This window comes from Rhodohalobacter sp. (genome assembly GCF_034521535.1).
GTDB lineage: Bacteria > Bacteroidota > Rhodothermia > Balneolales > Balneolaceae > Rhodohalobacter.
In genome coordinates, this window is record NZ_JAXHMF010000010.1 from 115,344 (window position 1) to 173,014 (window position 57,671).

Genomic DNA, 57,671 nt, shown 5'->3' on the forward strand with positions numbered 1-57,671 from the left:
ACCGTCACCAGGGATTAATTGCCCCGGATACAGTTTTGATGCTGGAAGGTAATCTTTCCAAAAGGGATGAGCCGCCAAAAATTATGGCTTCGTCGATGGAAAGGGTAGAAAACCTTCGCGAAAAGTTCCAGGCCCAGCTACAGCTCAATATCGATTTGAAAACTGCTGAAATATCAGAGGATGACCTGACGGAAATGGCAACTCTATTTAGTATTCATAAAGGTGAAACACCGATAAAGCTGATGGTTCGGAGTTTAAAAGCAAAAAAACCGCTTAGAATGAATGTGAGGAAATATGTTGTAGAACCGAATAACGAGCTTTTAAACGGGCTGCGAACAATCCTGGATAAGGAATCTGTTCAATTAATTAAGAACAACGGTGCAAACGGAACGTAAACCTACGATAAGTTTTGATGATACAATCTATAATGAATTGATATGTGTTAGTTTGCACAAATATTCAGATCTTTAATAAATAAATAAAAAGAAAACATTGAGTGATATGAGTAAACCAATTGAATTCACAGACGATAACTTCTCAGATGAAGTAGAGAACTCTTCTGACCCTGTATTAGTTGATTTTTGGGCAGAATGGTGCGGGCCTTGCAGAATGGTCGGCCCGGTAGTTGAAGAGCTTGCCGGAGAGTACGAAGGAAAAGTTAAGGTCGGCAAAGTAAATGTAGATCATAACTCTGAAGTTTCCGTTAAATACGGAATCAGAAGTATCCCTACACTCCTGATCTTTAAAAACGGTGAAGTAGTAGATCAGATCATCGGAGCTGTACCAAAACCGCAGATCAAAAAGCATTTGGATGCCCAACTGGCATAAATAGTTTATTTGATAGAGGAAAAAGGCGGTCTGATATAAAAATCAGACCGCCTTTCTTATTTTAATTATTCTGTATTAAAGGCTCATCCTCACAAAATATGCAGAATGCTGTGCCATTTATTACTACAATTTTTTACAAAAAAGAAGCGAATAGGATAGAACTAACCGTTAATTTAGTTCGTTAAGGCAGATATAAAAAACCTCTCAAATCTCGACATGAGTAAAGTTACAAAGCGTATTGTTTATTTTTCAGCTGTGGTTATTGTTCTGGGGGCATTGGCCTACCCCAAACTCAAACCTGTTTTTCAGTCAAATAATGCTCAGGCTCAGGGAGGACCGGGTGGTGGAGGAGGTCCGCTGCAGGTAGAAGCTGTTGTAATGGAACCGGAAACAATTGAGGATAGAATATTTTCCAGCGGATCCATTCAGGCTAATGAAGTTGTAGAACTGAGTTCTGAATCATCAGGAATTATAACCGGAATCTTTTTTGAAGAGGGCCGTGAAGTTGATCAAGGCGATCTATTAATTAAAATCAACGACAGTGAACTTCAGGCACAAAAACAGAGGGCCAATTTCCGTTTAAATCTCGCAGAACAGAGGGAAGAGAGGCAGCGAAGACTTCTGGAAAGAGGGGGAATTAGCCAAGATGATTATGATGCGACTCTGAATGAAGTTAATGTATTGCGATCAGAGCTTAATCTTATTGATGCTCAAATTGAGAAAACAGAGATTAGAGCACCGTTTTCGGGCCAAATCGGTTTAAAATATGTGAGTGAAGGAAGTTATATCACCCCGAACGACAGGATTGCATCACTGCAGGAGATCGATCCGGTGAAAATCGATTTTTCCGTACCTGAAAGATACATTGCCCGGGTAAATATTGGCGATATAATTAGTTTTGATGTTCAAGGAATCGACTCCACATTTACCGGTGAGGTTTATGCGATTGAACCCCGCATTGACACTCAAACTCGTACGCTTCAGATTCGCGCGTTGAGTCAAAATGATGATCAACTTCTCTTCCCGGGTGCATTTGCCAATATTGTTCTGATTCTGGAAGAAATTGATGATGCGCTAATGGTGCCAACAATCGCTGTTATACCTGAACTGAATTCGCAAAAAGTGTTTGTAGTTCGAAACGGAGTAATTGAGCAGGCGAGGGTTGAAACAGGTATACGTACCAGTGATAAAGTGGAAATTATCAGCGGGGTTGCCCGTGGCGACACTGTTCTTACCACCGGTTTACTACAGGTGAATCCGGGTACTGAGGTGGATATTACTAAATTGATTAAAAGTTCAGAATTATGAGTTTATCATCACTAAGCATACGCCGCCCTGTTCTGGCTTCGGTCATGTCGATAGTTATTGTACTGTTCGGTGTGATTTCGTTTTTCTATCTGGGCGTCCGGGAATATCCTTCCGTTGACCCTCCTATTGTGACCGTATCAACAAGTTATGTGGGGGCAAACGCCGATGTTATTGAGTCTCAAATTACAGAGCCGCTGGAAGAATCTGTTAACGGTATTGCCGGTATTCGAACCCTAACATCAACAAGTCGGCAGGGACAAAGTACGATTACGGTTGAGTTTGATCTGGAAATAGATATGGAAGCGGCCGCGAACGATGTGCGCGACCGTGTTTCACGAGCACAGAGAAATTTACCGCCTGATGCCGAGCCACCAACTGTTCAAAAGGCAGATGCCGATGCATCACCAATCGTATTTCTGAATGTGAATAGTGATCGTAGAAATCTGCTTGAACTTACCTCTATTGCTGAAAACATTTTTAAAGAGCAGCTTCAGACGATTCCCGGCGTGAGTGAAATTCGGATTTGGGGATCCAGACAGTATGCAATGCGATTATGGATGGATCCTATCAAACTGGCTGCTTACGGTGTGACACCGCTGGACGTTCAGCAAGCCTTGAACCGTGAAAATGTAGAACTCCCTTCCGGCCGGATTGAAGGCAGTACAACAGAATTAACGGTTCGAACGATGGGTCGCCTCACTTCACCCGAAGAGTTTAATAATCTGATAATCCGTGAAGATGAAGGCCGTAAAGTTCGTTTTCAGGATATTGGCTATGCTGAATTGGGAGCTCAAAATGAGCGTACGGTCCTAAAACGAAACGGTGTGCCAATGGTTGGAGTCGTTGCCATTCCGCAACCGGGTTCAAACCAGCTCTCTATTGCCGAAGAGTTTTTTGTAAGGGTGGATCGGATTAAGAGAGATCTGCCCGAAGATATCGATATAGCGGTTGGTTTTGATACTACCGAGTATATAAAGGAGTCAATCAATGAGGTTGAGCAAACTGTATTCCTTGCTCTTGGCCTGGTAATTTTGGTGATCTTCCTCTTTTTACGTGATTTCAGAACCACTTTTATCCCCATCATTGTAATCCCGATTGCGCTGATTGGTTCTTTCTTTATTATGTACGTGGCCGGATTCTCCATCAATGTTCTTACAATGCTGGCGATTGTTCTGGCTATCGGGCTGGTTGTGGATGATGCAATTGTGGTGCTGGAGAATATCTATGCTAAAATGGAGAAAGGATTACCTACAATCGAGGCCGGTATTTTGGGCTCAAAAGAGATCTTCTTTGCTGTAGTTGCCACATCTCTTGCTCTTGTTTCCGTGTTTATGCCGATTCTCTTTCTTGGAGGTACTACGGGTCGATTGTTCAGGGAGTTTGGAGTAGTTATAGCCGGGGCAGTCATTATATCATCATTTGTTGCACTTACGCTGACTCCAATGCTGGCAACAAAGATTTTGAAAAACGGCGCGGAGAAAAATCGATTCTATCAGGCAACAGAACCTTTTTTCCAAAAAGTAAATCAACTCTACAAAAACTCGCTTGAATCATTCATGAAACGCAGATGGCTGGCTTTTGTGGTTTTAGCTGCGGCCGGAATTTTTATCGGTGTTCTCTATTCGAACATACCGGAGGAGCTGGCTCCGAGGGAAGATCGCGGGCAAATTCGAATGTTTGCAACTGCCCCGGAGGGTGCCTCGTTTGAATACATGGACTCCTATGTGGATCAGATGATCTCTACGGTACAGGAGAATGTACCTGAACTTGTAGCGATGAATACGGTAACATCTCCCGGTTTTGGAGCGTCCGGAGCAATCAACTCAGCTTTTAGTTTCTTGAATATCGGGGAAGCCGAAAACAGAGATCGTTCGCAGCAGGAGATTGCTGATCAGCTCACCGGACTTATGTCAGACCTTACCGGTGCACAGACTTTTGTTTCACAGCCGCAATCTATAGGTAATCGTCGCGGAGGGCTACCTATTCAATATGTGCTTCAGGCTCAGACACTGGGACAGCTTGAGGATGTAATTCCCGAATTTTTACGGGAAGCCAATCAGGACCCGGCATTTGTATTTGCTGACGTAGATCTGAAATTTAACAGGCCGGAGCTGCAAGTAGAAATTGACAGAAATCGAGCACGGACCTTGGGTGTTTCGGTCAGGGATATTGCACAGACACTTCAGCTTTCACTTTCCGGAAGCCGTTTCGGATTTTTCATCATGGATGGAAAGCAATACTGGGTTATCGGTCAGATGGACCGTCAATTCAGAAATGAACCGATTGACCTAAAAACGATCTATGTTCGGAGTCAGGATGGATCACTGTTGCAGCTTGATAATCTTGTAACCGTAACTGAGCGAAGCAGTCCGCCGCAGCTCTACCGATTTAATCGATTCAAATCCGCAACGGTCTCAGCACAGCTTGCATCCGGATATACAATAGGTGAAGGCATCGAGTCCATGGATGCAATTGCAGCCCGTGTCTTACCGGAATCAGTTATCACCGATTTAACCGGCCCTTCCAGGGAATTTTCTGAAAGTTCAGCTAGCTTGCTGTTTATTTTTGCACTTGCACTTGTTTTGATTTACCTGGTTCTTGCGGCTCAATTTGAGAGTTTTCGTGATCCGTTTATTATCCTGTTCACGGTTCCACTAGCTATTTTTGGTACACTTGTATCCCTTTGGTACTTCGACCAAACCCTGAATATATTCAGCCAAATCGGTGTCATAATGCTGATTGGGTTGATTGCCAAAAACGGAATTTTGATTGTTGAATTCGCTAATCAGCGACAGGAACAGGGGATGTCAATCATGGATTCTATAATGGATGCAGCGGCTGTTCGTTTCCGCCCCATTTTGATGACTTCAATATCTACAATTCTGGGTATTCTACCGATTGCGATGGCATTTGGAGCAGGATCCGAGAGCAGATCTTCAATGGGTATTGCTGTAATTGGCGGACTCTTAATCGGTAGCTTTTTAACCCTCTATATTATACCTGCTATCTACTCCTATTTTGCTTCAGAAAAAAGTAAAACGAAAGAGATACAAGAGCGCGCGAAAGAAGCCGAAAAATTAGAAACTGCCAGCGTTTAATAATGATGCAAATTCGATTTCTGACACTTACCATTTTCATTCTTTTACTGCTTTCTTCCAACGGTCAGGCACAACAAGCTTTAACTCTGGAGGAGGCTGTTCAAATAGGCCTTGAAAATAATTACGGACTTCAAATTAGCCGTAATCTTAATAAAGAGGCAGAAAATAATCGCTCGCTTGGCAACGCCGGATTTCTTCCCATGGTTGATCTTACCGGAAGCAGAAGAGAAAGTATCGAAGACAGTGAATTCAGATCGGCTGACGGAACCGGGAGGACGAATGAAGACGCTCGAAATACAAATACAAACGCTTCAATTAATTTGAACTGGACTGTTTTTGACGGTCTTACCTCATTTGCAAGATACGACAGGCTGGGATTACTGGAAGAGATCAGCGATGAGCAGCTCAGGTTTGATATGGAGTATATGGTAAGTCAAATAGCGCTCTCTTTTTTCAATATCATCAGAATAAGTGAGCAGATGAAGGTATTGGAGAACAACATTGAAGTGTCGCTTGAACGAATTGACATTGAAGAGACCAAAGTTGATTTGGGTTCAGGTTCAGAATATGATCTGCTTCAGGCCAGATCGGATCTGAACGCAGACCGTGCCGCTTTTATTCGCGAGAGAAATCAATTGAACGAAGCTAAAATATCATTGAATGAGTTGCTTTCACGTGATCCCCTGACAGATTTTGAAGTAACCACTGAAATTGATGTAAACCGGTTTTTGCCTGAAGATGAGCTATTTGATCGATTGATGAAGGAAAACGCAGAATTGGCGATAGCTCGTTTTGAAAATGAAGTTTCACAATTGGAGATCCGTGAGGTTCAGGGAGAACGATATCCGCGAATATCGCTTACTTCCGGCTACAGTTTTAACAGAAGTGAGAATGGCGGTGGATTCTTTCAGTTTAATGAAACGACCGGATTTTCGGTTGGGATTACCGCCCGGGTTAATATTTTTAATGGCTTTAATTTAAACCGGCGCGTGCAGAATGCTCAAATCAGAAAGAAAAATGCAGAGCTGAACCTGGAGGCTCAAAAGTTAAGATTGGAGTCCGATTTTCAGGCAATTTATAGGACGTATCAAAACAGTATTGAACTTGTGGATCTGGAAGAGGAAAATTTATCCAATGCTGAAGAAACCCTGGATATTGCGCTTGAGCGATTTCGTCTAGGATCTATCAGTTCACTGGAATTCAGAGAGGCGCAACGCACATTTTTAGCCGCGGAGAATCGCTTGATTAATGCCAAGTTTGAAGCGAAAGTGGCTGAAACGGAATTACTGCAACTGACGGGTGAGCTGGAGCAGATCTTTTAACCGGGTAGAATAAAAGAGGATTAACTTTCCCGGCTGATTTTAAATTGAAGAGTGGAGCCGTTGTTTAAAAACTCCAAAGAGTCGGAGAGCTCCTTGATAATGAAAATACCCCGCCCCCCGGTGTTTAGCAGGTTTTCTTCATCCAATGGATTCCTTGATGTTGAAACCTCTGTATCAAAACCCTTACCCTCATCAGTAACTTTGGCCACAATCTCAGATTTGGAAATTACTATATCCACAGAAACGTTCTTGTTTGCGTCATATTGATTACCATGCTCTATGGCATTATCAACAGCTTCGCTCAAAAGTAGCATAAACGTGGAAGTCTCATCATCAGATAGAGATGCCTTATCCTGAATGTCAGAAACAAAGTCCGGAACTTTAGTGGCCTCATCATGAGTAGATTTGAGTGAGGTTCGGAATGTGAAGTCAGCCATCTGACCGATTTAGTGTGAAAGATTATGCATAAATGCCGCGCAGTTTTAATGTGGTTACCACACGATTAATAGCATACACGTAAGCAGCCTGTCGTAAAGTGATACCATATTCTTCGCTAACGCTGTATAGATTATCAAAAGCATTTCTCATCATTCTGTTCAAACGACGGTTTACCCGCTCTTCTGTCCAGAAATATCCCTGCCTGTCTTGTACCCATTCAAAATAAGAGACGGTAACACCGCCGGCGTTAGCTAAAATGTCCGGAATAACCATGACACCGTTTTGCTCTAAAATAGAGTCCGCACTTGCTGTAACGGGTCCGTTTGCACCCTCGGCAATAATTTTGGCTTTGATTTTGTGAGCATTCTCTTTGCTGATCTGATCTTCTTTAGCAGCAGGAATCAGTACATCACACTCCAATTCCAACAGCTCTTCATTTGTGATCTTTTCAGCACTCTCAAAACCTTCCAGTGAATTATCATTATTCTGAGAGTATTCGATCATTTTTGGTATATCCAGCCCGTCTGCATTGTAGTAACCACCTGAAATGTCGCTCACGGCAATAATTTTAGCGCCCTGTTCATACATCAACTGAGCGGACACGGAACCGACATTCCCAAAACCCTGCACCACAACTTTAGTCTTGTTTGGCATCAAACCCATTTTGTTTAGAGCTGCTAAGGTAACGGTGACAACACCGCGTCCGGTAGCTTCCTTTCTTCCCTGGGAACCGCCTAAGATGATCGGCTTACCGGTTACAACAGCGGTTTCAGTTCTTTTGGCATTCATGCTGTACGTGTCCATTATCCATGCCATCACCTGCTCGTTGGTATTCATATCGGGTGCGGGAATATCCCTGTCCGGTCCAAATACATCCAGCATATTGGCGGTATAGCGTCGGGTAAGTCGTTCGAGTTCTGTTTTTGAAAGCTCTTTAGGATTACAACGAACACCTCCTTTAGCTCCGCCGAATGGAACATTCACAACCGCGCATTTCCAGGTCATCCAGGCGGCAAGGGCTTTAACTTCTTCCAGGTTTACGTCCGGTGCAAAACGAAGGCCACCTTTTGACGGGCCCAGTACGTTATCATGAATTACACGATATCCTTCAAATACCTTAATCTCTCCATTGTCCATTACTATAGGGACTGAAACAATCACCTGTTTGACGGGACTCGCCAGATACTGAAACATGCCTTCATCCAGCTTTAAGATGTCGGCGGCAAAACGGAACCGCTCCATCATCGATTCAAAGGGTGATTCCTTGCTTAATTTTGGTCCCGGTTCCTTGTAGAAGTTAGAGTTCGAACTATTTTTTTTTGATGACATATTTTTATTGTTGTGGTAGAACTTGATTTATTTAGAGCTCATCTGTTTAAATATCATTAACGAAAAATACGGCTTTTTCTTCAAGTAGAAACTCTTTTTTTGGGAAACATTTCGGGGCAGGGTAATATTCTCTTAACATTAAGTTATTAATTTCTAAATCTTGAAATAAAAATATATTTGCCGTTATTAATTGATGTCTGACAAAAAAAAGAGAAACAAAAAATCTAAGAAGTCCAATGGCCAGGTAGTAATCAGCTATCTGGAAAGCTTGATTCCAACCGGTTTGATGGATCTCATCAAGAGTGAGCGTCGCTTTCTAATCCTTATCGGTATCTTCTTTTTCGTGGCAGGTGCAACTTATGAAACTCCACACATAGCGATGTGGGTCGGGTTTTTCTTTGCGGCCTATTCTGCAATAGCGAACGATAGTATCCAGACAATCGGGACATTTCTTGCATCTAACGCGGAAAAAAAGTGGTGGATCTTATGGCTGTTTATTGGCGGTATTTTTGTAATAACCGTCAGCTACAGCTGGTTCACGTATGATGGGGATGTTACCTATCAGCGTCTTACATCCAAGGGATTTGATCAGGCTCCTCAAAGCTTCGTTTTTCTGCAGATTGCTGCTCCACTTTTTTTGTTGATTATTACCCGGTTGAAAATGCCGGTTTCTACCACATTCTTGCTTCTAAGTGCATTTGCGACAGAGCCGGAAGGAATTACGCAGGTATTGCAAAAGAGTCTGTCCGGTTATTTTGTTGCGTTTGCCGTGGCTATTATAGTTTGGTTGATTCTGAATCGTCAGCTCTTGAAGTGGTTTAAAGGTGACCCTCATCCCGCATGGCGTCCCATTCAGTGGGTGATAAGCGGATCACTTTGGGCTGTATGGCTGATGCAGGATGCAGCAAACATCGCGGTTTATCTCCCTCGTTCTCTTTCAGTGAATGCATTTCTTGTTTTTGTTGGATTTATCTTTCTGGGATTAGGTGTACTTTTCTATTTAAGAGGGGATAAAATTCAGGAAATCGTAACAGAAAAATCCGATGTAACAGATGTGCGCTCCGCAACGGTAATTGATGGTGTGTATGCCATTGTGCTTTGGTATTTCAAAGGTGTGAGTACCGTTCCAATGAGTACAACCTGGGTGTTTATCGGGTTGCTTGCCGGGCGGGAAATTGCCATGAGTCTGACAGACTCTAAAGGGAAGGGCCGGCCAATCTGGCTATCGGTAAAATTGATTTTCAAAGACGCCAGCTATGCCATGATCGGGTTGATAATCTCAATCATTCTGGCCATTGCAATCAATCCCATGATTTGGGATGAACTTGTAAACTTTATTTTCGGTTGAAATTTACATCAAAATAATTCATACTAAATAGGCGTTAAAATGCCTTACTAGATGAATCATACAGGCGTGTAAAACTTCAATACGATGAACTCCAATGTACTTGTACTAAATCAGGACTATCAGCCGCTGAGTGTATGCTCTGTGCAGCGCTCTGTAAAGTTGCTGTTTCTCGACAAGGCGGAGATGCTTCACGAAGATCCGGAAAAAGTAATACGCACTGTTGATCAGGAGTTTTCCTATCCATCCGTAATTCGACTTCGATATTATATCCGGATTCCCTATTCCAGGATTGTACTCACCCGCAAAAATATCATGAAAAGGGATCGGCACATTTGCCAGTACTGCGGAGTGAAGTCCGATCTGACCCTTGATCATGTAATGCCAAAAAGCCGCGGCGGAAAGGATACCTGGGAAAATCTGGTAACCGCCTGCAATAAGTGTAATGTAAAGAAAGGTAACCGAACACCTGACGAGGCGAAAATGCCGCTCGAAACCACACCCTACAGGCCTATTCATATCACTTTTTTTCAGAACCTGATGGGTGGCGTACAGGAACACTGGAAGCCTTATTTGTACATGTAGTAGACCTCACTGCTTCCAGTTACTGAATAAGATATACGGATTTGAGTTCGTTTAAGAGCTTCATACGATTTACACAGAAAATCCGTATTTTAGCTAGTCTAATAAAAAATCAAATCGACAGTTATGAGTACCAAAGGACGTGTTCTTGTTGCGATGAGCGGCGGAGTTGATTCATCTGTAGCCGCAGTGATGCTGAAAGAACAGGGATACGATGTGATCGGAATTACAATGAAAACCTGGGATTACCACCGAAGCGGCGGTAATGACGGGAAAGAGACGGGCTGCTGTACAGTGGAGTCTATGAATGACGCTCGCCATATCGCCGTGAAGTATGGATTTAAACACTTTATCGTGGATATCCGCGATGAATTTGGCGACTGGGTTATTGACCGTTTTGTGGAAGACTATACCAGTGGACGCACACCTAATCCTTGCGTTCTGTGTAATACCCATATCAAGTGGGCGGCGCTTTTGAGACGGGCCGACAACCTGGGTTGCGATTATATTGCTACCGGTCACTACGCAAATGTGAGAGAAGAGAACGGCCGATATGTGATATCAAAAGGAAAAGATCATAATAAAGATCAGTCCTATGCTCTTTGGGGTGTTGAACAGAAACATCTGGAGAGAACGATTTTTCCCCTTGGAAAATATCACAAACCGGAAATTCGCCAAATGGCCGAAGATTACGGGCTGTTGAATGTTGCAACAAAACCCGATTCATACGAGATCTGCTTTATCCCCGATAACAACTACCATCGCTTTCTGAAGGACAAGGTTGATGATCTTGAAGAACGCGTAAGCGGTGGGGTGTTTGTGGATCAAAAAGGAAATATCGTCGGAAATCACAAAGGCTTTCCGTTTTACACCATTGGTCAGCGGCGCGGACTGGACCTTTCTCTGGGTAAACCCGTTTATGTAACGCACATCGATGCGGAAAACAACGTAATTACCGTTGGCGAAAAAGAGGATCTGATCAGCACAACCTGTCGCGCGAAGGAGCTGAATCTTGTTAAATATGATAAAATTCCGAATGGCGAGATGGAGATTACCGGAAAAATCCGTTACAATGACGACGGAGCGATGGGAGTCATCAAACAGCTTTCGGATGATGAAGTTGAAGTGCACTTTCCGGCCGGTAGAGAGGCCATTACACCGGGACAGGCCATCGTTTGCTACGAAGGCGATGATGTGGTTGCCGGCGGCTGGATTCACAAAGTAAATGTTGAGATGAATGAACCTGCAGAACTTGCCGGGTGAAACAAACATTCTGCAACATCGTTTAGAGTGGTAAACCCACAATAAAACCCCTTTTATGAAAACGACTATAACCTCATTTTTACTGCTGCTTGCTCTTCTTATAGCTACGCCCGTTTTTGCTCAGTTTGAAGGTCAGGTACAGTACCGGATTTTAAACGTCGACAGTGGGGTAACCGAACAGACCGATCTGAATATGGTGTTTACATCAGAGCGCATTTTCATCGGATCGAGCAATTCGTTGAACGTGATGTCCGGTTTGAGCACAAACGGTATCCTGGTTCGAAACGATGAACAGGATTTCGTCTTTAATACTGCCGAAGATGAGGCTTTCAAAATCGCAAAATACGATATCGACCGGTTGGTTGAACTGATGAATCGCGTTTCGGGCAAAGCTGAAAATGATCAAAAGCAAAATTTTGATTGGGACAATAGGGTTGAGGAAACAGGACGTACACAGCAGCTGCACGGATTTACTGTGAGGGAATTTGTGCTAAAAGAGGATTCTAAAGATCGACATGTTTCGGTTTGGCTGACTGACGAGATCAAAGTGAACTGGGGCCTGTTGAATGATGCCTGGCACACTACCGGAAAAAAACAGCTTGAGCAGGATTTACCGGTTGAATTAATAATGAATCCAAACAGCTTCCCTCTTTTGATCGAAGGATTTAACGGAGATCAAAGAGTATTTAAAGCAGAAGCCCTATCGGTGAACAGTCGTGATTTTGATCGATCGCTTACTGAACTGTCCCCAAATGTAACTCTGCTCGGATTGAGTGATCTGATGATGAGTATGTTCAGACAAAAGAGGTAATCATTTCTGAATGTTAAACCGAATCGCGACAATACTCCTGCTATCCTTTATACTATTTGCCGGCTGTTCACTCTTTTCTTCAACAGAGAAACAGTCCGAACCTGAGCAAAAAGAATCGGTAACGTATCCCGAGCCTGATCCTGAAATCTCAGCTATTCTGGACTTGTACCGAGGTGCTCTTTTTGATGAAATGGGAGAAACAATCGCCACGGTGCACGATACACTGCGATTCAGTAAACCCGAAAGTGCACTTGGAAACCTGGTTGCCGATGCACTCCGTTACAGGGCAGGTCATGAGCTACAGCAGTTTGTGAATTTGAGCGTGATCGGAGACTCCTCTTTTCGGCTTTATCTCACTCCCGGTGAGCTGACCAGAAAAGATGTGATGGAATTTATGCCCTATGAAAATCACCTGGTAATTCTGAGGTTGAAAGGTGATAAAGTATTTGAACTGGCCAATCAAATTGCTGAATTGGGTGGTGCTCCCGTTAGCGGGATGAGATTGAGAATTGTGGATGGCCGCGCGCGCGGTGTTTTAGTTAACGCGCAAACCCTCAGCTCAGATAAGGAATATTTAGTGGCTACCACAAGCTGGGCGGCCAATGGGGGCGATCAGTTTCCGGCACTTTGGGACTATTCCGGTCGTATAGATCTTCACGACGTGAATGTCCGGGATCTCTATATCGACTATTTCAAAAGCCGCCGCAATATTCACGCAAATCGCGACGGGAGGATTCGATCGTGATTAGCAGAAAAGATTTTCTGAAAAAAAGTGCTTTTTTAGCTGCAGGTGCGATTGCTCCTATAGGTATTGGATCGAGATTGTTTGGCGAAATACCTTCTGATTTAACGATTCTCTACACAAACGACACCCACGCCCGTCTGGACCCGTTTCCTGATAATGCTGTAGAGTTTGCCGGATTGGGTGGAATTGCGCGCCGTGCATCGCTCGTGAAGAAGATTCGATCACAAAGCAAGAACGTTCTCCTACTCGATGCAGGAGATGTATTTCAGGGAACGCCCTGGTTTGACGTGTATGGTGGCGAGATAGACCTGAAACTGATGAGTGAAATGGGGTATGATGCGATGGCTGTCGGGAATCACGAATTTGACCGTGGCCCTGATGGATTTGCTGAAGCAGCTCAAAAGGCAGAATTTCCTATTCTCGCTGCAAACTATGATGCCTCAGGTACTCCGATGAATTCTTATCTGGAGCGTTTGATTGTGCGTGAGTTTAATGGATTTCGTGTCGGGATTTTTGGGCTAGGTATTGAGCTGGACGGGGTTGTTTCACCTGAATTATACGGTGATGTTAAACACAGAGACCCGATTGCCTGGGCTAATGGTATGAAGAACAGTTTGATCGATTACCACAAATGTGATTACATCATCTGTTTGAGCCATCTGGGATTCCGCTACAACAATGGCCGCATGGATGATTTAACCCTGGCCAAGAAAGTTGCGGGGATCGATTTAATCATCGGAGCACACACGCATACTTTTCTGGACTATCCTGTTGGTGTCATGAATCCTGAGGGCGGTGTCACTCAAGTTACTCAAATGGGTCATGGCGGAGTTCGCCTGGGTCGTATAGACCTCAATATCAATAGTGCCGATCAAAAAGTAAAAACGTCTGATCGATTCTATGTTGTTGGCGAGAAAACCGGCTATTTATAAAAATTTTATTAGCCCAGCGAAATGGGATGAGTCCAACCAAAAGAATCGTCAATTTTTCCGTATTGGATTCCCGTAATGGTGGCGAACATTTTTTTGGCGAAAGGCCCGATTTTTTCTTGATCGAGCTGAATGGTTTCATCGTTGTGATGAATCAATCCCACAGGGGAGATGACTGCAGCGGTACCTGAGCCAAATACTTCCTGTAATTTGCCTTCTTTGTAGCTTTCTATGATCTCATCTATGGCTACTCTACGTTCTTCAACTTCTACTCCCCACTTTTTGGCTATGGCAATTACGGATCGCCGGGTAATACCGGGAAGTACAGATCCGGATAGCTTTGGAGTGACTAGTTTATCATCAATCAGGAAGAAGATGTTCATGGTTCCAACCTCTTCTATGTAACGATTTTCCAAAGCATCGAGCCAGATTACCTGAGTATATCCCTTGCTTTGAGCTTTTTGGGCCGGCAAAAAACTTGCCGCGTAGTTTCCTGCAGCCTTCGCTTCACCGGTGCCGCCACGAACGGCCCTGACAAATTTTTCTGAAGTGGTGAGCTTAACCGGATTAAACCCTTCGCTGTAGTATGCAGCTACAGGGCTGGTAATCACATAAAAATGGTACTCTTTGGATACCTTGGCCGCCAGATATTCCTCCGAGGCAAACATAAACGGACGAACATACAGAGCGTGTCCGTGTACTTTTGGAACCCATTGATGGTCGAGTGCAATTAACTTCTCAAGGCCTTCAATAAAAACTTCTTCGTCTACTTCCGGCATGCAGAGGCGGTGAGCTGAATTGTTCAATCTTTGGTGATGGTCTTTAGGCCGGAATAGATGAATGGTTTCATCATCTACGTGATAGGCTTTCATTCCTTCAAAAATGGCCTGTCCGTAATGCAAGAGCCTGCATAGAAGGAGTGAATTGAATTGGGACCGTATGGTTTGATTTCAGGCTGATGCCATTTTCCATCACGGTATGCCATCTCAAGCATATGATCCGAAAAAACCCGTCCAAATTGTAGATTATCAAAATCCACGTCAGAAATTCTGCTTTGATCTGTTTCGGTAATGCTTATTTTCATATTGCTTTGTTGATTTACATTCAATCCTATTAAAGATAACAGGAATTTTTGTAAGTCGTTGACAAAAACTTCTAAATAATTTCGGTTCAAATCATGAAAAAGATATTTTTTCTAATTGTTTTTATTTGCTTTATAAGTGCCGACATAAAGGCACAAACGGTAAATGATATTACGCCCGACATCCTTTCCATGCGCGACAGAGCCGAAGTGATGGATCGCTGGACGGAGCACCGCCTTGATCATCTGGTGCCGGAATTAATGAGAAGAGAAGGGGTGGATATGTGGGTATTGGTTGCACGGGAGTACAATGAAGATCCCGTTCTGCTGACAATGCTTCCGGCTACCTGGCAATCATCACGAAGAACAACAATCTTGATGTTTTTTGATCCGGGTAATGGCGAACCGGTAGAGCGTTTGGCTGTGGCCAGATATGATATTGGTTTTTTTGAAACCCAGTGGTTTCCCGACGAAGAGCCGGATCAGTGGAAGCGATTTGGGCAAGTGGTTGCTGAAAGAGATCCTGACAGGATAGCTGTTAATTTTTCTGAAGATTTCGCATTGGCCGACGGTATCAGCCATACAGACTATATGAACTTAAGGAACAGCCTGAGTTCTGAGCTTCAAGAACGGATTGTTTCCGCTGAAAATCTGGCTATCGGCTGGCTGGAAACCCGAACGGAAGAAGAGAAGGTTGTTTACAGACAGATCAATCGCATTGCTCACAATATAGTTGCCGAAGGTTTGTCTGAAAGTGTGATTACGCCCGGTATCACTACTACCGAGGATGTGCAGTGGTGGTATCGGGAAAGAATCAGGGATCTGAATCTGACGGCATGGTTTCACCCGTCTGTTTCGGTTCAGCGAAGTGAATCTGACGAACATGACGGAGATTTTTCAGGCAGGGCCGACTCAAATGTGATTTTACCCGGTGATCTTCTCCACATGGATTTTGGGATTGAGTATCTGGGGCTCAGTACAGACACTCAGCGCCACGCTTACGTGCTTCGACAGGGCGAAACGGAAGCTCCGGAAGGATTGCGGGATGCATTGGAAGTGGGAAATCGGTTACAGGATATTCTTACCGGAGAATTCAGATCGGGCAGAACAGGAAATGAAATTCTGGCGGCCGCACTGAGTAAAGCGGAATCAGAAAATATTAATGCTACGATTTATACGCACCCGATTGGGTATCACGGCCACGGGGCAGGCCCAACAATCGGGCTTTGGGATCAGCAGGGTGGTGTGCCCGGGAAAGGAGATTATCCGCTCTTTTCAAATACGGCTCATTCAATAGAACTGAACGCGGAAGTTTATATTCCGGAGTGGGATCGGTCTATTCGGATTATGCTGGAGGAAGATGCCATTTTTGATGGAGAAGAGACCTACTACATTGATGGAAGAATGGAAGATTTTTATCTGATCCCCCGGCAAAAGTAACGAAGAACAAAGTTTGCCTGAAATTAAGAGCTCTGCAAATTGCTTTCGGTTTTTGTGAATTGAAGTATGTAAGGAAGTGTTATATCCGGTATCTTGATATGATTCAGGCGAGAAATAGAATTTAGCATTAATAAAACCACAGATATGATTAAGCAAGCGAAGCAGGTCCTGAAACAGACTTTTGGATATGATGAGTTTCGGCCGCTTCAGGGAGATGTAATATCCGATGTTCTCAACAAAAAAGACACACTGGTGATTATGCCCACGGGCGGTGGGAAATCACTCTGCTATCAAATTCCCGCTATTCTTTTTGATGGATTGACGATTGTAATTTCCCCGCTCATTTCGCTGATGAAAGATCAGGTGGAGCAGCTGGACGAGTTCGGTGTGCCGGCTCTTTTTCTGAATAGTACACTTACTCCCGAGCGATATGCGGCGAACGTTCAGAAGCTGAAAAATGGTGAGGCAAAATTGCTCTATCTGGCTCCTGAAACGTTAATGATGAAGAGTACGCGTGAGCTATTGGATCAGCTGAACGTAGATTGTTTTACGATTGATGAGGCACACTGTATTTCTGAATGGGGCCACGATTTCAGGCCGGAATATCGTCAGCTGGCCGAGGTGAGAAAAGATTTTCCTACCGCGGTTTGTTTGGCGTTGACGGCAACGGCAACGCCACGGGTGCGAGAAGATATACGCACTACGCTGGAGATGAACAAAACGGAGACGTACGTTGCCAGTTTTGACCGTAAAAACCTGCTGCTTCAGGTAGTGGATAAGCAGGAGCCGCTGGAACAGATTCTGGATTTTCTCTACACCCGCCCAAAACAGTCCGGAATTATTTACTGTTTTTCCCGACGACAGGTAAATGAACTTTATAGCGATTTAAAGCATGAAGGCCACTCGGTATTGCCATATCATGCGGGGCTTTCAGAAGCACAGCGAACGCGGAATCAGGAAGCGTTTATTCGCGATAATGCGCAGATCATTGTAGCAACCATTGCTTTTGGGATGGGGATCAACAAACCGGATGTTCGCTTTGTGATACACCACGATATGCCGCAAAATATTGAGTCGTACTATCAGCAAATTGGTCGGGCCGGACGTGATGGCCTGCAGGCCGACTGCATGCTTCTCTACAGCTATTCCGATAAACAGAAGATTCAGTACTTCATCAACCAGAAAGAGGGTGAAGAGAAAAAAATTGCGGAACAGCATCTCGCTGCGCTTCTGAATTTTATGGAGTACGACGACTGCCGCAGAAAACCACTTCTTAAATATTTTGGAGAGGAGTATCAGCATGATGAGTGTGGAATGTGCGACAACTGCCTGAAGTACAAAGACAACATGCAGGATTATACCGAACAGGCTCAGAAATATATGAGCTGTATCGCCCGGACAGATGAGACTTTCGGAGCCTACTACATAGCCGATATCTTACGCGGGTCCAAGCAGAAGAAAATTCTGGAAAATGACCATGATAAACTGTCTACGTATGGAATTGGTCAGGAGTGGACAAAAAACCAGTGGATTCAGCTTTCGAGACTTCTGCTGAGAAAAGATCTTCTGAAAAAAGATCCCGATCACGGAAGCCTCAAATTAACATCCGCTTCATCCGCCGTGTTAAAGGGAGATGAGCGGGTTGAAGGAATTTTGGACCGGACACAGGCTACATCAGATGAAGACAAGCCTTCGCGGACAAGCAGTGATGTGGAGAATTTGCATAATGTAGATCTGTTTGAAAAACTTCGCGTAAAACGGAAAGAACTGGCTGATGAGCAGGAAATTCCTCCGTACGCCATTTTCCCCGATACCACGCTGATGGAGATGTCATTTTACTTCCCTCAGGATGATGAATCGCTGATGGCTATCTATGGAGTGGGATCTGTAAAGATGAAAAAATATGGTGATGATTTTCTACCAATCATCAAGGAGTTTGTTCAAAACAATGAAGTTAAGGAGAGAACGAAGGCGATAAAGAAGAAAGTTGAAAAGACCACCGAAAAGAAAAAATATGAACTGGTGGGTGAAGAGTTTAATCAGGGAAAATCTGTAGAGCACCTTGCCGAACAGTTCGGTGTGAAGGAGGTGACCATTCTGAGTAACCTGAAAAAATATCTGGATGACGGGAATAAAATTGATCCGGACGGAATTCTGGAAGCTTCTTCACTTTCGCAGCGAAAAATTGACGAGGTCTACGAATCGATGGATAAAGTGGGAGCCGACATTCTCAAGCCGGTTTATGAAGATCTTGATAAAACGGTGGATTACGGTGAACTTCGGGTGCTGCAGCTGGCTTATCTGGCAGAGAACAGATCATCTTAAATGTAATTTTCAAATGATTATTGATCTCCTATGATTTCGAAGTTTGTTGAGTCGTTGAAACGAACACCGCGCGGACTGTTTAATCCATGGTACCATCAGGATAAAAAGAACGACCTGGTTCCCAACGCTCCCGATATCAGAAGGAAACAGCTCGTAACATATCTTGCGGAAAGGCAGCACTCGGCGAAGTATCTTTTCATTGCTGAGGCTCTTGGTTATCAGGGCGGACACTTTACCGGCATTGCAATGACATCCGAACGAATTTTGCTGGGTTTTCAGGAAGAGAAGTATGGGGTTAAACCCGAGCATGTTTTTAAAACAGAGCAACCCAACCGGACCAGCAGGCCGGATTTGATTGAAAAAGGTATGAGTGAACCCACTGCGACAATTATGTGGGGAGCATTGACGGATTTAGGGATTGATCCATATGAAGTTGTATTATGGAATGCAGTTCCGTGGCATCCTTATAATCCCAATAAAGGGTATCTGAGCAATCGTACTCCACTGGCCGGTGAAATGGAAGCAGGGCTCAAACATTTAAAAAAGTTTATCAGCTTGTTTAATAAACCGCAGATTGTGGCCGTTGGTAGAAAGTGTGAGCAGAGTTTGTCTGAACTGGGAATTGATTACATTGGTGTACGCCATCCGGCAAATGGCGGAGCTCCAAAATTCCGGAGACAGCTTGCTGAAATGGCCAATGTGAGTTGAAACTTTTTACATAAAAAAGACTTTATTAGTTACAGCTAAAGGTGATATTAAGAATATGAAAAGAGCACTATCTTTATTTACGATCGTATTAATTTTATCGGGTTGCAGCACAATTCGTGATGCAGCGGATATCCGTGAACCCAGCGTTTCATTTCAGGATATGTCCATTGATCGGATTACGTTTGACGGTGTGACGCTCCTTTTTGATTTTGAGGTCAATAACCCCAATCGATTTGGTGTTTCGGCCGAGCAGTACAGCTATGAATTTTTTATCAATGAGCAATCTTTTATCACCGGATTGCAGGAAACCCCACTTTCCATTGACCGGGAATCAACCCAAATGATCCAGGTGCCTGTAACCCTGAATTTTTCTGAAGTGTATGAAACATTCAGTTCTGTAATGCGGCAAGACAGTCTTTCTTATGCCCTTTCAACAGAAGTAGAATTTGATGTGCCGGTTTTGGGAAATCGGAAAGTTCCTGTGCGTACTTCCGGTGAGATTCCAATCCCCAAAGTACCCAGAATTTCAATGGGAGAATTTGAGGTGAAAGATATTTCACTGAGCGGTGCTGAAGTGGAGGTATCATTTAATGTTCAGAACCCGAACCCATTTGCAATTTCCATTGCGAATGCCGCTTACGAGTTAACGGTTAACGGACGCGAGTGGCTGGATACAACCCTCGGTGAAACGATAAGGGTAGCCGGTTCAGAGCGGCAAACAATCAAGATTCCGATTCGATTGAGCTCGTCTCAGATGGGCTCTGCGTTGATGGATATCATGAGGGGAGAATCAACCTTTAACTACGATCTAAAGGGCTCAGCGGATATCTCTGCGGAGCTGGACGGTTTTCGTGACGGTCAGTCCTTTCCATTTGACTTGTCCGGTACTTACTCGCTGGACTGATAAAGCGGAAATTTGCGTTAAAAGAATGCAGTAGATAAGTTTATATAAATCAATCAACCTTAATCACCTATCCTATGACAGTTTTAAATACAACAAAATTAATGTCGTTTTTTACAGCTCTGTTTTTGGTTTTAGCTGTGGGATGTGCTGAAGCTTTGGAGACGGAATCCAATAATGATGGAAGTACTGCAGCAGATACGACCACGACCGAAGGATATTTTGCACTGCCGGATTCACCCGGTGATCTGTATGAATCAGATGAATTAGACTTTCACGTTCAAACCGTAGTCGATGGTCTTGACCAGCCTTGGGCAGCGGCATTTTTGCCGGAGGGACTGGTACTTATAACGGAGCGGGATGGAACACTCAGGAAAGTAAAAAATGGCGTAATGCACAGTGACCCGATTGCCGGTGTACCCGAAGTGTTTGCCCGGAATCAGGGAGGCTTGCTGGATATTGAACCCCATCCCAATTACGAGGAAAACGGATGGCTCTATATGAGTTATTCCAAACCGAATAATGGAGAGGGAATGACGGCTATTGTCCGTGCAAAGTTTGATGAAGAAGCACACGCACTCACAGATATGGAAGAGCTCTATGTGGGATCACCATTCACCAGTCGCGGACACCATTTTGGAAGCCGGATTGTGTTTGATCATGATGGATATATGTATTTCTCAATCGGTGATCGCGGGGAGATGAACACTGCCCAGGATTTGAGCAAATCAAACGGAAGTCTGTTTCGTCTGAATGATGATGGTACGATTCCTGAAGACAACCCATTTGTTGGCAAGGAAGGCTTGGATGAGATTTATTCCTACGGACATCGTAACATTCAGGGAATGACGGTTCATCCCGAAACAGGAGTTGTATGGACGAACGAGCACGGTCCGCGCGGTGGTGATGAAATTAACATTAATGATAAGCCCGGCGCAAACTACGGGTGGCCGGAAATCACGTATGGCATTAATTATGATGGAACTACTATTACTGAAGAAACCCACCGTGAAGGGATGGAACAACCTGTACATCAATACACTCCTTCTATAGCACCCGCAGGAATGGCCTTTGTAACTTCTGATAAATACCCTGGGTGGGAAGGAAACGCTCTGGTTGGCGCCCTAGCGTACCAATTGATATCCAGGGTAGAGCTGGATGGAGAGCAGTTTGTGAGTGAGGAGCGTTTGGTTGAAGGAATCGGACGAATTCGTCACGTAATTGAAGCTCCTGATGGGTATATCTATTTTCTTAATGAATCGAATGGCACATTAAACCGAATTCTTCCTGCCGGCAATTAAGTCTTATCGAACTATTCTCAAAAAACCCGAAGATAGCTCTTCGGGTTTTTTGTTTAATCGAGTTTCTTGAGGGCTGAGATCAAGTCCGGCCTTATTTTTTTGTATTTCAGAGAAGTGAGTTCAATGTTCAGTTAAAGGAATTCTCTGCATTTCAAGATATTTCCTAAGTATTTCTTTTTCCCAAATGGCTCCACCTCTATCATGCGAACTTTCGAGTAGTTTTAGAGTCTCTGCTGCAGTTACTCTTGCAGAATCAATGTCTCCTTTTAATATGTTAAGCGCTGTTTCAGCACGTTTTAATGTGCTTTTTTCGCTGTGACCTTTTTTACCTTTTTCGTAGTAATATTCAGCCTTTTCAATATCTCTATTACAGAAAGCCTCAAAAAAAGATTTTTCGAGAAAGAGAGTAGCATTTAATAAATCATTATTTGTCTCTTCAGCAATCTTGACACCTTTATTTAGCATTTTTTCAGCATGCACTCTTTCATTATTGTCCATGTAGTGGACATAATAAAAAAGTTTAGCCAGAATGCTATTTGATCCGGTTTGGTCTTCTGTCAATTTATTTAGTTGTGTAAGCGCTGTATTATTCAAATTCCGGGGGCGTGTACCATTCCATGACGCCATGGAAAGCTGCATCACATATTGTTTGATCAGAGCTCTTTCACCGCCCTGCATCAGGTCTTTTAGTTGTAGTCCATCACTTTCGAGGCCGGTTTCCTCTTCGGGTATCAAAGCCATTGTACCAAGAACAAGGGAAATGACAGCTGTCATCCAGGAAAAGTAGATAATGTAATTTACTACGCCGTCATTTTCGTAAAAAGAGTTGAGAGTTATTGCTAAAGCAGTGAGAACAATAAAAAGCACAAAAGAGGCAATTGGGCCGCCAGCAATAAACCATGCCAGCTTTTTTTTATCATACGTTTTAGCTGAAGGGAGCATTACTGTAAGTCCGCCGGCTACGTTTAGGTTAAGGTTTAAACCAGCCTGCAGACTGCCTTGGTTGTTTTCCATTTTAAATGGTCCAACTGTAAACAGATAGAACCGGAATTTTTGCGTTAGCCCACCAATTAAATGGCCAAGTTCATGAACAAATACAGATACAAAAATTGCTAGTAATATGCTTAGGATTGATAGCGGCCAGGATGGAAGATTCAATCCAAAATAGTCGCGCACTAACAGATATAATAATACGGAGCCGCCACCTGTAACCGCTCCAATTATTCCATGGAAAATCTTTTTCCCGTTAATGACGGACATACTTTATTTTGATTGGGTTATAGGGAAAGGACTTTTTACAGGGTATTGAAACTAATCGAGTTCTTTTAATGAAGATGCCAATTCCTGAAGAGATTTTTTAGCATCACCGAAAAACATCTGGTTCTTATCACTGTAAAACAGATCGTTATCAATTCCGGCATATCCGGGATTCATGCTTCTCTTGAAGACGATCGTTCTTTTGGCTTCATCAACATTTAAAATCGGCATGCCGTAAATGGGGCTGCCGGGTGATGTTTTCGCCGCCGGATTCACCACGTCATTCGCACCAATTATCAGAACCACATCCGTTGATTTGAACTCCGGATTAATCTCTTCCATATCATAGAGCTGATCATAGGGGACATCTGCTTCAGCCAGAAGCACGTTCATGTGTCCCGGCATACGTCCGGCCACGGGATGGATGCCATATTTTACCGTTACGCCACGCTCTTCCAGCATATTTGCAACTTCTTTGAGTGTGTGCTGTGCCTGTGCCACCGCTAGTCCATATCCCGGTGCAATAACAACTTTGGAAGCATACGCACACTGTATCGCTACATCATCAGCAAAAGTCTGCTGATATGATTTATCACCGTCGGCTGATTCAGTTGTATCCGATACGCCACCAAATGCTCCAAAAAGAACGTTCCATAGCGTCCTGTTCATCGCTTTGCACATAATGTTGGTAAGAATCAGACCGGCAGCACCTACCAGCGCACCGCTAATAATCAGAAGATTGTTGCCAAGTACAAATCCTGCCATAGAAGCTGCAATTCCCGAGTATGAGTTGAGCAGTGAAATAACAACCGGCATGTCTGCCCCTCCGATTGGAAGCACCGTTAAAACACCGATGAGCAGTGCCAGACCAAAGAGTAGCCAAAAAACCAGCTGATATTCGGGATCAACAGCAAACCATCCAACCAGGCCTAAAGCAACAGCAGTTAAAAGCAGGTTGATGTAGTTTTGTCCCGGAAGCGCGATTCGTCCGCCGCCAATGAATCCTTTCAGTTTACCAAATGCGATAAAACTACCGGTAAAGGTAATGGATCCAATCATAATACTGAGCCCGGTTGTAACCAGGCCATCGGCCGGTATCAGGGACGGATCAACCCGTGCAAATTCGCCCCAGGCTACAAGTGCCGAAGCACCCCCGCCGAACCCGTTAAAAACCGCAACCATCTCCGGCATGGCGGTCATCTGTACTTTTTTGGCTGCAATCGCCCCGAGAAGCGTTCCGATAATGATACCTGCAATAATCAACTCAAAACTAACAATTTCGCGGTCGAACATTGTAACCACGATACCGATCAGCATACCGACTGCTGCCAGTTGGTTGCCTGACCGTGCTGTAGCAGGTGAACCGAGTCGCCTGATACCCACAATAAAAAATCCGGTGGCAACCAGGTAGATCAACTGAATGGCATTGGGGATGTAACTTTGTAAAAATTCAGGAAGAAACTGACTCATTTTTCACCCTCCTTCTTCTTGAACATCTCGAGCATTCGGTCGGTTACCATAAATCCGCCCACAACGTTAATGGTTGCAAAGATGATAGCTGCAAAGCCGATCCACTGCGCATATAATGAATCGGATCCTCCGGCAATAATCAGGGCACCAATTAAGTGTTATACCGGAAATTGCATTTGCTCCGGACATCAGTGGAGTATGAAGGGTGGGAGGTACTTTTGTGATCAGTTCAAAACCTACAAAAGAGGCCAGTACAAAGATGAACAGATTAAAGATAAAAGCTTCCATATAGATAGTTTTTGTTGCCGTTAGCTATTTTCCTTTACAAACGGAGAGATGATTTCGCCTTTGTGAGTAACAGTAGCATTGACGATGATTTCATCATCAAAGTTGAAATTGGGTTTGCCGTCTTCGATCAGCAGATCAAGAAGGGATAGAATATTTTTTGAGTAAAGCTTACTCGCATGGTAAGCCAGTGTGCTCGGCAGATTAAGCGGACCATCAATAATGACTCCATTATGTCTGATCACTTCACCCGGCTTCGTTACTTCACAATTACCGCCTTGCTCAGCCGCAATATCAATAACTACGGATCCGGCCGACATATCTTCTACCATCTGCTTTGTGATGAGTTTCGGAGCCGGTCTCCCGGGAATAAGAGCCGTGGTTATTACGATGTCCGATTTTTTTACATGCTGATGAACTACCTCTTTCTGTTTTTCTTTGTTCTTTTCTGATAGCTCCTTGGCATATCCGCCTTTGGTTTCAGACTCCTCCTCGAGCGGGACTTCCACAAACTTTGCACCCAGACTTTCCACCTGTTCTTTTACGGCCGGACGAATATCAAAGGCTTCAACAACAGACCCGAGACGTTTTGCTGTGGCGATGGCCTGAAGCCCGGCAACACCGGCACCTAAGAACCAATACTTTTGCAGGTGGAATGGTGCCGGCAGCTGTCATCATCATTGGCAGATATCTGTCCAGATGATTAGCACCGAGAAGCGCCGCTTTATATCCTGCAATGTTACTCATTGATGAGAGAGCGTCCATCGATTGGGCGCGGCTTATTCTTGGGATGGTATCCATAGCCATTCCGGTGATTCCGGTGCATCCAGCAGTAAATCAACGTACTCCTTGTTTTGCAGGGGCCATAAAAAAGCAACAAGGGCCGAACCCTTTTTTAATTTTTTTATATCCTCAGTAGGAGGAGCCTGAACTGCTAAAAGCAGGTCGGACTCTGAAAGGATTTGATCACGTTTTTTGATCTCTGCACCGGCATCAAGATACTGTTGATCAGAATAGCTTGAGGCCAACCCGGCTTCGCTCTCAACAAAAATGGAAAGACCCATCTTGGATAGCTTTTCGGCCCCCTCCGGAGTGAGTGCAACACGTTTCTCAAGAGCCTCTGTTTCTTTGCAAACGGCGACAATCATAGCACACCTTTTTTAGTTAGTTTATTTAAACTTATCCAAATTTTGCCAATTTGCAACTGACAATTTAAGTTTTACCCGAAAATTTTACCGAGAAAACAGAAGTTTGGATGAACGTAATATTTGTTGCTGACTATACATCTGATAGACAAGATTGACCAATAATGAGTTCAATATTTATTACATTTAGTCAAAGAAAAAGAAATTAATTTAAGGAAATGGAAGACATTCAAGGAAAAACATTTGACGTAGTTATAGTAGGAAGTGGGCCTGCGGGATTAACAGCCGCGATTTATGCTGCCCGTGCCGATTTGAATCCTATCGTATTTGAAGGGCCTGAACCCGGTGGCCAGCTAACACAGACCACAGAAGTAGATAACTATCCGGGCTATCCAGAAGGCGTTATGGGGCCAAAGATGATGGAAGATTTTCGTCAGCAAGCCACGCGTTTTGGTGCGGACTGCCGATACGGTTATGTGACAAACATTGAATTTGACGAGCGCCCTTACAAGCTTACCGTAGATGAAGAGACGGATATTTACGCCAAAGCGATCATTATTGCAACCGGCGCATCTGCAAAATGGCTGAACATTCCAAGTGAAAAGCGTCTGAGAGGTAAAGGTGTGAGCGCCTGTGCAACCTGCGACGGTGCGTTCTTTCGCGAACAGCACGTGGTAATTGTTGGCGGTGGCGATACCGCAATGGAAGAAGCTCTGTTCCTGACAAAGTTTGCAAGCAAAGTATCTGTCATTCACCGGCGTGAAGAGCTGCGTGCTTCTAAGGCGATGCAGAATCGTGCATTCAATAATGATAAAATTGAATTTGTCTGGAATTCAGAGCTGGAGGAAGTGCTAGGCGATCAGGTTGTTGACGGTGTAAAAATCAAAAACAATGAAAGTGGTGAAGTAAGTACATTGGATGATGTAACCGGCGTATTTATCGCAATTGGGCACAAACCAAACACAGATCTATTTAAAGATGTGCTTACCATGGATGATGTTGGATATATCCAAACAAAAGGACAATCAACAGAAACGGATCTGCCGGGAATATTTGCCAGCGGAGATGCGATGGACCCAATTTATCGTCAGGCTGTAACTGCAGCAGGAACCGGATGCCGGGCTGCACTGGATGCCGAGCGTTTTCTGGCGGATGAGTTAGACAGTGAAGTAGCAATTGCTCAGAAGCATTGGAAATAACAGCTCTTGATGAATAATATCTGAATCGGCAAGTGTCATCGATGCTTGCCGATTTTTTTTATTCCTTACCTACTGTTTTGTCTGATTTGCCCTCTTTCCCGCTTTTCTCATCGTCATTATCATCAATTTCAATCACTTCGGCATCTACCTCATATTCGTCGGATGATTCATCAACGTCTCGTTCAACGAATACGCGAACATCACTTACATAGAGCAAAAGAGTTGTGATAGCTGTAAAGAGAGGAGCATAAACTGCAAGCATAACGGCACCTGCAACTCCGAGTGTTAATCTGCTTTCAAGCAAAACGTTGCCTTTTTTATTTTTTACAATTACTCGCTTGGCATCTCCTCTTCGGATAAGCTCCTTGATTTGTGAAATAATTTCCTGAACTGTTCCCTGAATCTCTTCAAGAATGGTTTTTTCTGTCTTTTCCATGATTAATCTCCATCATTTGCTATTAAATCTGTAAGGAAGTTCTGATTCCTGTTTCATACTACGAGAAACGGAATTAAAAGATTCAGAATTATGCTATCAAGAGTTTATTGTGCCTCAACCATAGGAGTAGATGCCCGTTTGATTGAAGTTGAAGTAAATCGAAGCGGTGGTTTGCCAAAATACTTTTTAGTAGGCCTGCCCGACCGGGCTGTAAGTGAGTCGAAAGACAGAATCGACGCCGCACTGAAAAACGCGGATGCCTTTTTCCCACGTGGACGCATAACCGTAAACCTTGCCCCGGCCGATCTGCCGAAAGAGGGGAGCGCTTTTGATCTTCCCATCGCAGTGAGCCTGCTTGCCGTATCAGAACAAATTCAAATTGAGAAACTTGAAAAAAGTCTGATATTGGGTGAACTCGCCCTCGACGGAAAACTTCGTCCGGTAAAAGGAGTTCTGCCGATGGCGGTAGAGGCGAAGAATCGGGGATTGGAATATATCATCCTTCCAAAAGAGAACGGGCCGGAAGCAGCCGTGGTGGATGGAATAAAGGTTTTGCCTTTTGCAGATTTGAGAGAAGTGATGAGATGGTTTGAGAATGAAAAGAGTAAATCGCCACTAAAGATTAATCCAAAAAATCTATTTAGTACAAATGGCAAAGCCGATGTTCTCGATTTTGAAGATGTGAGGGGTCAGGAGAATGTGAAGCGTGCACTGGAAGTTGCAGCTGCCGGCGGCCATAACGCAATTATGGTGGGTCCTCCGGGATCAGGTAAAACAATGATGGCCAGAAGGCTTCCTACAATTCTGCCGCCACTCACTTTAGATGAAGCTTTGGAGACAACCAAAATTCATTCTGTAGCCGGAATCCTGGAGAGTGGTAAGTCTTTGGTAACGCACCGGCCTTTCCGCAGTCCGCACCATACGGTTTCAGATGTGGCGCTGGTCGGTGGCGGAAGTATACCCATGCCGGGTGAGATTTCTATGGCACATAATGGGGTGCTTTTTCTAGATGAACTGCCGGAGTTTAAGCGGAGTGCACTGGAAGTGATGAGGCAACCTTTGGAAGATGGGAATGTGAGTATTTCACGGGCCCGTATGAGTGTGAACTATCCGAGCAGAATTATGCTGGTGGCATCAATGAATCCATCTCCAACGGGCGACTGGTATGATCCCGATGATGAAAACGGAGCCACACCCATGCAGATGCAGCGCTATCTGAATCGAATCAGCGGTCCGATGCTGGACAGGATTGATCTACACGTTGATGTAGAAAAAGTCAGTTTTGATGAACTGTCTGCAAAAACAAAGGGTGAAAGCTCTGCGAAAATCCGTGAACGGGTAATTGCCGCAAGAGAAATACAGAGCAGGCGATTTATGGGAATTGAAGGAGTTTATTCCAACGCACAGATGAATACCAAAATGGCCCGAAAAATATGTCGTATCGATGAAGCCGGAGAGGGTATGCTCAAGAAAGCGATGAATACTCTGGGCTTATCTGCCCGAGCATTTGACAGGATCTTAAAAGTATCAAGAACAATTGCCGATTTGGATAGATCCGAGTCAATTCAGGCCAATCATATAGCAGAGGCCATACAGTATCGCAGCCTCGACAGGGAAGGATGGTTAGGATGATTTAATCACCGGTTAGGATGATTTAACCAGATTGCGAAACAAAAACAGTTATTTTCGGTTACAAAAAGAAAAATTATGGAAGTAAGAGAAACAACAAAATATCGTTCTTCAGACTGGGTGTTTACACTCCCATTCATCCTATTTCTACTCTACCTTTTATTGTAAGTCAGGTTAGGGTTACCAAAGTCGGTCAATGAGTCGATCAGGAATGAGATGAATAAGCCAGGCAATCAAACGCCACCGGCGGGTTACGTAAGCGACCGGTTTTTTCTTTTCAATAGAGGTGAGTATCTGTTTGACAGCTTTCTCTGTTTCGGAAACCCAAAACATACCTTTTTTCCCCTCCGTCATTTCACTCTTGATAAAACCGGCAACAATATCCGTTACGGTAATATCTTCTTTTATTTTGTTGCAGCGCTGACGGTATGCCTGCATGTAGGTAGAAATAAAGGCCTTTGATGCACTGTAGGGAGCTGCCCGTGATGATCCGAAAAGTCCGGCAATGGATGAAACTCCTACAATCTGGCCGTGACCTTGTTTTCTGAAATATTGAAAGGCATTTCCAAAGAGCTGAACAAATCCACTCACATTTACATCGATCACCTTCTGTTCCATGGCCGTAATTGAAGAGGATGGGTAGTTGGAAATTCCCGCATTCAGTACGATGATATCCATTCCTCCCATCTCATCAATGAGTGAATGAAGGGTGATTTTGGCATCATCAAATTGAGAGACATCCATTTTTGAGTAGTAGAATGCGTCTCCAAGTTCATTCTTGAGTTCTTTCAAACGATGGACTCTACGGCCGGTTCCGCCGACCAAATATCCGTTTTGGATAGCTTGTCTGGCAAGTTCCTCACCAATGCCGGAGGTGGCACCGATGATGATCATTTTTTTACTCACTCAATTAATAATTATACTTGAGATTCGACGGGCTGTAGCGAAGGATACTGCACTTTCATCCACTCATAGGCGCCAAACAATACTCCACTGTAAACCAGATTTCCACCAAGAGTATTGTGGAAAAACGGAATGGCTGCCGTGTAACATGCGAGAAGTCCTTCAGTGGTCAGTGGATAAAGCGGGCTGGCAATCCATACTCCGAAGTTACTTACCACAAAGAAGATGACAGATGCACCTATTGCCCCACCAACGACCCTACCCAGTGTTACTTTTTTCAAGAGGTAGTAACCCAGAATTGCGATTATTGCGATGCTTCCATAGATGTAGAGAAATCCACCGGTAAACCATGCGAATCCTTCATAATAAGATGAATACATGATATTATTCAGCAGGAGATCACTGATCCAGAGAGCAACTATGGGTACAATCAATGCCCATTTTTTGTTTTTGAAATATGCAGCGCCAAACAGCACAATTGCTCCAAGCGGAGTGAAATTGTATGCGTGCGGCAACAATCTGGAAAGTGCTGCAAAGAGTATAAAACCGGAAATTATATAAAAAGTCTTTTTATTCATGAAATTGATAGGCTTTTGGTTCAACGGTTAAATATAACAGTTGAAATGCAAAAGTGTGAATGTGAAATCAGTTTTTATAAAAAGAATAAGGAGGGTGGGGTAGAAAGCTGCGAGGTGAGGAGATAGAATGAATTTTTGCTACGGTCTGTAAACAAAAAAAGCCCCGGAAACCGGGGCTTTTATCATCTTAAACCAACATCTGAATTACATAGTAGAGTTTAACTCAAGATTCAGTTCTATATCTACTTGATCGCCAACTACAGCGGTTGCAGCCCAGTCACCAACGCCAACACCAAAGTCTGTTCGCATCAATTCAGCGTTAGCTACGATACCTGCAACGCGAGTGTTTTCCTTCATTGGGTGATCCATCACGCCTTTTAATTCAAATGGTAGATCAAATTCACGGGTTACGTCACGAATTGTGAGTTCACCGCGTGCAACAAACTGATTGTCGCCGGTTTGCTCAATAGAGTTACTCACAAATCTCATGTTTGGCCATTGAGATGTGTTGAAAAAATCTTCTGAGCGTAAATGGTTATCCCTTCGATCATTTCTTGTATTCACACTTTCGATCGGAATGGTTACATCGATATTGCTTTCTGCAAGATTATTCGGATCGAAGTTGATTGTAGCATCAACATCATCAAAAGTACCGGTCACGGGTGTGAAAAAGTGTGTGATTGAGAATTTGATAGTACTGTGTGCTTTATCAACTTCCCAGCTGGTTGCATCCATGTCTGCGGTAGTGAAAGCAGCAAAGGCTGTAAATAAAAATGCTGTGAGTGTTAAATATGTCGCTTTTTTAAACATGATAGTTGTTTGTTTTGGTTTTAATTTGTTCAACATTAAACTAAATAGACTTTCCTGAAGTTCCAACTTTCACAGAAAAAGATTTATGTTGTATTAGGCTCTAATGCTTACGGCAAAATTACCGTTTCATATTTGAGTCAATTAATTATTAAGATGTGCTGATCTTATAACTTCTTACTCAGACCTTTTGATATTTTAAACCTCCATAGACGCTCCGCGTGATCTCCGGCGTATTCCACACCGATTCGTTTGGATGGAACAATCTCTTTTGATGGGATGTCGATATTGCGGTGTTCAATCCAAACCGGAGGAGTAGTGAGATTGGTTTTGTTCAGGTTGGTTGTAATTCCCAATGCCTGAGTCAGTTTGCCGGGGCCATCTGTCAAGCTTTTATTGTTTTTTACGGCTCTTCTCTCTTCTATGTGCTCATGACCATTTACCGGAATGATACCCCGTATCAATACGGCATCAGCCAGGCCTTCACGATTTGTAACTACGTTGAACAGGTGATGGATTCCATAACACAGATATATGTATGCGTTTCCCGGCTTGCCAAACATCACTTCTGTACGGTCTGTACGTTTTCCATCATTTGCGTGGCATGCCTTATCGTTTCTGCCACAGTAAGCTTCCGTTTCGGAAATAATTCCCGCGGTAAATACACCATCAATATGGCTGCAGAGGACTTTTCCGAGCAAATTTTGAGCGACGTCTACAACATCGGGATTGGAATAAAACTCGAGTGGTAAAATATTTTCTTTATTAAACATCAGGAGATGTCGGTATATGGATTTCGATCGGTTACAGGTTCATGAAGGTATACTTCCTGATAGGATCTTGCCATAATAGAGGTGATGATAAATAGTACAGCTGAGTAAAAAACCCAGAATATGATGATGATTATAACAGTATAGCCCTGATAAAAATAACGATAACTGGTTAGTGCATATTCGAGGTAAAAGCTGATTCCATATTTTGCCGCTTCAAATAGTATTGTATACGTGATGGCAGATAACAGGGCTACTTTAGGACGCATTCGGCGCTCGCTGATGTAGCGGAAAATGGCGTAAAAGAGAAGAATCATAAAAATGACCGGAATCACGTTTGTGAGAAAATCCGCTATCCAGCCAAGTTCAATTACAATTTCTGTGTAAGGAATTACAATTTCACTAAATGAAAAAAGTGAGATGATAGAGATGGCTATGCTAAAAAAGAGAAAAACGCCGCCAATCACGCCAAAAGCAAAAAAGTTGTGTACCAGCTCCATGACGGGATGTTTTCTGTCCTCAACATCAAAAATTTCAAAAAGTGCATGCTTCATGGTGTGAAAAAGACCCTGTGCAAAAACCATGAGAATAGCGATACCGGCAATACCAAAAATGGTGCGTGCATTTACCAGCGGTTCAATGATCGTCTCAAGTGTAACGGCACTTCCGATTAAGTCACCGGTCTGCCCTTCATAACTTAGGCTGGGAAGTAGTTCCCTGCCATATCGAATCACCTCTTCAAAAGCAGCATCTATTGAGAGAACAAACCCGATAATAGAGATAAGAATAAGGGTAAAAGGGATAGAACAAATGATCAGGTTGAACGTGATCGCTGAAGCATTAAAAAAAACATGCTTTTTTGTGATCAGCTCCCAGATCTTTTTCCAGAATGCCCGAAATTTATGTTTGTCCAACACGTACATATATCAGAAAAATAGTTCTAAATAAGGTGAAAGCCAATCAGAAGGCAAAAACCCAGATATATTTTAGTTTGGAAATCATTATTTCAGTTGCGTTCAAATCTTAAAAAAAGAGGAAAATTCAATACCTTTCACAACTGCAAATCCAATTGATGCATGTAAACAAAATTCATGGGTAAGAAAAAGAAGCAACAGACACCGCTGATGCGGCAATATTTTGAAATTAAGGAGAAACATCCCGGGACGATCCTCCTGTTCAGGGTGGGGGATTTCTACGAGACGTTTGCCGATGACGCTGTTCTGATCAGTAAGGAACTGGGAATTACCCTTACCAAACGTAACAACGGTGGAGATCAGACTCCGCTTGCCGGATTCCCATACCATGCCCTGGATTCCTACCTGCCAAAACTGGTGAAGCGCGGTTTCCGCGTGGCGATTTGTGAACAGACCGAAGATCCCGAATCGGCAAAGAGTGCCGGACGAAAAATTGTAAACCGGGAAGTGACGGAGATTACCACGCCCGGCGTGACCATGTCGGATAAGCTGCTCGATCATAAACGTAATAACTATATTGTTTCGATATTTTGGGCCGGAGGTACAGCGGGGGTTGCTTTTTCGGATATCTCAACCGGTGAATTTGGGTTGAGTCAGGTAGGTAAGTCAGAACTGGACAGCCTGATTCAATCACTGCAGCCGTCGGAAGTACTGCTTCAAAAAAAACTCAAGAACAGTGTGCCGCAGGAGCTGAAAAATTACAACATCACCTATATCGAAGATTGGGTGTATGAAGGTGATTACGGCTATAAAATTCTGACTGAACACTTTAAAACGCACTCGCTGAAAGGTTTTGGGGTAGAGGATCTGGAAATTGCACATACAGCTGCGGGATCGCTGTTACACTACATGCAGGAGACTCAGAAATCTTCTCTTGGCCACCTGAAACGGCTTTATGCTTATGAAAACAGTGAGTATATGTCTCTGGATGGCGCTACGAAGCGAAATCTGGAATTGACTTCAAGCATGCAGGAGGGAGGAACCGATGGTACATTGGTGTCCATATTGGACGCGACCTCAACGGCAATGGGTGGGCGACTGCTGAGAAAATGGATCATGAGGCCTCTTAAAAAAGCTGAGCCGATTGAGAATCGGCTGGAAGCGGTAGACGAACTGGTAGACAATCATCCATTGAGGGAAGAGCTTCGGGATGAGCTGGAGCAGGTTGGTGACTTGGAGCGACTCATCAGCCGGATTAGCGTGGGCCGAACCAACGCTCGCGATTTAAAACAGCTTCAGCTTTCACTGGCACAGATCACGGCTATAAAAAGAATTATTGGTCAGTGTGAAAGCACGCTTCTGAAATCTGTCAACAACCGGTTAAAGCTTTTGATTGACGTTCAGGAGCGGATTAACGGGGCGCTGGTGGAGGACCCGCCGGCAAGTATTCGCGATGGAGGTATGTTTGATGAAGGGTTTAACGAAAATCTGGACGAACTTCGGGAAATTGCCCGAAACGGCAAAAAGTATATTGCGGAGATCAAGGATAAACTGGCCAAAGAAGCCGGTATCCCATCCCTCAAAATTGGATACAACAAAGTATTCGGCTACTACATTGAGGTGACCAATACGCATAAGGACAAAGTGCCTGAGCATTTTATCCGCAAGCAGACGCTGGTCAACTCCGAGCGCTACATCACGCCTGAACTGAAAGAGGTGGAGGAGAAAGTTCTCTCGGCCGAAGATAAGAGCAAAACTCTTGAGGGTGAACTATTTGAGGAGTTAAGACTATATGTAGCAGAATTTGCAGAAGATGTTCAGCAGATAGCCGGCGCAATTGCTGAACTCGACTGCATTCAAAGTTTTGCGGAAGTGGCATTTAGGAATAGCTACGTAAAACCGGAGATCAATGAGGACGACGTTGTTGACGTAAAAAAAGGACGTCATCCCGTGGTGGAGAAGACACTCGACGCCGGAGAGCCGTTTATTCCGAATGATATTTACCTGGATAACACTGAGTTTCAAATCCTGATGATAACCGGGCCGAACATGGCCGGTAAAAGTATTATTCTGCGTCAGACCGGATTGCTGGTTTTGATGGCTCAGATCGGCTGTTTTGTTCCGGCAGACAAAGCCACAATCGGGTTGGTAGACAAAATCTTTACCCGGGTGGGAGCTTCCGATAATCTCGCGGCCGGTGAAAGTACCTTTCTTGTTGAGATGAATGAAGCCGCCAATATCCTGAACAACGCCACACCGAAGTCCCTGATTCTGCTGGATGAAGTTGGGCGCGGAACCAGTACGTTTGACGGACTGAGTATTGCTTGGTCGCTGTCGGAGTATCTGCACAACAAGCCGGAGGTGGCTGCAAAAACTCTCTTTGCCACACACTATCACGAATTGAACGAGCTTGAGGATCGCTACGAGCGAATTAAAAACTTCAATGTGCAGGTGAAGGAGCACGACGGAAAAGTAATCTTTTTGCGAAAACTGGTTCGTGGCGGCGCCGATCACAGTTACGGAATTCAGGTGGCCAATATGGCGGGACTTCCTGAAGTTGTGATCAACCGCGCAAAGGAGATTCTTTCAAATCTGGAAAGTCACACGTTGGATGTGAGTCATGACGGAAACGGGGCAATGGCTCAATCAGCGAAAAAGAAAGAGGCTGCAAAGAAGGTTGCCAAAGAGGTGGAAAAACAGGCTTCATTGCCTCAGATGACTCTTTTTGGATCACAAATCGATCCGAATGTGGAAACACTGCTGAATAAGCTGGATGCAGCCGATCCCAATCGCATGACGCCCATCGAGGCCATGCTGATGCTGAGTGAGCTGAAGCGTTTGGTGAAATAGGAGAAATGAAAAACTCCGCCAAACATATCTCCGACCGTATTCGACTGATGATCGCCACCAAGCAGTTTCAGGTGGGCGAGCTTTTGCCTTCAACCCGGAAGTTGGGTCAGCAGCTGGGTGCAAGTTTTCATACCGTTCGGAAAGCGTATCACCAGCTGGCCGATGAAGGGCTGATTACAGCGGAACAGGGTCGCGGATTTGTGGTGAATCGCCAAAGTACCTCGCTTGATAAGACCGAGCGTATCGAGATGGGAACCGAAAAGATGCAGGAGCTGCTTGAAGAACTGATCGGTTACGGGCTGGATGAGAAAGAGATTGAAGCGATATTTGAAGAGCAGATCAGCTATATGGAGTGGCCCGATCGAATCCAAAGCATTGCAACGGTGGGCGAAACCGTGGAACTGGCCAAGCTGTTGTCAGACTCCATCAAAAATCAGATCGGTGTAAAGAGCGTGCCGATATCGGCTGATGATTATGATGAGCTGGTAAGGTATGATGCACTGTTTGTACCGATTCATCTGGTTAGTGAATTCAGGTCGCTGAGCAGTAATATTCGCCTGCTGCCGGTGGTATTTCATTACGATGCCGATGTTCTTCTCTCCATTGTGGACCGGTCGGGAATTGAGGCGATTGGCCTGGTGACAGCCGAAGAGGAATCGATCTCAAAAATTATTGACGAGCTGAAAACACTCATGAATTTTGAGGGAGCGTTTGTGGCAGGTGCTACGTATGGAAAATCCCTTCCGCTATTTGTGCGCAATACCGATTTGATCGTTTATACCCCTGCAAGCGCACGGCTTGTGGAACAGAAAGTACCGGAGATGAAGAGGATTAAACTGGAGTATATCATTTCAGAAAAAAGCGCGCAGATGATCCGGTCTGAGATGTGGGATCAGTAGATTTTTCAAAAGGCAAAAGGCAAAAGGCAAAACGGAAAAGTAGGAGGCTGATAAAATTGGGCAAATAATGCTCGATTGTACTTCTCAAAACCATTAGTTTGTAAAACTCGAAAGTAAAGAATATTAGTCTGTGAGAAGGCGTGATCCACATTTGCCTTTTCACTATTGTGTTTTTCCTCAAAGAATGGATATAAAAAAACTACTTGATCAAGCCATTACCGCACTCGAATCGGAAATTGAAACGGTTCGGGAAAGACCGTCATCAGACGTGCTGTTTGACGGCAAGAGAGATAAAGTTACCGCTTCGGAAAGTGTAAACTATAAGTTTGAATCTCACCAGCCGGCCATTCGGTTTGCGGAGGAGATTAAAGCGATGTCGGGCGAAAAAAGCTGGACGGTGCATCCCGTATCGTATGAGGATAAAGAGATAACACTTCAGTTTCCTGAGGATATTGGAAATTCCATCAAGGAGCTTCATGTGGAGTGGGAGAATGATTTTATCCTGAAGCGGACGCTTTCTGAAATCTCAAAGCTGGATGGCCGTAAAAAAAGTGAACTGGAACGTCTTGAGTATCTCTTTGAGCCGAACGGGCAAGCCATTCCCGGTCCCGCTGAAGTGGAAGAGGATGGGATGAGAAATGAAGCTCAGCTTGATGCGATCCGCATGTCGATGAATCGACGGGCCACGTTTATCTGGGGACCGCCCGGAACCGGCAAAACCGCCACGCTGGGATATATAATTGCGAACTACCTGAAGAATGGGAAAAAGGTTCTGTTTGCATCCAACACCAATCGCGCCGTGGATGTAGGTTTGCTGAGTGCGCTGGATGCACTTCAAAAAATTGGGCTGAATATTTCACAGAATAGAATCACCCGTTTTGGTGAGGCAGCGCTGGATGCCGCCGAACTGGAGCCGGTTCTCTTTTCCAATCAGCTTGAGCAGACTATTCAAAAACGGCAGGAGGAAGCCGGTGAGTGGATAGGTCTGCTGGAGCGAAGAAAGCAGGCGCTGCAGTCCGTTGAAAAGCGTCTGCGAAACGGTAAACAACCGACCAACAATCAGGAGCTGGAGATGAAACTGATTGAGCAGAAAATTAAGGATGCCGGCGGACTGGAAGAGCTGGAGGACAAGCTTGAGGAGTTAAGTCAGGTAAACGACCGCGCCGAGCTTTGGAAAAAACATCTTGTGGCCACTACGCTTGCAAAAGTTTGCACGTCAGACCTGTTCCATGATCTCGAATTTGATGCCGTAGTTGTGGACGAGAGTTCAATGGCCAATCTGCCCTATATGATGGTGCTTGCGGCTCACGCCAAATGGCACATGGTGGTTGTTGGTGACCCGATGCAGCTTCCGCCTATTGCGCTGACTTCGGATCGTAAATCCCGCGAATTTCTGGAGAAAGATATTTTTACCACCGTTTCCGGCGCCGATTCTTCCGAGGCGCTTTTCCACTGGCATGACGAACATCCCGAATTCACCGCTTTCTTTGATACGCAGTATCGTCTTGAGGAGTCGCTGGCCGATGTGATCAGTACCGTATTTTATGAAGGTCGTTTGAAGACCGGGAAAATCAATGATGAACAATCTTTGGGAGAGTTGTCGGACCGGGCCTTTCATCTTGTGAACACCTCAAAATACGGACCGTTTCTGGAGCAGAAGTCCGGCGAGCGGGGGTTCAAGCCGATCAATATGGTTCATCAGGAGGTGGTGGAAAGGCTTCTGAAAAATATGGGTGGCCGGGGAATTTTCATGGAAGATATCGGCGTGATTGTGCCGTTCCGGAGTGCGGTTTACGATCTCCGAAATCGACTTTATGAAGCCGGTATCCGAAATGTGGAAGTGGGTACCATTCACACTTTTCAGGGGCGCGAAAAGGATTATATCATTTTTGATACGGTGATGAGCGGCGAAAAGCAGAGAGGAAGCAAGCGGCACTATTCTGTGCGTCCGCTGGATGAGGAGAAGAACGGACTGAGTGTTCCACGTCTTCTGAATGTTGCCTTTTCAAGAAGCCGAAAAGAGCTCGTTGTGATTGCGGATATGGATCATGTGGATCGGGTTTACGGCGGAAAGTTTTTGGGTAAGCTGCTGAAGCGAATTGGTGGGTGAGTAGATTTGAGATATGAGTCCTGAGTCTTGAGAAGTGTGGATAGACCTGTAAGAGTTCATGGATAGCTGATTCTGGCAGCGTCGAGTGATCAAGCCTGGGCTTAGGTTCTCGCAGATTTGCGCAGATCATATCGCGGAGTTACGCTGAGATAATTATGCAGTGCAGAGGTGAACTTTTGAAGTGCTGCTTTCAATTCCAAGACCTGTAAGCGTTCATGGATAGTTGATTCTGGCAGCGTTTTTACACACCCCTCGCTTGTTCGCTAAACGCTCACTTCACTTTTCCCCTCTCGAGAGGGGACTGATGATGGGTCCCGGCAGTAGTCGGAATAATTCATCAGGAGTGTGTCAAGCCGTGCCCAATTTTAAGAAACTAGCCTCTCGCATCTCTCATCTAGCCAGTCATCCTAAAACTTCGATCGAATCTCCCACAGGTCCGGGAAAATCGGGTTGTTGAGTGTTCGTCTAAGGTATTTGGCTCCGTCGGATCCGCCGGTTCCTTTCTTGGTTCCGATGGTTCGCTCCACCATTTTAACATGCCGGTAGCGCCACTCCATCAGCCCTTCATCATAGTCCACAAAAAGCTCGCAGAGCATGGCCGCTTCCGGATCACTGTTCATAATTCGGACAAGCTCTTTTTGATTCTGCTCGTTTGGTTCATAAACCAGTCCCTGATCGTTTACACGCTCAGGCATTTCAATGTCATGTCCGCGGCCAATCAGATATGCACAGAAACTTTCCCAAAGTGTAGACTTCCTTTTCCCGATCGAGGAGATTTTGCTGAAGCTCGGGCTGATCTTTATGAACGTCGATAATATGTTTTGATCTCATCCCGCAAACGATCTCCATCTCGCGGAACTGCACCGACTGAAAACCGCTGGCGCTCTGCAAAAATCCGCGGAAGCTGTTGAATTCGAGGGGAGTCATCGTTTCCAGAATATCAATTTGTGAGACCATCGTCTTTAAAATGGTAAGAACCCGCCGCATCGTTTTGGTGGCGCCCCATGTATTGCCGGATTCCAGGTCTGCCCGAAGCTTGTCAAATTCATGCATGATCTGCTTGAACCAAAGCTCATAAACCTGATGAATAATGATAAAGAGCATTTCATCATGCTCTTCAGGCTGAGACTCCGGCTGCTGCAACTCGAGCAGCTCTTTAACTTTCAGATAGGATGTGTAGGTCAGGCTTTTTGATTCGCTCATATTATTGGCAGAGAGTGAGATTCAAGGTTTCCCGGGAATATAGGGAAATCTAGTCGTGAGTCATGAGATTTGAGTCTTGAGAGGTGTGTAGACCTTTCAGCGTTTGGCGTGAGCTGATTCTGGCAGCGTCCTATTAGTGAGAAGGCAAAAGTGAAAAGTGAAACATTTATGTCAACTTATTCTAGACACCTAAAAGGTTACACACCCCTTGCTTGTTCGCTAAACGCTCACTGCACATCTCCCCTCTCGAGAGGGGAAAGGTTTGAATGAAAGCGCAAAGCGCTGTTCAGTTGAGCGAGGGGTGTGTTGAAAGATGTGCTAATCAGAAGCTGTCAGGATCCCGACCTGAAGTCTCAGGATCGGGAACGCTGACAGGTCATATTATCTACCCCTTACACCAAGCCTCAAACTCCTTCTGTCGATTTCGTGTTCAACACCCGGGCCGGTTCAAACTTCGCTTTTCGGGCGATCATTACTCCGTAACGGATATCATCAATTCCTTCTGTTGCGTGCGCATCAGGATTGATGGAGGTCATCAGTCCAACCTCTTTTGCTTTGTTTCCGTATTTCCAATCCAAATCGAGACGCCATGGGCTGGCGTTGATCTCAATGACGGTGTTGTGTTCCGCAGCAAGCTCAATCAACCGGTTCAGGTCCAGTTTGCTCTCTTCGCGTTTCAGCAGCAGACGTCCGGTTGGATGGCCGACTATTCGCGTATATGGATTTTTGATGGCGTTCTCGAAACGGGTCATCATATCCTCGAGTGACATGCTGAGTCCGCTGTGAACGCTGGCAATGACAAAATCGAAGCCGGCAAGGATTTCATCGGGGTAGTCCAGTGAACCGTCACTCAAAATATCCGACTCCATTCCTTTAAAAATCTTGAAGTTTTTGCCTTCAGACTTAAACTCCTCATTCAGCAAGTCGATCTCTTCCCACTGCTGTTTCACCTGATCAATAGTCAGACCGCCCGCATAGGCTGCCGTTTTAGAATGATCGGTTAATCCCAGGTACTCGTATCCGCGTTTCATACAAGCCTCCGCCATCTGCTTGATGGTGTACTTTCCATCACTCCATGTACTGTGGGCGTGAACAACGCCTTTGATGTCGGATTCGGAAACCAAGTCCATGCTCTTGTGCTCCTCATAAAACTCAAACTCACCGCGATCTTCCCGGTGCTCCGGCGGTACAAAGTTCAGATCCAGTTTCCGGTAAATTTCATCTTCAGATGAGGTTTTTACCGGCTGATCAAAATCGGTTTCGTTTTGATCGTTTAGCTTGAAAAGCCCATATTCGTTGAGCGCCATTCCACGTTCGCGGGCACGTTGTCGCAATACAATGTTGTGCTCCTTGCTCCCGGTGAAGTACATCAGAGCTGCAGGGAATTCGTCCGGCTTTACAATTCTGAGATCTACCTGACGCCCGTTTTCTGTCCGGACCGAACTCTTTGTGTCTCCGCGACCCAATACTTCTACTACCAGCTCGTGGTTCACGAATTTGTCAAAAATAGCTTCGGTGTCTTTGGGGTCCGCGGCAACTAAAATATCGACGTCGCCGATGGTTTCGCGGGATCTTCTCAGCGAACCCGCAATCTCACACTGCTGAACACCATCCAGATTTTTGACAAACTCAAAGACCGGCTCGGCGATTTCAAGTGCCTGATCCAGTCTTGCCCGCTCTCCGAATTTCTCCAGGTATTCAATTGATTTGATGATTTTATCAGCTGATTTCTGGCCCAGTCCGGGCAGATCTGCAACGGCTCCGCTCTGGCACGCTTCCTTCAGTTCGGTGATTTCGGTAATACCCAGTTCCTGGTGAATCTTCACGATGTTTTTTGGACCGAGCCCGGAGATGTTCAGCCACTCAATCAAGCCTTTTGGCACTCGCTCTTTGAGATCCTCCAGTACCGGCATGGTTCCGGTCTCCGCGTAGGCCTGAATATCTTCGGCAATCGATTTTCCGATTCCCTTGATGTCGGTAAGGGTGCCTTCCTTGATATGCTTGGCGATTTCATCATTGAGGCCCTCGATGGTCTGGGCGGCGCGATCGAAGGCGATAGCCCGAAACCGGTTCTCGCCGGCCAGCTGCATGAGGTTGTAAATTTCGCGGAGTTTCTCGGCTACTTCCTGGTTGGTCATGGAATTTCTGGGTTTATTTTTAACAAACTTGTGGCACGACTTAAAGGCGTGCCACGAGTACCTATAGTTACTTTAAATTCATCAACACAAAACTACGAAAAACCGATTCATCCCGACAACCGTCACGAGAAAAAACGGGAGATTTTTGAAAAAGGCACTTTCCATTTAGTTTGAAAATGCCCTATCTTTATGAGCTGTGATTCAAATTTAATATTTGAATCGTTTACTTACTGAAGGGGTCAGGTTTCTGCTTCGATGAACAAGGGCGGAATTGGTATCCCGAAGGCTTTCGGGATCGAGGGGCTTGTGTTCCGACAGCTGTCGGGACGTGATGGTTCGACTCGATTGACAGTAAAGATTTGAAATTTTGATAAGAAACTCTTTTGCCCTTGGTTTCAACTACGCTGAAGCTTCGATGAACAAGGGCGGAATTGGTATCCCGAAGGCTTTCGGGATTGAGGGTCGTGTGTCCCGACAGCTGTCGGGACGTGATGGTTCGACTCGATTGACAGTAAAGATTTGAAATTTTGATAAGAAACTTTTTTGCTCTTGGTTTCAACTACGCTGAAGCTTCGATGAACAGGGGCGGAATTAGTACTCCGACGATTGTCGGGATTGAGGGTCGTGTGTCCCGACGGTTGTCGGGACGTGATGATTCGACTCGATTGACAATAAAGATTTGAAATTTTAATAAGAAACAATTTTGCCCTTGGTTTCAACTGCGCTGAAGCTTCGATGAACAAGGGCGGAATTGGTACTCCGACGATTGTCGGGATTGAGGGTCGTGTGTCCCGACAGCTGTCGGGACGTGATGATTCGACTCGATTGACAGTAAAGATTTGAAATTTTAGTAATAAACAATTTTTTGCCCTGGTGGCGGAATTGGTAGACGCGCACGCTTGAGGGGCGTGTGGCCTAACGGCCGTGATGGTTCGACTCCATTCCAGGGCACTAAAAGCCTTGTAAGTCATTGACTTGCAAGGCTTTTTTGTTTTATGGTGCAAAGATAGGTACAAACAATTGTTAAATATGATAACATGACAATTGTTGATATTTGAATCCTGTCAGGTGTACTTTAAATCCCTGTAAGTTATTGATTTATAGGGTTTTTCTATTTTGCAGGTATAATATAGGTATAACTAATTAACGGCTAATTGTTTCATACCTGAGAAGCTATAATTAATTGATCAAATGCTTTAGTAAGGTCAGGTTTATGTTTGTAAGAGAATTCGTATAAAATTTTTACATGGCGAAATCCATTGATCTTATCTGTTAATTCTATTCATAATTACTTCAGCAAGTTTGATTCATGTTTCTAATCTCGAGGAGAAGATTGCTAATCTACAACTTCAAGTACATCAAATAGTCGTTCCTTCGATATTTCCGGTTTCTAAATATAAATACTGTTCATACTAATTCATAATACCTTCTGCTTTGATATTTATACCATTTTGATAGCTGTAGAAAGCTTGAAGGCTATATCGAGTAATGATTATCTCCAATGTATGATTTTAGATCACAATTAAATGATTCACAATTTTAGCAAGCTATGTATTTAGTCATGTGCATTTTCTAATTTAATTGTGTAAGTTATTGCCAATGTGATGACTACCATATTATAACTTAGATATTGATTAGTAACATGTACACAATGATGTTTATAGTGATATTAATAAGTCAAATTATCTGCAAGTATGATGTAAGTTGAGTAATAGTTCCAATACTGTAACAGTGATTTTTAGAAATCATTAAAAAGTCTTTTTTACTGCATTTAAGAGTTCATTATCAGAGACTCTTGGAAGATTCAATTAATAATGAATCCAGTTTCAGCACTTAGAATTGTAGTATCCATTATAATGCTGTCTGTGTCTAGGAGGGCATTTCTAGACCATATGGTTGCATCTGAAATAGCATTAAATTTTTCATCATCTACAGATATTGTTAATCCATCCATATGATGATTTACCCTGGAACCTAAAGCTGTAGACAGGTTAAAGATCCGACTAATGATACTGTCTGTGTCCAGGAAGAAATCTGCTGACCTGAAGGTTGTCTCTGAATCTAAAGTAATACCTGATCTTATAGAGTCTATAGAAACTGTTGGAGCATCAGTGAGATGATTTACCCTGGAGCCTGAAACTGTAGACAGGTCAAACTTCCAGTAGATGAACTATTCATAGGCTTTCTCATATGTGCACGATAGCATTAAATTTTTCATCATCTACAGATATTGTTAATCCATCCATATGATGATTTACCCTGGAACCTAAAGCTGTAGACAGGTTAAACTCCCGGCCAATGATACTGTCTGTGTCCAGGAAGAAATCTGCTGACCTGAAGGTTGTCTCTGAATCTAAAGTAATACTGATCTTATGCTTCATCTTGAAACTGTTAGAGCATCAGTGAGATGTTTACTCGGGAGGCTGATTAGCAGGCAATTCTGTTCTGAAGCATATATATCAGGAGGGCATTTCTAGATCAATGGTTGCATCTGAAATAGCATTAAATCTTGAGTGATCTACTGATAATGTTAATCCATCATATGTGTCTATCTGGAGCCTGTAATACTTTAGACAGGTACAAACTTGCCGATGCAATGATGAATATATGCTTGTAATCTCAGAGGATAGCGGCTATTTCTAAACCGTCAATAGTTGCATCTGATAATAGCATTAAATTTTTCAGTTATCTACAGATAGTTGTGTAATTCCATACATATGATAATATTACCCTGAACCTAAAGCTGTAGACAGGTTAAACTCCAGACTAATGATTCTAGTCTGTGTCCAGAAGAAATCTGCTGACCTGAAGGTTGTCTCTGAATCTAAAGTAATACCTGATCTTGCCCTTTCTACGGAAGTCAAAGATTTTTTATCTACTAAGATATCTCTTGATGATATTTTATCAATATTCTCTTTACTCAATTTTCTTATAATATTGCTTATATGTTTGCATAATCTTTTAAATATAGCAAAAACAATACATTAAAGTCAAATATAATTAGGATTATTGTTTTTTACTGCTTATGTGTGGCATTTTTGCTGAAATACTATGCGATATATGGCACTATAAACAAGCCCAGTAGTTCCAATTATTGCGCTTTGTTTAACAGTTCATATCATTTTTCTAAAGCTTAGTCAGCCAAGGTTTGCTAATCGGCAGGCCTTTTTTGTTTTAGACAGTATGTTATTCTCAAAATAAATCCCCTGCGGTTATCCAGTAGCCATGCCAGTTCTTCCTGTTTTCCTGCCAGTAATTTTATTTCCATCACCCAAAAAACAGCTCACTGTCCACTTCCTGCACAACGCGCCACACCATGGTGCCGCTGTCAAAAACGAGATGGAAATATCTCTCCTCTTTTGTCACCACAACGTAGTGATAGTGGTACGCCTTGCCGACTCTCTCGCGGTGTGTCTGGCGAATTTTTTTGATGTGGTGTTTCTCCCCGTTTCGAAGTTCAAACCGGTAGGGCGTAACCGCATGAGGTAAATCCGGGGTGCGGAATCCCCGCATGATGTTGAGTACGTTGATGGGTGGATATTTTTCTTCTTTACTCATACTGCCTTCTCCAATTGTGGGAAAACAGTTTAAACATATATTACACATATATCAATATGTGTAACTCGGATTATTCACGAAGAAATATATTATCAGGTGTTATAGCATTGTTAATTTGTCATTTGCACGATTTATCGTGTCACCTAAATTTCTTGGTGAGTAATCCGGGTATAACCGGTAGGCAATCAGCAGAATATAGAACTAAGAAAAAAGATCCCGATAGGGCTCGATCAGTTGTTTGCCCGAATTTCTGGCGTTATTAACCTCCTGACCCACCCGATAGAAAGAGATGTCGTCGTTAGGCCAGGGGCGAAGCAGGTCTTTGAGCGAGTTTGTGTCTTGATTGTTTGGATCGAGCCAGATATCCAGCTCTTCATCCAGCAGCATGGCAGGCATCCGGTCGTGCAGTTCAGAAACAGGATCGTTGGCATCGGTTGTGATAATCGTAAAACTTTTGATGGGATCTTCACCATCCTTCTGTGGCTTCCACTCCTCATAAAGCCCGGCAAAGTTCATCAGGTCTGAACTCTTTTGCGTGATGTAGTGCGGGATCTTTTCTCCGTTGGCTTTCTTCCATTCATAAAATCCGGAGACCGGGACCACACAGCGCTTCGACTTGAACGGACGGGCATAAGACTTTTTCTGCTCCAGCGATTCAGCCCTGGCATTAATCATCGAGTAGCCGGAGTTGATCTCTTTTGCCCAGAATGGAATGAGTCCCCACCGGTATTTATCAATTTTGCGCTGATCACCCTGTTGAACAATGACCGGCATATGCAGGCTCGGCGCTACATTGTAGTTCTCTTCTATCGTAAACGTGCCCTCCGGAACAGCTCCGTACTTCTGTTGCAGTTCCTGCAGGGTTGTTTTTAAAACGTAGCGTCCGCACATAATCAGTTATCAGTGTGTCAGGTTTCAGTAAACAGTATGTTTAAAGGTAGGCAGAATTTTTATCCCATTTAATTTTAACGGCTGATTTATAAATATATGTGTGAAATATGTAAATAAACTTTTTATACTGTCTGTATGGATCCGAAAGAGTATAACAATTACGATCTGGAACAGGACGTGCATCGCATTACGCTCTACAGCACCGTGGCAAAGGAGCATCAGCACGTTTCGCGTAAAAAGCGCCTCTATCTCCATCTGGATATGAACTGCTTTTATGCACAGGTAGAACAGCGGGCATACAATTTGTATGGGATGCCGGTTGCCATGGGCGGCTGGCGAAAACCGAATGGCATCGCGCGCGGAATTGTGGCAACAGCCAGCTACGAGGCGCGCGCGCTCGGTATCAAAACGGCAATGAGTGCTTTTGAAGCCTCGCAGATCTGTCCCTACCTGGTGTTTATGCAGATCGACTATGACAAGTATAAAGCGATCAGCCGGCAGCTAAAATCGATTCTGGACTGCTACTCTCCGGATGTGGAAAAATACTCCATGGATGAGTATTTCATGGATATCACTTTTCTGCTGAAAAAATCCCGCTCCCAGCTGGAGGCTTATGCCCAAAAAATGAAGGATGAAATTTACCGCCGGCTCGGTCTTGTCTGCTCGGTGGGAATTGCAACAAGTAAAACCTATTCAAAGCTGGCGTCTGATCTGCAGAAACCGAAAGGACTAACCCTGATTCTCACACCCGATGACGCCGCCCAATATATCTATCCGCTTCCCATTGATGAGGTGTGGGGCATCGGCCGGAGACGATATGAGCATCTGAAAAAGTATAATATCCATACGATTGCTGATGCGATTAAGCAGGGAAAGGTACCGTTTCAGAAACTGTTTGGAGAGATGCAGGGGCAGCTTTTTTGGGAAACCGTGGCCGGGCGCGATAAAGCGCGTGTGCTCACAGACGAAGTGCATATACCGGACGAAGTAAGCTACATGCACACATTTTCTGACTGGACCGACAATCCCATCGAAGTAAGGGGAGAGATCATAAAAGCGATTCGGAAGGTTTGCTACAGGATGAGAGGCTATCAGCGCAAAGCGAGGCGATGGGGATGTCATATCCGGTTTCAGGAGGCGCACTGGGAAGGACACTCGTTTACCTTTACCACGCCGGGATTTACGAATCTGGACGACTACGTTCTGGATGCATGCCTGACCGAGGCGATGCGAATCGTGAACAGCGCCCTGGAAAGAGATATCAAAATCAGGGGAGTGGGTTTGCATACCATTGAAATGCAGCAGACAGAGCAGGGTGAGCTGTTTTTTCAGGAGGATGATGATTTGAGAGGATTGACCCGCGCGGCCGACTGCCTGAATAACTGCTACGGCCCCGATACAGTTGCCAAAGCCGCCATTCATGAGAGCGTAAAAGGCAATACGCACTTTGTAAACCGAAGCTGATTTTTTACTCCGGAAAAACTTCCTGCAGAAAGGTAGGAAATGATAAAAAAATCATCGAATATTTATGAAATGATGTATCGGAACCCTAACAAATTCTTATATCTATGAGCTTACTAGCCGACTTTAAAAAATTCGCCATGCGCGGAAATGTAATCGACCTGGCCGTTGCCGTTGTAATCGGTGCCGCTTTCGGCCGGATTGTTACTTCCTTTGTGAATGACGTGCTGATGCCGCCGATCGGTCTGATGCTGGGAGGAGTAGACTTTACGGAGTTTATGATTACCCTGAAGGATGCCACCGAAGAAGCCGCCGCCGTTACGATTAATTACGGGGCATTTATCCAGCAGGTTGTGAACTTCACCATTGTGGCGTTCGCCATCTTTATGGTGATTAAGAGCTTTGAACGGATGAAAAAGAAGGAGGAAGTAGAACCTTCTGCACCACCCAAGCCGTCAGCCGAAGAGGCCCTGCTTACCGAAATCCGGGATCTGTTAAAAGAAAAATAAACCGGGAGTTTAGTAATCGTGGGCGGCGCGGAAAGTGAGAAACTCGTTGATGTTGTTCATGTCAAGCACGCCCACAATTTTCCCCTCATCGACAATCGGGAAGAAGTTTTTATTGCCTCGCTTAAGCTGCCGATAGGCGGATGGGAGCGGGTCTTTTGCGTTCAGGGTGATAATATCCCTTTCCATTATATCTGCGACTAAGGTCTCTTTCCCTCTTTCGCGGAGTGCAGGAGCGAGATCAGACATAAACAGAATTCCAACAACTTCTTCGCCATCCGTTACAATAAAATCCTGCTCGGTACTGGCAAGAATCCGGTCGATGGCCGTTTGCAGGGGATCTCCGGGATTCAGCGTGGTGAAGTCCGTAATCATGGCGTCTTCAATATCATTTCCTTCAAGCAGGCTGATCTGTTGGATAACAATATTTTCGGAGTGAGCGCCAAAGTATATGAACACGGCAATTACAGCAAGGATGATATTTGAAAAAAGCCCGAAAAGGAAGAAGACGAGAGCGAGCAGTTTGCCAAGTCCCGTTGCCGCTTTAGTCGCCTGCACCCGGCTCATGCGTGTTGAAAGAATAGCCCGAAATACCCGGCCACCATCCATCGGAAAAGCGGGTATCATGTTGAACACAACCAGGGCCACATTAACGGCCAGCAGATAGAAAAGAAAATTGTTAGCAGTGATACCGCTCAGCTGCTCTTCCAGCATTTCGGGATCATCGATCATAAATTGATCAACAGGAACGATAAGCCATAGCAGCAGGGCAATCACAACATTTACCATCGGGCCGGCGATTGCAATGATAAACTCCTCTTTAGGGTTCTCCGGCATCTCTTTCAGATTGGCCACGCCGCCAATGGGCAGCAATGTTATATTGCGCGTTCCCACACCGTATCTTCGTGCAGCGAGAGCATGGCCAAATTCATGAAGTACCACACAGACAAACAGGGCGATGATAAAGGCGAAATTCCAGGCGAGGTCTAAATAGGTGCCCTCGTTAGAAAAGACCATAAAACCGATAAAAAGAAACAGCAGCCAAAAGGTCCAGTGAATCTGAACTTTGATACCTGCAAAACGGCCAAGTTGAAGGGAAGCGCTCATGGGATATAGGATTTAAATAAAAAAAGCTGTCTTCCCAATATGGAAAGACAGCCTGAATTTAAAAAGTATCAGGAGAATTTTTTGATGGCGTTATCAAGTGATTCTCTCAGTTCACGGCTTGATTTTTCAATACCGCTTTTCAGCTCTTGCCATGCGTCTTCTCCGGCTTCTTCCAGTTTATGGAGTTTGGCCTTCAGTTCTTCACGCTTTTTGCGAATGGTTTCTAACTCTTCCTTGTAATCCGTTTCAGCGTCGAGTTGCTTCTGCTTGGCTTTTGCTTTGAGCTTGTCAGCCTCAGCTTTCCACTCATCCAGCTTAGCTTCAAATTTTTCTCTATAAGCTTTTTTCTGTTCCATAACATCCTCTTTTGTGTGATTTGTCATTTTTCTCTATCTAATTATATAACAGATAATTAAGCTAGATACGTTCCGGCCAAAACAAGTGAGGCAAATAAAAAAGGGTACCTGCTGATGACAGATACCCTTCTAAAATATTCTCTAAATAAGAGAACTAAATCTTCTTGAACATGGTGATGGCGTTGTGTCCGCCAAAACCAAAATTGTTACTCATCGATACGTCTACATTTGTTTCTCTCGCATCACCGATTACAATATCTATGTTTTTCGGTATTTCGGGATCAATGGTTTCCGTGTTGATGGTTGGCGGTATAACACCATGCTTTATAGCCAGAATAGAGAGTACGGCTTCAGCTGCTCCGGCCGCTCCCAGCAAGTGTCCGGTCATCGATTTTGTTGCGCTGATTACCGGTTTAACATCGCTGTTCTCATACAGTTTGGAAACAGCTTTTGTCTCACTGATGTCGCCAACCGGGGTAGATGTAGTGTGCGTGTTGATATAATCTACATCTTCCGGGTTCATTCCGGCTTCTTCCATGGCGAGTTTCATTCCTCGCAGTGCACCCAATCCCTCCGGGTGAGTTGCTGTAAGATGATACGCATCGGCGGTCATGGCCGCGCCACATACCTCTGCATAAATTTTTGCACCACGGGCTTTAGCATGTTCGTACTCTTCCAGAATGAGGGCACAGGCACCTTCTCCCATTACAAATCCATCGCGGGTGGGATCAAAAGGCCGGGATGCCGTTTCGGGTGAGTCGTTCCGGGTACTCATCGCTTTCATAGCTGTAAAACCGCCAATGGTGGCTTCAGTTATGGGAGCTTCCGATCCGCCGGCAATAAATGCTTTTGCCTTGCCCAGTTTGATATAGTTAAACGCATCCATGATGGCTGTGTTGGAGCTGGCACAGGCTGAGATGGTTGTGTAGTTCGGGCCCATCAGTCCAAACTTCATGGAAATCAATCCGGAAGCCATATTAGGAATGAGTCGGGGGACAAAAAACGGACTGAACCGCGGGTTGTAACCATTTTCCACATAGTTTTTCATCTCCTCTTCGAACGTTCCCATACCTCCCTGACCTGTTCCCCAAATCACGCCCATATCAAATGGCGACACTTTGTCGAGATCGAGGCCTGAGTCTTCTATGGCCTCGGCCGAAGCGTAAAGGCCGTACTGTGTAAACAGATCAGATCGTTTGATTTCGTTTCTGTCCAGCTTGCTTTTTGGGTCAAAATCTTTGACTTCGCAGGCAAAGTGGGTCGGAAATTTTTCGGGGTTGAATTTGGTGATTGGAGCTGCTCCGCTCTTGCCATTTACGGCGTTTTCCCAAAATTCAGAAACAGTGTTTCCTAATGGGGTGAGGGCTCCAAGTCCGGTTATAACGACACGTGTATCGTTCATACGATTAAATAATAGAGTTAACTGTTGTTATGATTTTTTAGAAACTGATTTTAGGATGCCGTGTTCAATGGGCATCTTTCCTATAGATCGTTGATTTTCTCTTCCAGATCGTTCAGAAGCTCACCGTAGCGGGTCCAATTCCCCTCTTCCAGGGCTGATTTCAGATCTTCCCAAATGGATCGAATCTCGTCGAGTGCTTGTCGGTTAACGGCAGCCCCCTCGGGCAGTGCTTCAACCGGCACAGTGCCATCTCTGACGAGCTGTGTTTCTTCAACGATCGCCGCTGCTTCATCACCAAAGAGGTCAAAAAGAGCTTGATCCAGCGTAGGCTGCATGGATATGTCTTCTCCGATGGCAACAATAACCCGCTGCAGCTGAGGAATATCAACGCCTTCAGCCAGAAGGAATACGGGCTCAACGTAGAGGAAAGAATTTTCCACGGGGATAACCATTAAGTTTCCGCGAATAACACGAGATCCTCGCTGATCCCATAGAGCAAGCTGGCGTGAAATTTCAGGATCCTGATCAATACGCGCCTCAATCTGGGCCGGACCATAGATCAGTCGCTCCTTGGGTAGTTTATAGACAACTAAATCACCGTAGTTTCCAGGTTCTGAATTTGCCGCCATCCATGAAATCATGTTATCCCTGTTTTCCGGTGTAAGCGGACTGATAAGCATAAAATCCAATTCCTTTTCTCCCGGAAGGCGCGCCAATACGTAGTAAGGTTCCATCAGCATCTGGCGTCCGCCATATTTCTCATTGGGACGGGTCCATAAATCCTCCTGATTGTAGAAGACCTGAGGAGTTTTCATGTGATATCTGGAGAATTTTTCAATCTGCACTTCGAATAGATCCTGCGGATATCGGAATTGGCTTTCAAGGCCTTCTGGCAGTTCGTCCATTGATTTGAATACTCCGGGAAAAATCGAGTCGTAAACGTCCAGTACCGGATCTTCCTCATCAATAATGAAATAGTCCACGGTTCCTTCGTAGGCGTCTACAACAATTTTTACGGAATTTCGGATGTAGTTGATGCCGTTTTGATATCGTTGGGAATATGGAAAGTGAGAGGATGTAGTGTAAGCATCCTGTATCCAAAAAAGGCGCCCGTTATTTAACACCAGGTAAGGATCACGATCCAGCTGAAGGAATGGAGTAATTTTTCTAATTCGCTCCTGAACACTTCTCCATATTTGAAGCCTACTATCTTCCTGAATATAGTCTGTAAGTAGAATGTTAATATCTCCCAGTTCCCAGGCAAAAAGAAGTTTTCTGAAGAAATTACTGAACTGTATACCCCCCTGGCCGCTGTAGTTTGTATAAACGTTTGCGTCACCTTCAGGATAATGAAACTCTTCCACGCCGGAGTTGACAATATAATATCCTGTACTGTTCTCACCGTAATAAATGGCTGGTTTATCAACGCGAAGGTCATCGCTGTCCCACGTAGGAGGAAGATTTCGGATACTCAACCTGGGCTCACCCTGACTAGTTGTTTCTGTAACAGGACTCATCACCAATCCGTATCCGTGGGTAAACTGCATATGACGGTTCACCCATGTATCGGACTGACTGGGCAGAGTTCGTGCAATTTCGCGGGCAGACAGCATCATCTGAGTTACATTGCCATCAACCATGTAGCGATCGTTGTCGACCGAATAAAATTCGTAGTAAGATCGTATCTCCTGAAGCTGCTTGTACGTGTTGATTAACAAGCGTGAATCCCAAAGCCGGATGTTATTAATTGCATCCCGGTTGTTGGCTATATCGGAAACCGTTAGCGTGTCATCTGCCTGATAATCAACTTCCCGAACATTGTGCAGATTGTAGGCCAAGCGGGTCATTTCAATATTTCGCTCCAGGTAGGGTGACTCCAGCTCCAGTTCGTTTGGCTCAACGTTAAACTGCTGTACCACACCCGGAAGAACTCCGCGGCCAAGAACCATCACCAAAACGGTAATGATTGCGAGTACGGGTACGGCTTTCCCGGTATTAACCCAGCGGCTGGCCAGAACTAATAGCGCTAAACCAACGGTCATAATAAACATGATCCAGATGGCGGGCAGCTGATACATCACGTCGGTGTAACCTGCGCCAAAAACTATCCCATCAGCCTTGAAAAGAAGATTATATCGAGTCAGGAATAATCCCCAGGCAAGAAGTCCAAGCCAGATGACGGCATTTAATTTGATATGATTCAGTACTTTTTTCCCCGCATTAAACTCTGTAAAAGAGCGAATCATCAGCAATCCGGTAAAGACATAAGCAAGGGTGATGATGACCAGGGTGATGAATACAATAGAAGTTAGAGAGGATTGTAAGAGATCCAGAAAAGGAAGTTCAAACAGGTAAAAACCAATATCCCGGCCAAACATGGGATCGGTTTCACCAAAAGGCACACTGCTTATATAACGCAGAGATTCATCCCATCGGACATAGAAACTGAGAGCAAATATGAGCGCCATGATCAGCCCGCCCAGCGTAAAAAACTGCTTGATGCGTTTGCTCGCGAAATCGGTATTAAGATTAATGTTTGATCCCTGCAGTGGAGAATTACCCAGATTGGCGTGTTTCAACTGCTCGGCAAGGAATCTGAAATTGGGCACGAAAAACAGTGCTGCAACCAAAAATGCCAGTACGGTGAGAATGACCTGAGTTCCCCTCAGTGTCCAGAATATTTGTGAATATCCCATTTCACTGAGCCACAGCCACTCAAAAATGTAGCTTGATGAGATTGAGAGGATAAAAAGAGGAATCGCTATGAGAGCGATAATGCGAAGTACGCGTAAATTCATATAAAATTATTAGAGTCGATCTTTGTGTGAACAGTGTACAAAAATACAAATTTACGGCTTTAAGCTCGAATTCTATTCGTGCCCGCAAAAAGAAATGAAATAATTGATCGCTGATTGATTTGTCCTAACTTGCTAATGATCTATTTTGGGCTGAATTTCGCGGCATCCAGAATAGACCAAAGATGAATAATCCAGCCCAATAGGATCACCCAGAGAGCAGCAGCTGAAATGAACATAAACACAGACATAATAAGCCTTCCCTGTAGAAGCTGCCCAAGTCCGGGTATAAACAAACTTGCAAGTGCGGCGATTACGTTACCGCCTGATCCTTGTCCTGCCATATCTTTTCGTATTTTATTCGTGGTTTAAATTTTCTTACGAGAATAGAGGAAATTTGTTAGAGAAAAAATTCGAACCTTGTTACCCTGATTTTTCATGAAAACAAAAGAGTGCCCCGGTTGCGCGATGGATGTGGATAAAGATGCGGATGTGTGTCCAATTTGCGGATATGAATTTCCCAAGCAGTCCCTTTCTCTCCAAATAGCTGTATGGGTATTTATCGCGCTGATGCTTTTCTGGATCCTGTTTTAATGAAAAACCTCGAAATTTTTCGGTATCCCGGCCGGTGCCAGTTTCTTGATCATGGTCTTATATTCGTGTCTGAGTTTTGTTTCTGAACGAAGTTTAGCAAATGCTTCTGATTTCTTTTTTGACGGAAAACCGATCAGTTTCCGAAGCTCCGAATCGTAGTAATGGACCTGATTGTTCTGCCACATCAACTCTGCAAATGAGGTTTCCGGGTGATACTTAAATTGATTGGGATTGAAAGGAGCCGGTTTGGCTTGATCGTTTGGCTTTAGTCCAAAAAAGCTGAGCAGCCGTTTTAAGACAATTTCAGATGCTTGGAATTTGGCTTCAATTGAATATCCGGCAATGTGGGGAGTTACGATAAATGCGTGCTTTGCAACTCTGTCAGAAAAATCGGGCTCATTTTCCCAGACATCAAGAATATAGTTGCCAATGATCCCTTTTTGATGAAGTTCCAATAGCGCATCTTCGTCTACAACCCCGCCCCGCGATGCATTTATGATCAGGTCAAATCCGTGGGATAACCAATCGTATCCGCCAAGATGTTTTGTGGGGTATGCCCCGGAGTCGGTGAGTGGAGTATGAAATGTGAGAATATCGGCACTGACCAATTCAGATTCAGAAGCCGATACAAAACCCTCTTCTCGAATTTCTTTGGGAGGATCGTAGGCGATGTATTTGATGTCCAGCCGGTTCAGCAATTTTATGACTGCACTGCCTGTGTGCCCGCAGCCCACAATGCCAACCGTTTTCTGTTTTAGTTCAATATTCAGTTTTTCCGCCCAGCGATAGAGTACAGTGATGATATATTCGGCAACAGCATTGGCATTACATCCTTCCGATTGTGAGAACTGAATACCCTTTCTTTCAAGATAGTGTTGATCTATGTGATCTGTGCCGGCAGTTGCGGTTCCTATAAATTTCAGGTTACCGGTTTTTGGCAGCGTTTGCGGATTGATTGGCGTTACCGTACGAATCAAAAGAGCGTCGTAATTTGTTATATTTCGGGGCAGGCCGTCCGATGGATCAAACCGGAATAAATCTACATCATCCGGAAGTAATTCCTCTACATTTTGCAAATATTGATCGGCGGCGACGCGTAATGACATTCGCTGTGTTTGTTAGGTTTAGAATGAATGAAGTATCAAATTATGTATATTGAAACAGCTTACAAATTAATGGCGTTTTAAAAATTTTACACAAGTTAAGTTTATCCACTATATGTCTGACCAATCGTACAACATTGTTACTCTTATCCGGAAAAAAAGAGACGGAAAAGCACTTACTGAAGATGAGATTTCCTATTTGATTCGTGCTTATACAGATGACAAAGTACCTGATTACCAGATGAGCTCTTTTCTGATGGCATCTTTTTTAAATGGGTTGAATACAGAAGAAGCAGCCTATCTGACTCGATCCATGCTCCATAGCGGGATCGTTGTGGATTTGAGCGAAACACCGGGACTGAAAGTGGACAAGCATTCAACCGGCGGTGTGGGAGATAAGCTTTCACTGATTCTGGCTCCTATCGTGGCATCGTGCGGAGTTCCTGTCCCAATGATATCAGGCCGGGGACTGGGTCATACAGGAGGGACTTTGGACAAGCTTGAGTCCATACCGGGGTTCACGGTAGATGTGGATTTAGAGCGCTATAAAGAGATTTTAAGGAAGCAGAATATTGTTTTGGTCGGCCAGACGGAAGAGATTGCTCCGGCCGACAAGCGTCTGTATTCACTGCGTGATGTAACCGCAACGGTGGAGTCCATACCGTTAATAGCTGGAAGCATCATGAGTAAAAAGCTGGCCGAGGGAATTGATGCATTGGTGCTTGATGTAAAATTTGGCTCCGGCGCTTTTATGAAAAAGCATGAAGATGCCGCCAAACTGGCTAAGACGCTGGTAGGAATCGGAGAGGAGTTTGGAAAACAGACCATCGCCTATCTGACAAACATGGAGCAGCCACTTGGCTATGCGGTTGGGAACTGGCTGGAAGTGAAGGAGTCGATTGACTGCCTGAACGGCAACGGGCCGGATGATGTGATGGAGATTACACACCTGCTGGCCGGAACCATGATCTATCTCGGAAAGAAAGCTTCCTCGGTGGAGGAAGGAATTGAAAAGAGTAAAAAAGCTGTAGAAGATGGCAGCGCGCTTCAGAAATGGATCGATATTGTGGAAGAGCAGGGCGGTGATTCCGGCGTGGTGAAAGACCCGGATACTTATCCCAAAGCGGATGCGGTTGAAGATGTAAAATCAGACCGAAGCGGGTACGTAACCGAAATGGATGCCTTTGCCATGGGGATGGTTTCGGTAGAGTTGGGTGCCGGCCGACGCGCCAAAGATGATGACGTGGATCCGCAGGCAGGATTTGTTCTGCATAAAAAAATTGGCGATCAGGTGGAAAAAGGTGAAACAATTGCCACGCTTCACACGAACAAGGAAGAAATGTTAGTTAGTGCTAAAAAGGGAATGCTCGATGCTATAACAATTAAAGATCATGAGCCTAAATCTTTGCGCAAAATAACACATCGAGTTGATAAGGATGGAATTCATGATTATGATGGATAAACGTTGTTCAACTCTGAAAAAAGAGTACATTTATAAAAACAAACGATACAGTCTTTTAAAATAACCCAAATATCATGTTTCAACGATTT

At 44.4% G+C, this 57,671-nt stretch carries 51 protein-coding genes, 1 tRNA gene and 2 pseudogenes (2 of these 54 cut by a window edge); 27 read left to right on the forward strand and 27 right to left on the reverse strand.

Annotation, left to right across the window (positions count from 1 at the left end):
- The 5 genes from dnaE to U5K35_RS18815 all read left to right on the forward strand — a co-directional run.
- Window positions 1-395, forward strand: partial view of a DNA polymerase III subunit alpha gene (gene dnaE / locus U5K35_RS18795; RefSeq protein WP_322573062.1) — the end only. It extends 1,624 nt beyond the left edge of the window; 395 of the gene's 2,019 nt are visible here — the last part of the coding sequence; its start codon lies beyond the left edge, outside the window; its stop codon occupies window positions 393-395.
- A gap of 79 nt (window positions 396-474) precedes the next feature.
- Window positions 475-828: a thioredoxin gene (gene trxA, locus U5K35_RS18800; protein WP_416221677.1), complete on the forward strand. Its 354-nt coding sequence runs from the start codon at window positions 475-477 to the stop codon at window positions 826-828.
- 216 nt (window positions 829-1,044) lie between these two features.
- Window positions 1,045-2,136 carry an efflux RND transporter periplasmic adaptor subunit gene (locus U5K35_RS18805; protein WP_322573064.1) on the forward strand — a complete coding sequence of 364 codons (1,092 nt, stop codon included), beginning with the start codon at window positions 1,045-1,047 and terminating at the stop codon, window positions 2,134-2,136.
- Window positions 2,133-5,234, forward strand: a complete 3,102-nt coding sequence (locus U5K35_RS18810) for an efflux RND transporter permease subunit (RefSeq protein WP_322573065.1) — start codon at window positions 2,133-2,135, stop codon at window positions 5,232-5,234. Before U5K35_RS18805 ends, U5K35_RS18810 begins: the two co-directional genes overlap by 4 nt.
- A 2-nt stretch (window positions 5,235-5,236) precedes the next feature.
- Window positions 5,237-6,556 carry a TolC family protein gene (locus U5K35_RS18815; protein WP_322573066.1) on the forward strand — a complete coding sequence of 440 codons (1,320 nt, stop codon included), beginning with the start codon at window positions 5,237-5,239 and terminating at the stop codon, window positions 6,554-6,556.
- Between the two features lie 20 nt (window positions 6,557-6,576).
- On the opposite strand, the gene U5K35_RS18820 is transcribed toward U5K35_RS18815, so the two are convergent.
- Complete coding sequence (locus U5K35_RS18820; protein WP_322573067.1) at window positions 6,577-6,993, reverse strand: ATP-binding protein; 417 nt, start codon at window positions 6,991-6,993, stop codon at window positions 6,577-6,579.
- 22 nt (window positions 6,994-7,015) lie between these two features.
- Window positions 7,016-8,323, reverse strand: coding sequence for a Glu/Leu/Phe/Val dehydrogenase (locus U5K35_RS18825; RefSeq protein ID WP_322573068.1), 1,308 nt, complete (start codon window positions 8,321-8,323; stop codon window positions 7,016-7,018).
- Window positions 8,324-8,516: 193 nt separating this feature from the next.
- Between U5K35_RS18825 and U5K35_RS18830 the strand changes: the two genes are divergently transcribed.
- The 6 genes from U5K35_RS18830 (at window position 8,517) to U5K35_RS18855 (ending at window position 14,001) form a co-directional block, all read left to right on the forward strand.
- Window positions 8,517-9,671 carry a hypothetical protein gene (locus U5K35_RS18830; RefSeq protein WP_322573069.1) on the forward strand — a complete coding sequence of 385 codons (1,155 nt, stop codon included), beginning with the start codon at window positions 8,517-8,519 and terminating at the stop codon, window positions 9,669-9,671.
- 84 nt (window positions 9,672-9,755) lie between these two features.
- Entirely contained in the window at window positions 9,756-10,253 is a 498-nt protein-coding gene (locus U5K35_RS18835) for an HNH endonuclease (RefSeq protein ID WP_322573070.1), read from the forward strand.
- Between the two features lie 123 nt (window positions 10,254-10,376).
- On the forward strand, window positions 10,377-11,513 hold the full coding sequence (gene mnmA / locus U5K35_RS18840; RefSeq protein ID WP_322573071.1) for a tRNA 2-thiouridine(34) synthase MnmA: 1,137 nt from the start codon (window positions 10,377-10,379) through the stop codon (window positions 11,511-11,513).
- Window positions 11,514-11,568: 55 nt separating this feature from the next.
- Complete coding sequence (locus tag U5K35_RS18845) at window positions 11,569-12,324, forward strand: hypothetical protein (protein ID WP_322573072.1); 756 nt, start codon at window positions 11,569-11,571, stop codon at window positions 12,322-12,324.
- Window positions 12,325-12,334: 10 nt separating this feature from the next.
- Window positions 12,335-13,069 carry a 5'-nucleotidase gene (locus U5K35_RS18850; protein WP_322573073.1) on the forward strand — a complete coding sequence of 245 codons (735 nt, stop codon included), beginning with the start codon at window positions 12,335-12,337 and terminating at the stop codon, window positions 13,067-13,069.
- Window positions 13,066-14,001 carry a bifunctional metallophosphatase/5'-nucleotidase gene (locus U5K35_RS18855; protein WP_322573074.1) on the forward strand — a complete coding sequence of 312 codons (936 nt, stop codon included), beginning with the start codon at window positions 13,066-13,068 and terminating at the stop codon, window positions 13,999-14,001. Before U5K35_RS18850 ends, U5K35_RS18855 begins: the two co-directional genes overlap by 4 nt.
- An 8-nt stretch (window positions 14,002-14,009) precedes the next feature.
- Here U5K35_RS18855 and U5K35_RS18860 read toward each other — a convergent pair whose 3' ends face one another.
- Together U5K35_RS18860 and U5K35_RS18865 are read right to left on the reverse strand one after the other, a co-directional pair.
- A complete protein-coding gene (locus U5K35_RS18860) occupies window positions 14,010-14,900 on the reverse strand; it encodes a branched-chain amino acid aminotransferase (RefSeq protein ID WP_322573075.1) in 891 nt (296 codons plus the stop codon).
- The gene (locus U5K35_RS18865) at window positions 14,867-15,082 is read right to left on the reverse strand and encodes a hypothetical protein (RefSeq protein ID WP_322573076.1); all 216 of its coding nucleotides are present in this window, start codon (window positions 15,080-15,082) and stop codon (window positions 14,867-14,869) included. Before U5K35_RS18865 ends, U5K35_RS18860 begins: the two co-directional genes overlap by 34 nt.
- Before the next feature lie 93 nt (window positions 15,083-15,175).
- Between U5K35_RS18865 and U5K35_RS18870 the strand changes: the two genes are divergently transcribed.
- The 5 genes from U5K35_RS18870 (at window position 15,176) to U5K35_RS18890 (ending at window position 21,754) form a co-directional block, all read left to right on the forward strand.
- Window positions 15,176-16,519: a M24 family metallopeptidase gene (locus U5K35_RS18870; RefSeq protein ID WP_322573077.1), complete on the forward strand. Its 1,344-nt coding sequence runs from the start codon at window positions 15,176-15,178 to the stop codon at window positions 16,517-16,519.
- 144 nt (window positions 16,520-16,663) lie between these two features.
- Window positions 16,664-18,844 (forward strand): DNA helicase RecQ, encoded by a 2,181-nt coding sequence (gene recQ, locus U5K35_RS18875; RefSeq protein WP_322573078.1) that lies wholly within the window; start codon window positions 16,664-16,666, stop codon window positions 18,842-18,844.
- A gap of 30 nt (window positions 18,845-18,874) precedes the next feature.
- Complete coding sequence (locus tag U5K35_RS18880) at window positions 18,875-19,552, forward strand: uracil-DNA glycosylase (protein ID WP_322573079.1); 678 nt, start codon at window positions 18,875-18,877, stop codon at window positions 19,550-19,552.
- A gap of 55 nt (window positions 19,553-19,607) precedes the next feature.
- Entirely contained in the window at window positions 19,608-20,456 is an 849-nt protein-coding gene (locus tag U5K35_RS18885; RefSeq protein WP_322573080.1) for an LEA type 2 family protein, read from the forward strand.
- 74 nt (window positions 20,457-20,530) lie between these two features.
- A complete protein-coding gene (locus U5K35_RS18890; protein WP_322573081.1) occupies window positions 20,531-21,754 on the forward strand; it encodes a PQQ-dependent sugar dehydrogenase in 1,224 nt (407 codons plus the stop codon).
- A gap of 120 nt (window positions 21,755-21,874) precedes the next feature.
- Here the strand turns inward: U5K35_RS18890 and U5K35_RS18895 are convergent, their stop codons facing one another.
- The 6 genes and pseudogenes from U5K35_RS18895 to U5K35_RS18920 form a co-directional block, all read right to left on the reverse strand.
- On the reverse strand, window positions 21,875-22,930 hold the full coding sequence (locus U5K35_RS18895; RefSeq protein WP_322573082.1) for a M50 family metallopeptidase: 1,056 nt from the start codon (window positions 22,928-22,930) through the stop codon (window positions 21,875-21,877).
- A gap of 135 nt (window positions 22,931-23,065) precedes the next feature.
- Window positions 23,066-24,481 (reverse strand): NAD(P)(+) transhydrogenase (Re/Si-specific) subunit beta, encoded by a 1,416-nt coding sequence (locus U5K35_RS18900; protein ID WP_322573083.1) that lies wholly within the window; start codon window positions 24,479-24,481, stop codon window positions 23,066-23,068.
- Window positions 24,478-24,769: pseudogene (locus U5K35_RS19875) on the reverse strand (NAD(P) transhydrogenase subunit alpha). Before U5K35_RS19875 ends, U5K35_RS18900 begins: the two are co-directional and overlap by 4 nt.
- A 20-nt stretch (window positions 24,770-24,789) precedes the next feature.
- Entirely contained in the window at window positions 24,790-25,434 is a 645-nt protein-coding gene (locus tag U5K35_RS18910; RefSeq protein WP_322573195.1) for a hypothetical protein, read from the reverse strand.
- Window positions 25,334-25,567 carry a hypothetical protein gene (locus U5K35_RS18915; protein WP_322573084.1) on the reverse strand — a complete coding sequence of 78 codons (234 nt, stop codon included), beginning with the start codon at window positions 25,565-25,567 and terminating at the stop codon, window positions 25,334-25,336. The genes U5K35_RS18910 and U5K35_RS18915 overlap by 101 nt, the downstream gene beginning before the upstream one ends.
- Window positions 25,546-25,914 (reverse strand): hypothetical protein, encoded by a 369-nt coding sequence (locus U5K35_RS18920; protein ID WP_322573085.1) that lies wholly within the window; start codon window positions 25,912-25,914, stop codon window positions 25,546-25,548. Before U5K35_RS18920 ends, U5K35_RS18915 begins: the two co-directional genes overlap by 22 nt.
- A 215-nt stretch (window positions 25,915-26,129) precedes the next feature.
- Between U5K35_RS18920 and trxB the strand changes: the two genes are divergently transcribed.
- Window positions 26,130-27,110: a thioredoxin-disulfide reductase gene (gene trxB / locus U5K35_RS18925; protein ID WP_322573086.1), complete on the forward strand. Its 981-nt coding sequence runs from the start codon at window positions 26,130-26,132 to the stop codon at window positions 27,108-27,110.
- Between the two features lie 58 nt (window positions 27,111-27,168).
- On the opposite strand, the gene U5K35_RS18930 is transcribed toward trxB, so the two are convergent.
- Window positions 27,169-27,546 carry a DUF4342 domain-containing protein gene (locus U5K35_RS18930; RefSeq protein ID WP_322573087.1) on the reverse strand — a complete coding sequence of 126 codons (378 nt, stop codon included), beginning with the start codon at window positions 27,544-27,546 and terminating at the stop codon, window positions 27,169-27,171.
- 90 nt (window positions 27,547-27,636) lie between these two features.
- Between U5K35_RS18930 and U5K35_RS18935 the strand changes: the two genes are divergently transcribed.
- Entirely contained in the window at window positions 27,637-29,178 is a 1,542-nt protein-coding gene (locus tag U5K35_RS18935; RefSeq protein ID WP_322573088.1) for a YifB family Mg chelatase-like AAA ATPase, read from the forward strand.
- Window positions 29,179-29,355: 177 nt separating this feature from the next.
- Here the strand turns inward: U5K35_RS18935 and U5K35_RS18940 are convergent, their stop codons facing one another.
- The 5 genes from U5K35_RS18940 to U5K35_RS18960 all read right to left on the reverse strand — a co-directional run bounded on the left by U5K35_RS18940 (window position 29,356) and on the right by U5K35_RS18960 (window position 33,147).
- On the reverse strand, window positions 29,356-30,081 hold the full coding sequence (locus U5K35_RS18940; RefSeq protein ID WP_322573089.1) for an SDR family NAD(P)-dependent oxidoreductase: 726 nt from the start codon (window positions 30,079-30,081) through the stop codon (window positions 29,356-29,358).
- 11 nt (window positions 30,082-30,092) lie between these two features.
- Window positions 30,093-30,656 (reverse strand): DUF6580 family putative transport protein, encoded by a 564-nt coding sequence (locus tag U5K35_RS18945; protein WP_322573090.1) that lies wholly within the window; start codon window positions 30,654-30,656, stop codon window positions 30,093-30,095.
- A 204-nt stretch (window positions 30,657-30,860) separates the two neighbouring features.
- Window positions 30,861-31,466 (reverse strand): YceI family protein, encoded by a 606-nt coding sequence (locus U5K35_RS18950; RefSeq protein ID WP_322573091.1) that lies wholly within the window; start codon window positions 31,464-31,466, stop codon window positions 30,861-30,863.
- Between the two features lie 164 nt (window positions 31,467-31,630).
- A complete protein-coding gene (locus tag U5K35_RS18955; RefSeq protein WP_322573092.1) occupies window positions 31,631-32,236 on the reverse strand; it encodes a DNA-3-methyladenine glycosylase in 606 nt (201 codons plus the stop codon).
- The gene (locus U5K35_RS18960) at window positions 32,236-33,147 is read right to left on the reverse strand and encodes a YihY/virulence factor BrkB family protein (RefSeq protein WP_322573093.1); all 912 of its coding nucleotides are present in this window, start codon (window positions 33,145-33,147) and stop codon (window positions 32,236-32,238) included. The genes U5K35_RS18955 and U5K35_RS18960 overlap by 1 nt, the downstream gene beginning before the upstream one ends.
- 177 nt (window positions 33,148-33,324) lie before the next feature.
- On the opposite strand from U5K35_RS18960, the gene mutS reads away from it, so the two are divergent.
- The 3 genes from mutS (at window position 33,325) to U5K35_RS18975 (ending at window position 39,006) form a co-directional block, all read left to right on the forward strand.
- The gene (gene mutS, locus U5K35_RS18965; protein ID WP_322573094.1) at window positions 33,325-35,997 is read left to right on the forward strand and encodes a DNA mismatch repair protein MutS; all 2,673 of its coding nucleotides are present in this window, start codon (window positions 33,325-33,327) and stop codon (window positions 35,995-35,997) included.
- 5 nt (window positions 35,998-36,002) lie between these two features.
- Window positions 36,003-36,896 (forward strand): GntR family transcriptional regulator, encoded by an 894-nt coding sequence (locus tag U5K35_RS18970; RefSeq protein WP_322573095.1) that lies wholly within the window; start codon window positions 36,003-36,005, stop codon window positions 36,894-36,896.
- Window positions 36,897-37,080: 184 nt separating this feature from the next.
- On the forward strand, window positions 37,081-39,006 hold the full coding sequence (locus U5K35_RS18975) for a DEAD/DEAH box helicase (protein WP_322573096.1): 1,926 nt from the start codon (window positions 37,081-37,083) through the stop codon (window positions 39,004-39,006).
- Window positions 39,007-39,413: 407 nt separating this feature from the next.
- Here the strand turns inward: U5K35_RS18975 and U5K35_RS19880 are convergent.
- Together U5K35_RS19880 and polX are read right to left on the reverse strand one after the other, a co-directional pair.
- Window positions 39,414-40,209, reverse strand: a pseudogene (locus tag U5K35_RS19880) (tryptophan 2,3-dioxygenase).
- 404 nt (window positions 40,210-40,613) lie between these two features.
- Complete coding sequence (gene polX / locus U5K35_RS18990; RefSeq protein ID WP_322573099.1) at window positions 40,614-42,347, reverse strand: DNA polymerase/3'-5' exonuclease PolX; 1,734 nt, start codon at window positions 42,345-42,347, stop codon at window positions 40,614-40,616.
- A gap of 867 nt (window positions 42,348-43,214) precedes the next feature.
- Here polX and U5K35_RS18995 point away from each other — a divergent pair.
- Window positions 43,215-43,298: transfer RNA gene (locus U5K35_RS18995), tRNA-Leu, on the forward strand.
- A 1,235-nt stretch (window positions 43,299-44,533) separates the two neighbouring features.
- Here U5K35_RS18995 and U5K35_RS19000 read toward each other — a convergent pair.
- From U5K35_RS19000 to U5K35_RS19010, 3 genes are all read right to left on the reverse strand, one after another.
- Complete coding sequence (locus U5K35_RS19000; RefSeq protein ID WP_322573100.1) at window positions 44,534-44,728, reverse strand: hypothetical protein; 195 nt, start codon at window positions 44,726-44,728, stop codon at window positions 44,534-44,536.
- A gap of 886 nt (window positions 44,729-45,614) precedes the next feature.
- Window positions 45,615-45,905 carry a hypothetical protein gene (locus U5K35_RS19005; protein ID WP_322573101.1) on the reverse strand — a complete coding sequence of 97 codons (291 nt, stop codon included), beginning with the start codon at window positions 45,903-45,905 and terminating at the stop codon, window positions 45,615-45,617.
- 201 nt (window positions 45,906-46,106) lie between these two features.
- The gene (locus U5K35_RS19010) at window positions 46,107-46,796 is read right to left on the reverse strand and encodes an SOS response-associated peptidase (RefSeq protein ID WP_322573102.1); all 690 of its coding nucleotides are present in this window, start codon (window positions 46,794-46,796) and stop codon (window positions 46,107-46,109) included.
- Window positions 46,797-46,931: 135 nt separating this feature from the next.
- Between U5K35_RS19010 and U5K35_RS19015 the strand changes: the two genes are divergently transcribed.
- Together U5K35_RS19015 and mscL are read left to right on the forward strand one after the other, a co-directional pair.
- Entirely contained in the window at window positions 46,932-48,260 is a 1,329-nt protein-coding gene (locus tag U5K35_RS19015) for a DNA polymerase IV (RefSeq protein ID WP_322573103.1), read from the forward strand.
- Between the two features lie 104 nt (window positions 48,261-48,364).
- A complete protein-coding gene (gene mscL, locus U5K35_RS19020) occupies window positions 48,365-48,766 on the forward strand; it encodes a large-conductance mechanosensitive channel protein MscL (RefSeq protein ID WP_322573104.1) in 402 nt (133 codons plus the stop codon).
- 9 nt (window positions 48,767-48,775) lie between these two features.
- Here the strand turns inward: mscL and U5K35_RS19025 are convergent, their stop codons facing one another.
- From U5K35_RS19025 to U5K35_RS19045, 5 genes are all read right to left on the reverse strand, one after another.
- A complete protein-coding gene (locus U5K35_RS19025; protein WP_322573105.1) occupies window positions 48,776-49,870 on the reverse strand; it encodes a site-2 protease family protein in 1,095 nt (364 codons plus the stop codon).
- 68 nt (window positions 49,871-49,938) lie between these two features.
- Window positions 49,939-50,253, reverse strand: a complete 315-nt coding sequence (locus tag U5K35_RS19030; RefSeq protein ID WP_322573106.1) for a hypothetical protein — start codon at window positions 50,251-50,253, stop codon at window positions 49,939-49,941.
- A 127-nt stretch (window positions 50,254-50,380) separates the two neighbouring features.
- Complete coding sequence (gene fabF, locus U5K35_RS19035; protein ID WP_322573107.1) at window positions 50,381-51,628, reverse strand: beta-ketoacyl-ACP synthase II; 1,248 nt, start codon at window positions 51,626-51,628, stop codon at window positions 50,381-50,383.
- 80 nt (window positions 51,629-51,708) lie between these two features.
- Window positions 51,709-54,426 (reverse strand): UPF0182 family protein, encoded by a 2,718-nt coding sequence (locus U5K35_RS19040; protein ID WP_322573108.1) that lies wholly within the window; start codon window positions 54,424-54,426, stop codon window positions 51,709-51,711.
- A gap of 140 nt (window positions 54,427-54,566) precedes the next feature.
- On the reverse strand, window positions 54,567-54,767 hold the full coding sequence (locus tag U5K35_RS19045) for a hypothetical protein (protein WP_322573109.1): 201 nt from the start codon (window positions 54,765-54,767) through the stop codon (window positions 54,567-54,569).
- A 94-nt stretch (window positions 54,768-54,861) separates the two neighbouring features.
- Between U5K35_RS19045 and U5K35_RS19050 the strand changes: the two genes are divergently transcribed.
- A complete protein-coding gene (locus U5K35_RS19050; RefSeq protein WP_322573110.1) occupies window positions 54,862-55,017 on the forward strand; it encodes a zinc ribbon domain-containing protein in 156 nt (51 codons plus the stop codon).
- Here the strand turns inward: U5K35_RS19050 and U5K35_RS19055 are convergent.
- Window positions 55,014-56,123 (reverse strand): 4-phosphoerythronate dehydrogenase, encoded by a 1,110-nt coding sequence (locus tag U5K35_RS19055; protein ID WP_322573111.1) that lies wholly within the window; start codon window positions 56,121-56,123, stop codon window positions 55,014-55,016. The genes U5K35_RS19050 and U5K35_RS19055 overlap by 4 nt on opposite strands.
- A gap of 112 nt (window positions 56,124-56,235) precedes the next feature.
- Between U5K35_RS19055 and U5K35_RS19060 the strand changes: the two genes are divergently transcribed.
- Both U5K35_RS19060 and U5K35_RS19065 read left to right on the forward strand, forming a co-directional pair.
- Window positions 56,236-57,582, forward strand: a complete 1,347-nt coding sequence (locus U5K35_RS19060) for a thymidine phosphorylase (protein ID WP_322573112.1) — start codon at window positions 56,236-56,238, stop codon at window positions 57,580-57,582.
- 74 nt (window positions 57,583-57,656) lie between these two features.
- Window positions 57,657-57,671 carry the beginning of a PspA/IM30 family protein gene (locus U5K35_RS19065; RefSeq protein WP_322573113.1) on the forward strand. 750 nt of this gene lie beyond the right edge of the window, so 15 of the gene's 765 nt are visible here — the first part of the coding sequence; its start codon is at window positions 57,657-57,659; its stop codon lies beyond the right edge, outside the window.

Bases quoted from the DNA above. Each gene is read 5' to 3' on its own strand.
- U5K35_RS18805 (WP_322573064.1), top strand. From the start codon at position 1,045: ATGAGTAAAGTTACAAAGCGTATTGTTTATTTTTCAGCTGTGGTTATT.
- U5K35_RS18810 (WP_322573065.1), top strand. From the start codon at position 2,133: ATGAGTTTATCATCACTAAGCATACGCCGCCCTGTTCTGGCTTCGGTC.
- U5K35_RS18815 (WP_322573066.1), top strand. From the start codon at position 5,237: ATGATGCAAATTCGATTTCTGACACTTACCATTTTCATTCTTTTACTG.
- U5K35_RS18820 (WP_322573067.1), bottom strand. From the start codon at position 6,993: ATGGCTGACTTCACATTCCGAACCTCACTCAAATCTACTCATGATGAG.
- U5K35_RS18825 (WP_322573068.1), bottom strand. From the start codon at position 8,323: ATGTCATCAAAAAAAAATAGTTCGAACTCTAACTTCTACAAGGAACCG.
- U5K35_RS18830 (WP_322573069.1), top strand. From the start codon at position 8,517: ATGTCTGACAAAAAAAAGAGAAACAAAAAATCTAAGAAGTCCAATGGC.
- U5K35_RS18835 (WP_322573070.1), top strand. From the start codon at position 9,756: ATGAACTCCAATGTACTTGTACTAAATCAGGACTATCAGCCGCTGAGT.
- mnmA (WP_322573071.1), top strand. From the start codon at position 10,377: ATGAGTACCAAAGGACGTGTTCTTGTTGCGATGAGCGGCGGAGTTGAT.
- U5K35_RS18845 (WP_322573072.1), top strand. From the start codon at position 11,569: ATGAAAACGACTATAACCTCATTTTTACTGCTGCTTGCTCTTCTTATA.
- U5K35_RS18850 (WP_322573073.1), top strand. From the start codon at position 12,335: ATGTTAAACCGAATCGCGACAATACTCCTGCTATCCTTTATACTATTT.
- U5K35_RS18865 (WP_322573076.1), bottom strand. From the start codon at position 15,082: ATGAAAATAAGCATTACCGAAACAGATCAAAGCAGAATTTCTGACGTG.
- U5K35_RS18870 (WP_322573077.1), top strand. From the start codon at position 15,176: ATGAAAAAGATATTTTTTCTAATTGTTTTTATTTGCTTTATAAGTGCC.
- recQ (WP_322573078.1), top strand. From the start codon at position 16,664: ATGATTAAGCAAGCGAAGCAGGTCCTGAAACAGACTTTTGGATATGAT.
- U5K35_RS18880 (WP_322573079.1), top strand. From the start codon at position 18,875: ATGATTTCGAAGTTTGTTGAGTCGTTGAAACGAACACCGCGCGGACTG.
- U5K35_RS18885 (WP_322573080.1), top strand. From the start codon at position 19,608: ATGAAAAGAGCACTATCTTTATTTACGATCGTATTAATTTTATCGGGT.
- U5K35_RS18890 (WP_322573081.1), top strand. From the start codon at position 20,531: ATGACAGTTTTAAATACAACAAAATTAATGTCGTTTTTTACAGCTCTG.
- U5K35_RS18900 (WP_322573083.1), bottom strand. From the start codon at position 24,481: ATGAGTCAGTTTCTTCCTGAATTTTTACAAAGTTACATCCCCAATGCC.
- U5K35_RS18915 (WP_322573084.1), bottom strand. From the start codon at position 25,567: ATGGATACCATCCCAAGAATAAGCCGCGCCCAATCGATGGACGCTCTC.
- U5K35_RS18920 (WP_322573085.1), bottom strand. From the start codon at position 25,914: ATGATTGTCGCCGTTTGCAAAGAAACAGAGGCTCTTGAGAAACGTGTT.
- trxB (WP_322573086.1), top strand. From the start codon at position 26,130: ATGGAAGACATTCAAGGAAAAACATTTGACGTAGTTATAGTAGGAAGT.
- U5K35_RS18930 (WP_322573087.1), bottom strand. From the start codon at position 27,546: ATGGAAAAGACAGAAAAAACCATTCTTGAAGAGATTCAGGGAACAGTT.
- U5K35_RS18935 (WP_322573088.1), top strand. From the start codon at position 27,637: ATGCTATCAAGAGTTTATTGTGCCTCAACCATAGGAGTAGATGCCCGT.
- U5K35_RS18945 (WP_322573090.1), bottom strand. From the start codon at position 30,656: ATGAATAAAAAGACTTTTTATATAATTTCCGGTTTTATACTCTTTGCA.
- U5K35_RS18950 (WP_322573091.1), bottom strand. From the start codon at position 31,466: ATGTTTAAAAAAGCGACATATTTAACACTCACAGCATTTTTATTTACA.
- U5K35_RS18955 (WP_322573092.1), bottom strand. From the start codon at position 32,236: ATGTTTAATAAAGAAAATATTTTACCACTCGAGTTTTATTCCAATCCC.
- mutS (WP_322573094.1), top strand. From the start codon at position 33,325: ATGGGTAAGAAAAAGAAGCAACAGACACCGCTGATGCGGCAATATTTT.
- U5K35_RS18970 (WP_322573095.1), top strand. From the start codon at position 36,003: ATGAAAAACTCCGCCAAACATATCTCCGACCGTATTCGACTGATGATC.
- U5K35_RS18975 (WP_322573096.1), top strand. From the start codon at position 37,081: ATGGATATAAAAAAACTACTTGATCAAGCCATTACCGCACTCGAATCG.
- polX (WP_322573099.1), bottom strand. From the start codon at position 42,347: ATGACCAACCAGGAAGTAGCCGAGAAACTCCGCGAAATTTACAACCTC.
- U5K35_RS19000 (WP_322573100.1), bottom strand. From the start codon at position 44,728: ATGAAGCATAAGATCAGTATTACTTTAGATTCAGAGACAACCTTCAGG.
- U5K35_RS19005 (WP_322573101.1), bottom strand. From the start codon at position 45,905: ATGAGTAAAGAAGAAAAATATCCACCCATCAACGTACTCAACATCATG.
- U5K35_RS19010 (WP_322573102.1), bottom strand. From the start codon at position 46,796: ATGTGCGGACGCTACGTTTTAAAAACAACCCTGCAGGAACTGCAACAG.
- U5K35_RS19015 (WP_322573103.1), top strand. From the start codon at position 46,932: ATGGATCCGAAAGAGTATAACAATTACGATCTGGAACAGGACGTGCAT.
- mscL (WP_322573104.1), top strand. From the start codon at position 48,365: ATGAGCTTACTAGCCGACTTTAAAAAATTCGCCATGCGCGGAAATGTA.
- U5K35_RS19025 (WP_322573105.1), bottom strand. From the start codon at position 49,870: ATGAGCGCTTCCCTTCAACTTGGCCGTTTTGCAGGTATCAAAGTTCAG.
- U5K35_RS19030 (WP_322573106.1), bottom strand. From the start codon at position 50,253: ATGACAAATCACACAAAAGAGGATGTTATGGAACAGAAAAAAGCTTAT.
- fabF (WP_322573107.1), bottom strand. From the start codon at position 51,628: ATGAACGATACACGTGTCGTTATAACCGGACTTGGAGCCCTCACCCCA.
- U5K35_RS19040 (WP_322573108.1), bottom strand. From the start codon at position 54,426: ATGAATTTACGCGTACTTCGCATTATCGCTCTCATAGCGATTCCTCTT.
- U5K35_RS19045 (WP_322573109.1), bottom strand. From the start codon at position 54,767: ATGGCAGGACAAGGATCAGGCGGTAACGTAATCGCCGCACTTGCAAGT.
- U5K35_RS19050 (WP_322573110.1), top strand. From the start codon at position 54,862: ATGAAAACAAAAGAGTGCCCCGGTTGCGCGATGGATGTGGATAAAGAT.
- U5K35_RS19055 (WP_322573111.1), bottom strand. From the start codon at position 56,123: ATGTCATTACGCGTCGCCGCCGATCAATATTTGCAAAATGTAGAGGAA.
- U5K35_RS19060 (WP_322573112.1), top strand. From the start codon at position 56,236: ATGTCTGACCAATCGTACAACATTGTTACTCTTATCCGGAAAAAAAGA.